The organism is Pseudoalteromonas sp. NZS127_1 (assembly GCF_015864295.1).
Lineage (GTDB): Bacteria > Pseudomonadota > Gammaproteobacteria > Enterobacterales > Alteromonadaceae > Pseudoalteromonas > Pseudoalteromonas arctica.
Genome location: NZ_JADYXO010000026.1, coordinates 1 through 51,385 on the forward strand (window position 1 = coordinate 1; position 51,385 = coordinate 51,385).

The 51,385-nt window shown below is 38.3% G+C and carries 45 protein-coding genes and 3 pseudogenes; 19 read left to right on the forward strand and 29 right to left on the reverse strand.

Features of this window, described 5'->3' with window-relative positions:
• Positions 1-84: 84 nt before the first annotated feature.
• A complete protein-coding gene (locus tag I6F50_RS17735; protein ID WP_331458734.1) occupies positions 85-771 on the reverse strand; it encodes a SprT family zinc-dependent metalloprotease in 687 nt (228 codons plus the stop codon).
• A 289-nt stretch (positions 772-1,060) separates the two neighbouring features.
• On the opposite strand from I6F50_RS17735, the gene I6F50_RS17740 reads away from it, so the two are divergent.
• Complete coding sequence (locus tag I6F50_RS17740) at positions 1,061-4,393, forward strand: MHYT domain-containing protein (protein WP_165740682.1); 3,333 nt, start codon at positions 1,061-1,063, stop codon at positions 4,391-4,393.
• Between the two features lie 3 nt (positions 4,394-4,396).
• Positions 4,397-5,389, forward strand: coding sequence for a two-component system response regulator (locus I6F50_RS17745; RefSeq protein ID WP_165728206.1), 993 nt, complete (start codon positions 4,397-4,399; stop codon positions 5,387-5,389).
• Here I6F50_RS17745 and I6F50_RS17750 read toward each other — a convergent pair.
• Both I6F50_RS17750 and I6F50_RS17755 read right to left on the reverse strand, forming a co-directional pair.
• A complete protein-coding gene (locus I6F50_RS17750; RefSeq protein WP_024590998.1) occupies positions 5,386-5,826 on the reverse strand; it encodes a VOC family protein in 441 nt (146 codons plus the stop codon). The genes I6F50_RS17745 and I6F50_RS17750 overlap by 4 nt on opposite strands.
• A gap of 1 nt (position 5,827) precedes the next feature.
• Entirely contained in the window at positions 5,828-6,484 is a 657-nt protein-coding gene (locus I6F50_RS17755) for an HD domain-containing protein (protein WP_165726322.1), read from the reverse strand.
• 139 nt (positions 6,485-6,623) lie between these two features.
• Between I6F50_RS17755 and I6F50_RS17760 the strand changes: the two genes are divergently transcribed.
• The gene (locus I6F50_RS17760; RefSeq protein ID WP_197118892.1) at positions 6,624-7,814 is read left to right on the forward strand and encodes a class I SAM-dependent methyltransferase; all 1,191 of its coding nucleotides are present in this window, start codon (positions 6,624-6,626) and stop codon (positions 7,812-7,814) included.
• A 30-nt stretch (positions 7,815-7,844) separates the two neighbouring features.
• Here the strand turns inward: I6F50_RS17760 and I6F50_RS17765 are convergent, their stop codons facing one another.
• From I6F50_RS17765 to I6F50_RS17825, 13 genes and pseudogenes are all read right to left on the reverse strand, one after another.
• Entirely contained in the window at positions 7,845-8,141 is a 297-nt protein-coding gene (locus I6F50_RS17765) for a PilZ domain-containing protein (protein ID WP_007581065.1), read from the reverse strand.
• Between the two features lie 9 nt (positions 8,142-8,150).
• Entirely contained in the window at positions 8,151-8,531 is a 381-nt protein-coding gene (locus I6F50_RS17770) for a PleD family two-component system response regulator (RefSeq protein WP_007581064.1), read from the reverse strand.
• Positions 8,532-8,606: 75 nt separating this feature from the next.
• A complete protein-coding gene (gene hrpA, locus I6F50_RS17775; RefSeq protein WP_197118893.1) occupies positions 8,607-12,494 on the reverse strand; it encodes an ATP-dependent RNA helicase HrpA in 3,888 nt (1,295 codons plus the stop codon).
• A gap of 272 nt (positions 12,495-12,766) precedes the next feature.
• A pseudogene (locus tag I6F50_RS17780) lies at positions 12,767-13,123 on the reverse strand (isoaspartyl peptidase/L-asparaginase); the annotation flags it as partial.
• 126 nt (positions 13,124-13,249) lie between these two features.
• Positions 13,250-13,576, reverse strand: coding sequence for a hypothetical protein (locus I6F50_RS17785; protein WP_197176904.1), 327 nt, complete (start codon positions 13,574-13,576; stop codon positions 13,250-13,252).
• 167 nt (positions 13,577-13,743) lie between these two features.
• Positions 13,744-14,421 (reverse strand): annotated as a pseudogene (locus I6F50_RS17790) (isoaspartyl peptidase/L-asparaginase family protein); the annotation flags it as partial.
• 290 nt (positions 14,422-14,711) lie between these two features.
• Positions 14,712-15,416 carry a SapC family protein gene (locus I6F50_RS17795; RefSeq protein WP_002961447.1) on the reverse strand — a complete coding sequence of 235 codons (705 nt, stop codon included), beginning with the start codon at positions 15,414-15,416 and terminating at the stop codon, positions 14,712-14,714.
• Between the two features lie 336 nt (positions 15,417-15,752).
• Complete coding sequence (gene pgl / locus I6F50_RS17800) at positions 15,753-16,463, reverse strand: 6-phosphogluconolactonase (protein ID WP_165741606.1); 711 nt, start codon at positions 16,461-16,463, stop codon at positions 15,753-15,755.
• A gap of 2 nt (positions 16,464-16,465) precedes the next feature.
• Complete coding sequence (gene zwf, locus I6F50_RS17805; RefSeq protein WP_197176905.1) at positions 16,466-17,938, reverse strand: glucose-6-phosphate dehydrogenase; 1,473 nt, start codon at positions 17,936-17,938, stop codon at positions 16,466-16,468.
• A gap of 268 nt (positions 17,939-18,206) precedes the next feature.
• Positions 18,207-19,853 carry a glucose-6-phosphate isomerase gene (pgi, locus tag I6F50_RS17810; protein WP_165741604.1) on the reverse strand — a complete coding sequence of 549 codons (1,647 nt, stop codon included), beginning with the start codon at positions 19,851-19,853 and terminating at the stop codon, positions 18,207-18,209.
• A 668-nt stretch (positions 19,854-20,521) separates the two neighbouring features.
• Positions 20,522-22,777: an aminotransferase class V-fold PLP-dependent enzyme gene (locus I6F50_RS17815; RefSeq protein WP_165741203.1), complete on the reverse strand. Its 2,256-nt coding sequence runs from the start codon at positions 22,775-22,777 to the stop codon at positions 20,522-20,524.
• A gap of 135 nt (positions 22,778-22,912) precedes the next feature.
• On the reverse strand, positions 22,913-23,989 hold the full coding sequence (locus I6F50_RS17820; RefSeq protein ID WP_165728202.1) for an AI-2E family transporter: 1,077 nt from the start codon (positions 23,987-23,989) through the stop codon (positions 22,913-22,915).
• Entirely contained in the window at positions 23,982-24,200 is a 219-nt protein-coding gene (locus I6F50_RS17825; protein ID WP_165741202.1) for a hypothetical protein, read from the reverse strand. The genes I6F50_RS17820 and I6F50_RS17825 overlap by 8 nt, the downstream gene beginning before the upstream one ends.
• A 146-nt stretch (positions 24,201-24,346) precedes the next feature.
• Here I6F50_RS17825 and I6F50_RS17830 point away from each other — a divergent pair, with 146 nt between their 5' ends.
• From I6F50_RS17830 to I6F50_RS17850, 5 genes are read left to right on the forward strand one after another with little or no spacing between them, the layout of a single operon-like run.
• Entirely contained in the window at positions 24,347-25,012 is a 666-nt protein-coding gene (locus I6F50_RS17830) for a hypothetical protein (protein WP_165728201.1), read from the forward strand.
• Between the two features lies 1 nt (position 25,013).
• A complete protein-coding gene (locus I6F50_RS17835; protein WP_165728200.1) occupies positions 25,014-26,471 on the forward strand; it encodes a M48 family metalloprotease in 1,458 nt (485 codons plus the stop codon).
• Between the two features lie 53 nt (positions 26,472-26,524).
• A complete protein-coding gene (gene arsC / locus I6F50_RS17840; protein ID WP_197176906.1) occupies positions 26,525-26,872 on the forward strand; it encodes an arsenate reductase (glutaredoxin) in 348 nt (115 codons plus the stop codon).
• Positions 26,872-27,426: an NAD(P)H:quinone oxidoreductase gene (wrbA, locus tag I6F50_RS17845; protein ID WP_165728198.1), complete on the forward strand. Its 555-nt coding sequence runs from the start codon at positions 26,872-26,874 to the stop codon at positions 27,424-27,426. Before arsC ends, wrbA begins: the two co-directional genes overlap by 1 nt.
• Positions 27,423-27,866: a DUF2069 domain-containing protein gene (locus tag I6F50_RS17850; RefSeq protein ID WP_024608624.1), complete on the forward strand. Its 444-nt coding sequence runs from the start codon at positions 27,423-27,425 to the stop codon at positions 27,864-27,866. Before wrbA ends, I6F50_RS17850 begins: the two co-directional genes overlap by 4 nt.
• 82 nt (positions 27,867-27,948) lie before the next feature.
• Here the strand turns inward: I6F50_RS17850 and I6F50_RS17855 are convergent, their stop codons facing one another.
• Complete coding sequence (locus I6F50_RS17855) at positions 27,949-29,286, reverse strand: ankyrin repeat domain-containing protein (protein ID WP_165728196.1); 1,338 nt, start codon at positions 29,284-29,286, stop codon at positions 27,949-27,951.
• A gap of 230 nt (positions 29,287-29,516) precedes the next feature.
• Positions 29,517-30,110, reverse strand: a complete 594-nt coding sequence (locus tag I6F50_RS17860; RefSeq protein ID WP_007583914.1) for a phospholipid-binding protein MlaC — start codon at positions 30,108-30,110, stop codon at positions 29,517-29,519.
• A gap of 244 nt (positions 30,111-30,354) precedes the next feature.
• Here I6F50_RS17860 and I6F50_RS17865 point away from each other — a divergent pair, with 244 nt between their 5' ends.
• Positions 30,355-30,891, forward strand: a complete 537-nt coding sequence (locus I6F50_RS17865; RefSeq protein ID WP_165728195.1) for an acyloxyacyl hydrolase — start codon at positions 30,355-30,357, stop codon at positions 30,889-30,891.
• 107 nt (positions 30,892-30,998) lie between these two features.
• A complete protein-coding gene (locus tag I6F50_RS17870) occupies positions 30,999-31,145 on the forward strand; it encodes a DUF2897 family protein (RefSeq protein ID WP_165728194.1) in 147 nt (48 codons plus the stop codon).
• A gap of 53 nt (positions 31,146-31,198) precedes the next feature.
• Here I6F50_RS17870 and I6F50_RS17875 read toward each other — a convergent pair whose 3' ends face one another.
• Positions 31,199-32,569, reverse strand: a complete 1,371-nt coding sequence (locus tag I6F50_RS17875) for a YjiH family protein (RefSeq protein WP_165728193.1) — start codon at positions 32,567-32,569, stop codon at positions 31,199-31,201.
• Positions 32,570-32,635: 66 nt separating this feature from the next.
• Positions 32,636-33,697, reverse strand: a complete 1,062-nt coding sequence (gene bamC / locus I6F50_RS17880) for an outer membrane protein assembly factor BamC (RefSeq protein ID WP_165728192.1) — start codon at positions 33,695-33,697, stop codon at positions 32,636-32,638.
• A 359-nt stretch (positions 33,698-34,056) separates the two neighbouring features.
• Here bamC and I6F50_RS17885 point away from each other — a divergent pair, with 359 nt between their 5' ends.
• Together I6F50_RS17885 and bcp are read left to right on the forward strand one after the other, a co-directional pair.
• Positions 34,057-34,590 (forward strand): glycine cleavage system protein R, encoded by a 534-nt coding sequence (locus tag I6F50_RS17885; protein WP_007583906.1) that lies wholly within the window; start codon positions 34,057-34,059, stop codon positions 34,588-34,590.
• An 11-nt stretch (positions 34,591-34,601) separates the two neighbouring features.
• Positions 34,602-35,081: a thioredoxin-dependent thiol peroxidase gene (gene bcp, locus I6F50_RS17890; protein ID WP_197176907.1), complete on the forward strand. Its 480-nt coding sequence runs from the start codon at positions 34,602-34,604 to the stop codon at positions 35,079-35,081.
• Positions 35,082-35,802: 721 nt separating this feature from the next.
• Here the strand turns inward: bcp and I6F50_RS17895 are convergent.
• Together I6F50_RS17895 and I6F50_RS17900 are read right to left on the reverse strand one after the other, a co-directional pair.
• Complete coding sequence (locus tag I6F50_RS17895; protein WP_165741693.1) at positions 35,803-36,321, reverse strand: GNAT family N-acetyltransferase; 519 nt, start codon at positions 36,319-36,321, stop codon at positions 35,803-35,805.
• Positions 36,322-36,870: 549 nt separating this feature from the next.
• The gene (locus tag I6F50_RS17900) at positions 36,871-37,431 is read right to left on the reverse strand and encodes an outer membrane beta-barrel protein (protein ID WP_231613035.1); all 561 of its coding nucleotides are present in this window, start codon (positions 37,429-37,431) and stop codon (positions 36,871-36,873) included.
• A gap of 198 nt (positions 37,432-37,629) precedes the next feature.
• Between I6F50_RS17900 and I6F50_RS17905 the strand changes: the two genes are divergently transcribed.
• Positions 37,630-38,865 (forward strand): helix-turn-helix transcriptional regulator, encoded by a 1,236-nt coding sequence (locus I6F50_RS17905; protein WP_197142191.1) that lies wholly within the window; start codon positions 37,630-37,632, stop codon positions 38,863-38,865.
• A 601-nt stretch (positions 38,866-39,466) separates the two neighbouring features.
• Here the strand turns inward: I6F50_RS17905 and I6F50_RS17910 are convergent.
• A pseudogene (locus I6F50_RS17910) lies at positions 39,467-40,736 on the reverse strand (IS4 family transposase).
• 292 nt (positions 40,737-41,028) lie between these two features.
• Here I6F50_RS17910 and I6F50_RS17915 point away from each other — a divergent pair.
• The 5 genes from I6F50_RS17915 to I6F50_RS20450 all read left to right on the forward strand — a co-directional run bounded on the left by I6F50_RS17915 (position 41,029) and on the right by I6F50_RS20450 (position 44,155).
• Entirely contained in the window at positions 41,029-42,036 is a 1,008-nt protein-coding gene (locus I6F50_RS17915) for a zinc-binding alcohol dehydrogenase family protein (protein WP_165740084.1), read from the forward strand.
• A gap of 57 nt (positions 42,037-42,093) precedes the next feature.
• Positions 42,094-42,762, forward strand: a complete 669-nt coding sequence (gene nfsB / locus I6F50_RS17920; protein ID WP_165740082.1) for an oxygen-insensitive NAD(P)H nitroreductase — start codon at positions 42,094-42,096, stop codon at positions 42,760-42,762.
• 67 nt (positions 42,763-42,829) lie between these two features.
• Entirely contained in the window at positions 42,830-43,462 is a 633-nt protein-coding gene (locus I6F50_RS17925; RefSeq protein WP_165740080.1) for a putative quinol monooxygenase, read from the forward strand.
• A gap of 61 nt (positions 43,463-43,523) precedes the next feature.
• Positions 43,524-43,994, forward strand: coding sequence for a carboxymuconolactone decarboxylase family protein (locus tag I6F50_RS17930; protein WP_165740078.1), 471 nt, complete (start codon positions 43,524-43,526; stop codon positions 43,992-43,994).
• Between the two features lie 26 nt (positions 43,995-44,020).
• Positions 44,021-44,155, forward strand: a complete 135-nt coding sequence (locus tag I6F50_RS20450) for a hypothetical protein (RefSeq protein WP_269435064.1) — start codon at positions 44,021-44,023, stop codon at positions 44,153-44,155.
• Positions 44,156-44,535: 380 nt separating this feature from the next.
• Here the strand turns inward: I6F50_RS20450 and I6F50_RS17935 are convergent, their stop codons facing one another.
• Entirely contained in the window at positions 44,536-45,492 is a 957-nt protein-coding gene (locus I6F50_RS17935; protein WP_197142185.1) for a LysR family transcriptional regulator, read from the reverse strand.
• Positions 45,493-45,732: 240 nt separating this feature from the next.
• A complete protein-coding gene (locus tag I6F50_RS17940; protein WP_197142183.1) occupies positions 45,733-46,629 on the reverse strand; it encodes a LysR family transcriptional regulator in 897 nt (298 codons plus the stop codon).
• A 119-nt stretch (positions 46,630-46,748) separates the two neighbouring features.
• On the opposite strand from I6F50_RS17940, the gene I6F50_RS17945 reads away from it, so the two are divergent.
• Positions 46,749-47,384 carry an NAD(P)-dependent oxidoreductase gene (locus tag I6F50_RS17945; RefSeq protein WP_197142182.1) on the forward strand — a complete coding sequence of 212 codons (636 nt, stop codon included), beginning with the start codon at positions 46,749-46,751 and terminating at the stop codon, positions 47,382-47,384.
• Positions 47,385-47,447: 63 nt separating this feature from the next.
• On the opposite strand, the gene I6F50_RS17950 is transcribed toward I6F50_RS17945, so the two are convergent.
• The 4 genes from I6F50_RS17950 to I6F50_RS17965 all read right to left on the reverse strand — a co-directional run bounded on the left by I6F50_RS17950 (position 47,448) and on the right by I6F50_RS17965 (position 51,103).
• Positions 47,448-48,287 carry a nuclear transport factor 2 family protein gene (locus I6F50_RS17950; protein WP_165740070.1) on the reverse strand — a complete coding sequence of 280 codons (840 nt, stop codon included), beginning with the start codon at positions 48,285-48,287 and terminating at the stop codon, positions 47,448-47,450.
• Between the two features lie 161 nt (positions 48,288-48,448).
• Complete coding sequence (locus tag I6F50_RS17955; protein WP_197176909.1) at positions 48,449-49,291, reverse strand: acetolactate decarboxylase; 843 nt, start codon at positions 49,289-49,291, stop codon at positions 48,449-48,451.
• Between the two features lie 118 nt (positions 49,292-49,409).
• Positions 49,410-50,030, reverse strand: coding sequence for a putative quinol monooxygenase (locus tag I6F50_RS17960; protein ID WP_269435065.1), 621 nt, complete (start codon positions 50,028-50,030; stop codon positions 49,410-49,412).
• A gap of 329 nt (positions 50,031-50,359) precedes the next feature.
• Entirely contained in the window at positions 50,360-51,103 is a 744-nt protein-coding gene (locus I6F50_RS17965; RefSeq protein WP_197176914.1) for a class I SAM-dependent methyltransferase, read from the reverse strand.
• Positions 51,104-51,385: the final 282 nt, after the last annotated feature.

A 51,385-nucleotide genomic window follows, 5' to 3' on the forward strand; every position in this document is an offset into this window, starting at 1 on the left:
TATTCCTATATTCCTATATTCCTATATTCCTATATTCCTATATTCCTATATTCCTATATTCCTATATTCCTATATTCAGTAACATCAAAACACCCACTGTAAACTCATACCATTTTGTTTTAACCAATTAGATGATGTTTTGTAATCGGGGAAAAACGCCTCTACTCGCTGCCAAAAAGCTTTGCTATGATTTAAATACTTTAAATGGGCAAGCTCATGAACAATCACATAATCTATAGCGTGGTAAGGAGCACCTATAAGATGTAAATTAAAAGTGAGTTCTCGCTTGCTATTACAACTCCCCCACTTTCGTTTATAAACACCTATTTTTAAATCATTTGGCAACTCTTCACCCATTTGAGTACAGAAATACGCTAAACGCATTTCTATGTAAGCAATAAGCTGCTCTTTTAAATAAGTCTCTAATAGCTGTCGATACTTTTGATTAGTGTTTTTAACTCGAGGAGATATTGTAATAAGTAAGTGGTCATCATACGGGGTTACTTTGGAATCTTGGCCTGAGTCCAATTTCAAATAAATAGTTTCTGAAAAAACACTTATTTTTTTAGATTCAAAAGGGTACTGCTTAGTGTCATCAATTGACAATTGTTTTTTTAATTGTTCTGCAACCCACTCTTGTTTGTCAAATAACCAAGTATCAATGTGTTTTTTTGCGACAAAATGTGGCGCATACACAGTTACCTTTTGACTATGCACTTTTATTGCGACTGTTTTGCGTCTAGTACTCTTTTTTAGTTGATATTCAAACACGACCTAAACTCTAAATATTGCATCCGTTTATATAATCCATATTACCATCAATTTTAAACTCTTAGGCATACAGTCGCACCTAACTCCTAATCCACTTTATTATAATAAGCTATAGATTGAGCCGTCTGTTTTATTTGAATTGAAAGTTAAAATATTTTATTTACTTCAATAACAAAAAATAAATAAACTTGGTTAGAATTCGTCACTTTATAGCGCGATTAGAAATAACGGTTCATTTATTAGTAAATTAGATTAAACTTGTAAAATAAAGATTATATTTCGAGCCGTTATGCTATCAGCTTTCTTCATTACAGACCAAGATCCAAGCCTAATACTCAATGGGGTTTACGACCCTCTTCTAGTCTCAATGTCTGTATTAATAGCCATTTTTGCTGCTTTTTTTACTACAAAGCTCATTGATTTAGCAAAAGAGACTAAATTCCCTCGTTATCAACGTTTAGCAAATATAACCGCAGCAACTGTATTTTCTTCTGGTATTTGGAGTATGCACTTTATAGGTATGTTAGCTTTTTCGCTATGTACTAATATAAGCTACGATCCAACAATCACACTACTCTCTTTTCTTCCTGCTTTATTAGCATGTCAGTATGCAGTATCAATACTTGTAAATAGTGATGGAAACTTTAGAGTGCTCAGCATTTGCTCCATCTTACTAGGGGCTGGTATTGGTACAATGCATTACAGCGGTATGGCTGCAATGGAGCTTTCCCCAATGTTGCGCTATGACCCACTGACCTTTGGCCTTTCAATTTTAGTTGCCGTCGCTCTTTCGTTTATAGCGTTATATAGCCGCTTTAATCTTGAAAAATTTTTTCCAAAACTATCATACCTACAAAATAGAGCCATCAGCGCTACAATATTAGGCTTTGCTGTTGCTGCTATGCATTATATGGGCATGGCATCTACACGCTTTGTTGCAACATCTCCTCTTTTATATGACGACGCAAATGCTTCTGCTGGGCTCACTTTTGTAGCCATCGCGGTTGCAACTGCAACGATTGCCATTACAAGCGTAGTAGCGGTACTTAATGGCATGGTCAGATATAAAATGTTACTTGAAGAAAAGTCAGCCGACGAGTCTCGCTTAAACGCAATTTTAGGCACAGCCATTGATGGAATCGTAACGATTGATCACACCGGCATTATTTTGAGCTTTAACGAATCAGCCAGTAAAATTTTTGGCTGGCACGAAAATGAAGTACAAAATCATAATATTAAAATGCTAATGGATGATGCTATCGCGATGCATCACGATAGCTACCTTTCTAAAGCTAAAAATATTGATTTAGGTAAAGTAATCGGTGTTAACCGTGAAATTTTTGCAAAGCATAAAAATGGCCACTTATTCCCGATTCGTTTGGGGATTGGAGAAGTTAATCAGCCAGGGCAAAATCCTCTATACGTAGGCTTCATAACAGACTTATCAGAGCAACGAGCTTTACAAAAAAGCCTAGAGGAAAAAGAACAAAAGTATCGCTCTTTAATGGATAACATGCCAGGTGTGGCTTTTAGGTGTAAATTTGATGATAACTGGACCATGCTTTTTATCAGCCCGAGCATCAACGAGTTAACGGGTTATAACCCTAATGAATTTACTGAACATTGCATTGAATTTAACGATCTAGTTTTAAAATCAGACCAGCAACCTATTGTAGATGCCGTCACAAAAGCCGTAGAAGAGAAACGTCAGTATTCAATCGAATACAGAATTCGCCACAGAAGCGGTAAAATCTTATGGCTTTTAGATAAAGGCAGCATCGACTTTGACCCCCAAGGCCAAGCAAAGTGGATTGATGGTGTTTTAGTCGATATTACAGAACGCAAAGAATATGAAGAAAAACTAGAGCAAGCTAAATTTAAAGCTGAAGAAGCTGCTTATGCAAAGCAATCTTTTATGGCTAATATGAGCCATGAAATACGCACCCCTATGAATTCTATAATAGGTTTTAGTGACTTGTTAATGGATACCCCACTTGATCAAGAACAACAAAAACATTTAGTGACCGTAAATAATGCAGCGCGTTCATTACTTAGATTATTAAATGAAATTCTCGATTCCGCAAAACTAGAGCGCGGTAAGCTCACTATTGAGCCAATACACTTTAGTTTAAAGCCAGTAATAGACAGTATTATTTCTACTTTTTGGTTAGAAGCTAAAAAGAAAGATTTAGAACTTAAACTTCATATTAAAGAATCAGTAAGTGCTACTTATTACGGTGACCCAGATCGACTCAGGCAAGTACTTACTAATTTAATTGGTAATGCTATTAAGTTTACCGAAAAAGGCTCTGTTACCGTAACTGTTGCTATAACACAAAATCAGCATCTGTTTTTTGAAGTGCAAGATACCGGTATTGGTATTGCAAAAGATCGTATTCAAGCAGTGTTTCAACCTTTCGAACAAGCCGATGGTACTACTACTCGCCGTTTTGGTGGTACAGGTCTTGGTACTACCATAAGCAAACAACTTGTAGAGCTTATGGGCGGAACAATAAACTTAGTAAGTGAGCTAGGTAAAGGCACCTGCTTTTACTTTTCATTGCCGCTTACTTTAGGTGACGAAACTAAAATAGATCATTTTGATGGTCTACACACACAACTGCCTGCACTTAGGGTGTTAGTAGTTGACGATATAGAGCAAAATACAGAACTACTTTCTTTACTCCTGTCACGCGATCAACATGCAGTTACCAAGGCATCTAACGGACTTGAAGCGATTAAAGTATTTGAAGAACAAGACTTTGATGTCATTTTAATGGATATACATATGCCATTGTGTGATGGCATAGAGGCAACACAAAAAATAAGAGCAATAGAAAATCAAAGACAAATTAAATACACGCCAATTATCGCGCTCACAGCCAGTGTATTACAACAAGATAAGCTTACGGCTAAAAAAGCAGGCATGAATGGCTTTGCAAATAAACCCGTCGATATAAATCAGCTAAACCAAGAAATAGCACAAGTGCTTGGTCTTGGTATTGCAAAAGAAATGGTTATATCGCAAAGCGATCCTAAAGCGCAGCATATAGATTTTGAAAAAGGGTTAGCCCTTTGGGGTTCTAAGTGTAAACAACTTACAGAGATTACTAAATTTATTAGTGACAGTAATAAACGGTTCGAAACATTATTCAGTGATAAATTATCAAACATAAAAGATGTCGATAGCACCATTCACACACTTAAAGGTGTTGCTGGTAACTTAGGTCTAATAACATTAATGAAGTTATTAACCGATTTAGAGCAAAAACAAAGTGACGCTAAAGTTATTAGTACTTTAGAGGATATAAAAAACGAGCTACTTGTCATCTCACAATTGCTATCATCTAATACTTGCGATAAGCCAAGTAGTAAGCCTGAAGATAATAGTTCTGACACGCTATCAATTGATGAAATTAAGTCACTGTGTAAGACGCTTTATCAAGATGCACAAAATGCAGAGCTAAATGATGAGCTATTAGCAAAGCTGCAACGCGGCGCACCTTCAATCTATAAAAATGAAGTTGATGCTATAGCCGAGGCCTTTGATGAATTTGATTTTGATAAAGCACACGTAATACTAGAAACCTTACTTGAAAAACTAACAAACAATGAGTATTAATTAATGGATTTTACAACAGATAGGCCACGAGTATTAATTGTTGACGATGAGCCTGCAAATCTAAAAGTAATGCGCGAAGTGTTAGGTAATCAATATCGTATGTCGTTTGCTAAATCGGGTGATGCCGCATTGGCACTACTTGAAAAAGAACTACCAAAGCTAATCTTGCTCGACATAATGATGCCAGATATGAATGGTTTTGAAGTATGTCAAATAGTTAAAGGTAACCCTAAAACATCACACATCCCAATTATTTTTGTAACTGCACTTGGTGATGAAAGCGATGAATATAAAGGTTTTGAGTTAGGCGCCGTAGATTATATTACTAAGCCAATAAGCCCTGCTATTGTAAGAGCTAGAGTTAAAACTCACTTGTCGCTAGTGCAAGCTGAGCAATTAAAACAAGCACATGTAGATTTAGTACAACGCCTAGGCCGTGCTGCTGAATATAAAGATACTGACACTGGCGAACATATAGTGCGTATGAGCCAATACAGCAAAGTATTAGCATTAGCGCTAGGTATGGATGAGCAAAGTGCAGAGCTTTTACGCCAAGCCGCCCCAATGCACGATGTTGGGAAAATTGGTATCCCTGATGCTATCTTACTCAAGCCAGGAAAGTTAACTTTTGAAGAGTTTGAACATATGAAGAAACACGCCATAATTGGTGCACAAATATTAGCAAATTCTTCATCGCCATTATTACAACTCGCTCATAAACTTGCTATTGAACACCACGAAAAATGGGATGGTTCAGGCTATCCTAACGGGATCAAAGGCGAAGAAATATCAATTGAAGGTAGAATTGTTGCCGTTGCTGACGTTTTTGATGCTCTGACTTCAAAACGCCCTTATAAAGAGGCATGGAGTGTAGAGAAAACAGTTTTGCATATGCAAGAGCAAGCAGGAGCTCATTTTGATCCCGCTCTAATCGAACTATTTGTGAAAAACTTAGACGATATTCTTGCTATAAAAAATTCAAATCAAGAAAGCTAATTCTTTTTAGCGCTGTGAGAGCCAAGCTCAACATTTGGATAGTAAGACTTTATATAACGATAGTCATGTGAGGTAATTTCATGGCTATTACCGCTTTCATCTTTAAAGTACATAGAAAACGTTACACCATGATCCGCTAGCACTGCTTTTATGTTTAAACCCTCAAGATGATTACGCCATTGAATAAATTGATCCCCTGAGGCCAAAAATGCAATCCCTTTACTACGCCCCTCACCTTCAAAAAGTGCTAAACGAGTTGTTGAACTAGTATCTTCAAGTGTTAAAGGGCCGCGTCCGTCCTCATCCCAAAAGGCAAGCTCGGGTACTACACTAAAACCTAAAACACGCTCATACCACTTAACGGCATCAACCAAGTTATCAACATTTAAATGGCAATGATCAATCCCAGATAATTTAGGTATGCTTGTATTATTCACGTTACTCACCTATTTCTGACTTTAATTGCTCTAAAAAGTCATGCATATACCTTGTACGCCTGTTCGCTTCTGCTTTAGCAGATGGCGTATTCATACTATCGGCAATATGTAATAACTTTATAAAAAAGTGATCAAGCGTGTATGTTTTATCATCAGCCTCGCGTTCAACACAAAAAGGGTCTTCTGGATTATACAATAACCGAGAAATTGATCCGCCTACTTTCATGCAGCGACTCACCCCAATAGCGCCCAATGCATCCATTCTGTCAGCATCTTGTACTATTTGCGCTTCAACTGTTTTAATTTTTATATTTGCGCTGAAACTATGAGCGGCAATGGCATGATGAATCTCATCAAAAAGTGACTCGTCATAATTAATAGATTTTAAAAATTCCAATGCCTTATCGGCTGCCATAGTAGAGGCTTTTGCACGATCAGGATGATTTTTAGCCACCGCCACACAGTCATGCATCCACGCTGCAGGTAATACAACTGACATGTTTGCCTGCTCCGCATTACATAACTGTATTGCAACGCGCACCACTCGCTCTATATGAGTAATATCGTGAGCTACATCGGCATGCACTAAAGAGGTTATAAATTCTCTACATTGTGAATTAAGTATTTTTAAATCGGGGCTTAAAACGGCGTCAGGCACTATTAGGTTCCAAAAGCTAATGAATCGATAAATTATCCGTACTTTACCGTGCTTTATGCCCACCTTGCAAAACATTCATTGTATGTTGCTCCTTGCTTGACTAAAATACAGCGCTTATTTATTACTACTGAGAAGCCTTATGTCATCTGCCGTTTACCTACAAGCTGGTCGCGATAAATCATTAAAAAGAAAACACCCTTGGTTATTTTCAAAAGCCATCAAAAAAATTAAAGGTAAACCTGGATTAGGCGACACAGTAACGATTCACGATAGCGAAGGTAAGTATTTAGCAACTGCTGCTTACAGCCCTCACTCACAAATTCGTGCACGTGTTTGGAGCTTTGACGAAAAAGAAGTAATCGATCAAAACTTTTTTGAACGCCGTTTACGCCGCTCATTAGAAGCACGTAGCCAAGTAATTGAAGAAGGCGGGCTCACAGGCTTTAGATTATGTGCTGCGGAGTCTGATTACTTACCAGGCGTTACAATCGATAAGTTTGATAACGTGTTAGTGTGTCAGCTACTAAGTGCGGGTGCCGAGCGTCATAAAGGCGAGATTGTTGGCGCGTTGATGTCTATTTTCCCAGGCTCTAGCATATACGAGCGCTCAGACGTAGAAGTACGCACTAAAGAAGGCTTAGAGCCAATAAAAGGCGCTCTTTGGGGTAATGCACCAACACAGCCGGTACTTATTGAGGAAAACGGTTTTAAAATTGAAGTCGATATAATTGATGGACATAAAACGGGCTTTTATTTAGACCAGCGCGATAGCCGCGCCGCACTTGAGCGCTTCTCAAAGGGTAAAACGGTACTTAACTGTTTTAGTTATACAGGTACATTTTCGTTGTACGCCCTGCGTGGTGGATGTGAGCATGTAACTAACGTAGATGTATCTCAACCCGCTTTAGATACAGCAAAACGTAATGTTGAACATAATAACTTAGATTTAAATAAAGTAAGTTTTGTTAAGCAGGACGTATTTAAGTTACTACGCCAATACCGCGACGAAGGTAGACAGTTTGATACCATCGTAATGGACCCACCAAAGTTTGCTGATAATAAAGCGCAGCTAACCGGTGCGTGTCGTGGTTATAAAGATATCAATATGATTGCCATGCAAATACTAAAACCAGGTGGAACATTACTAACGTTCTCATGCTCTGGTTTAATGGAACAAAACTTATTTCAAAAAGTAGTAGCCGATGCAGCACTTGATGCAGGTAAAGACCTACTTATAATGGAGCGATTAAACCAGGCAGCTGATCACCCAATTGCTGGCAGCTACCCTGAAGGCTTTTACTTAAAAGGCTTAATCTGTAAGGTTTTTTAATATCTACTATTGAGTTTAACTGGATTCAAGTTAGTTAAACTGAATGATTTCAAGACCTGCTGTTACCGTGCCATCATCTTCTTTGCTGGCACGTATTACTTTTGCTGTTGCATTTAAAGGCGCAATACTTGGGTGAGTCGAATCAATGTTCACCGTCAGTAATGTATTAGGTTCAAGTAATTCATCTAAATGAATTGATAAACCTGTTGCACTTAAATCCACGCACTCTGCGGCAAAACTTAAACCCGCTATTGGTTCTATCGTTGTTAAATTTGCAGGTGTATTGATCTGCATGCGTCTAAAATTTCGCTTATCATCAGTAAACATACGTTACCTCTAAAAAACCGTGTTAATTTCTTCCAACAAAGCACCCACTGAAAATGGCTTTACAACATATGCGTTACAACCAGCGTCAAACCCTGCTTGTTTTTCAGATGGAGACTCTAGGCCCGATACCATAACAACAGGAATATTTTTTGTTTCAGGTGTGTGTTTTAGCATTCGGCATGTATCATAACCATCAAGACCAGGCATACAAACATCAAGCAAAATTATATCTGGCGGACTCGCAATTGCCGATGCAAGACAGCTTTGCCCTGAATCTGCATAACTAACATCAAATTTCGACGCGAGTGCTGCTTTGAGCATTTCAAAATTAAAATACTCGTCGTCTACCACTAAAAGTCGCTTTGTTTTATGTTCAATCGATGAGGACATAACTATGTCACTTCCTTTTCAAAACAAAAATAAATCCTCCTATTAAGGTACTAAGCTTAATAGAAAATGCAAGTTTTATTCTATCTCTTTTATCGCATTGAGTACCCGTTTAGCAGATATTGGGTAAGGCGTGCCAAGTGTTTGAGCAAATAGCGACACTCTAAGCTCTTGTTGCATCCAAAAAATAGCGGTTACTTCTTGTGGAATAGGCAAGCCTTTAGGCGTTTTATTAACTACTTTTTTGTACTCTTGAGCAACTTTATCCAACTCTAGTACGCATAACCTATCACGATTTGGATCCACAGGCAGCTTCTCTAAACGTTTTTGAATCGCTTTTAAATAACGAATTAAATCCGTTATTTTATCTGCGCCATGCGCGCTCACAAAACCTTTAAATATAAGTGACTCAAGCTGTGATTTTATATCGCCATGCGCGGTTATCATGGTTAAATCAACGCGCCCTTTCATTTTTTTATGCAGTGCGTGCGCAATACTTAATACTTGCTCAACTTGCGTTGCAATCGATACAACGGCATCACCTAGCTCACCTCGTATTTGCTCTTTTACTGTTTCAAATGCTTTTTCGTCGCGTATATCGCCGTGTTTCACTAATAAGCTATCAACACCTGCGGCGATACAATCATCAATTAAATCAGCTATTTTACCAAATGGATTAAAGTACAAACCCAGCTTTGCCTTATTCGGTAAGTTTTGTTGTAAGTACTTAATTGGCGACGGCACATTTAACAATACTAAACGGCGCAAACCTTGTTGATGCGCTTGCTGCGCTTTTGCTTCACTATCAAAAAGCTCCACTGCAGCGGCTGATTTTTTATCCACCAGCGCAGGGTATGCTTTTATTTCGTATTGACCTTGTTTTTTAACATATGACGCTGGCAGCTCACCAAAGTCCCATTGTGTTAGGTCTGATTTTTCAATGCCTTTATCGGCTACTTTAGACAGTGTTTCGGTTACTTCACCTTGCAGCTCTGCTTTAAGTTTGGCTAAATCAAGTCCACGAGCAAGTAACTTATCGTGTTCATCACGTACTTCAAACTGCAATCGTAAATGCGGTGCAAGCGCGGTTAAATCCCACGCTTCTGCATCAACTCTCACACCTGTCATTCTTAATAAGCGCGTAGCTAAAGCATCAATTAAGCTACCTTGCATTGGCTCAATAGCTGCAAGTACTGCATCTGCATAATTTGGTGCTGGCACAAAATTACGGCGAAGCGATTTAGGCAATGACTTTATAAGCCCACTTATTAGCTCATGTCTAAATGCAGGTATATGCCAGTCAAAACCACTCTCTTGTACTTGATTCAACAGTGCTACCGGTATTTGCACCGCAACACCATCAACCGCTTGTCCTGGGTCAAAATGATAAGCAAGCGGTAATATAATATTGTCTTGCTGCCATGTGTCAGGGTAGTCAAACTCAGTGATATTACTTGCACCATGCTGCATTAGCTCTTCACGGGTCATGTGTAAGTAATGTTTATTTTGTTGTTTTTGTGTTTTATACCATTTTAAAAATGCAGCGCGGTTATTAATTTCTTTGGGTATTTTTTTATCGTAAAACTCAAATAACGTTTGCTCATCAACTAAAATATCACGACGACGAGACTTATTTTCCAGTACTTGAATATCTTCAATAAGCTCACTGTTAAACGCTAAAAAGCCCTCGTTTAAGCCCAGCTCTTGCTCAACTAATGCAGTGCGTACAAAAAGCTCTCGGCTCACTTTAGGGTCAATATTGCTATAAACACAGCGGCGTTTATTTACAACAAGTAAGCCGTACAAAGTTTGCTGCTCAAACGCGATTACCGCACCTGGCTTTTTCTCCCAGTGTGGCTCTGTGTAGCTACGTTTTACTAAATGCTGTGCTAATGGTTCTACCCAGTTAATGTCTATTTTTGCATTTGTGCGGGCATATAATTTACTGGTTTCTACCAGCTCCGCTGACATGATCCATTTAGGACTCTTTTTAAATAAACCTGAACCCGGAAAAATATGAAACTGACTATTACGTGCACCTTTGTATATTTGCTTCTCATCTTTAAAGCCAATATGGCTCAGCATTCCGCTTAATAACGCTTTATGAACAAGTTCGCCATCAGCCGCTTGGCTGGTTGCTTTCATGCCCATTTCGTTACACACAGTACTTATTTGATAAACAATATCTTGCCACTCACGCAAACGCATATAGGCTAGGAAATCTTTTTGACACAGCTTTCTAAACTGGCCGTTAGTCAGCTCGCTTTGCTGCTCTTCTAAGTAATTCCATAAGTTCAAAAAAGCGATAAAGTCTGAATCTGGGTCGTCAAAGCGACCGTGTTTTTCGTTAGCTGCAGCACGTTTTTCTTGCGGGCGTTCGCGTGGATCTTGAATCGACAGCGCCGCCACAATAACAATCACTTCACGCAATGCGCCAAGTTTGTGAGCTGTGAGCACCATTTTAGCTAAACGAGGGTCTACCGGTAATCGGCTGAGTTCTCTACCTGAAGCGGTTAAACTCGTTTTACTATCACGTTTGTCTGGTTTTACTGCTTGTAGTTCTTCTAATAACGATAAACCATCACTTATATTACGGCTATCTGGTGCTTGCACAAACGGAAATTGCGCCATATCACCAAGCCCGAGTGCCAACATTTGCAAAATAACTGAGGCAAGATTAGTACGCAGTATTTCAGGGTCGGTAAACTCTGGGCGCGATAAAAAATCATCCTCAGAGTACAAGCGAATACAAATACCCGCTTCAACACGTCCACAACGACCCATACGCTGATTAGCACTTGCTTGCGATATAGGTTCTATTGGCAGGCGCTGAACTTTTGTACGATAACTGTAGCGGCTTATACGCGCAGTACCTGGATCTATGACATAACGAATACCAGGCACGGTTAGTGACGTTTCGGCTACGTTGGTCGATAAAATAATATGACGACGAGAATGTGGCGCAAATATACGGTTTTGCTCTGCGTTAGATAAGCGCGAGTAAAGTGGTAATACATCAGTGTGTTTTAAATTACGCTTGCTAAGTGCATCAGCGGTATCGCGTATTTCACGCTCACCGTTTAAAAATATCAGTATGTCGCCAGGACCTTCCGCGCACAGCTCGTCAACAGCATCAAAAATACCTTGTAGCTGATCGCCCTCGGCTTCCATATCTTCTTTATTAATATCGGCCGTTGGGTTGTAACGCACATCAACAGGGAAAGTACGGCCCGATACTTCTATAATGGGCGCATCATTAAAATGCTTTGAAAAGCGCTCAGGATCGATGGTTGCAGACGTAATTATTATTTTTAAATCGGGACGTTTTGGAAGTAGGTTTTTTAAGTAACCTAAAATAAAGTCGATGTTTAAACTACGCTCATGCGCTTCATCTATAATTATGGTGTCGTATTGGTTTAAAAATCGATCTTGCTGAATTTCTGCCAGTAAAATACCGTCAGTCATGAGTTTAACGTACGTATTATTAGAAACCTGATCGCTAAAACGAATTTTAAAACCGACTTGCTGACCAAGTTCGCACTTCATTTCTTCAGCAATACGGTTAGCCACCGTTCGCGCAGCGAGTCGGCGTGGTTGAGTATGGCCTATTAAGCCATCAACACCACGACCAAGCTCTAAACACATTTTAGGTATTTGAGTTGTTTTACCTGAGCCCGTCTCACCGGCAATAATAACCACTTGGTTATTTGCAATGGCGTCTTTAATTGTTTCCTTTTTTTGACTTACTGGCAATTGCTCAGGGTAAGTCACTTTAGGAAGGCCCGCTAAGCGTTTATCGCGTAATTCTTGGCTACGGGTTATATCAGCCGCTATTTTTTCAAGCGCGTTGGCATGCTTGTTTTCATCCGTTATTTTTTTTACGCCATGTAAGCGTTTTTTGAAAATGAATTGATCTTTTTTCAAGCACGTTTTTAGCTCGCCAAACAACTGACCTAGGTTTACCACCCGCATACCTTACAAAATTAGTTAAAGAGCCATAATTGTATCAAATTAAACGGCCGGGGTTAATCCTACAAAATGCATAACACGGGGTTGTTTGTTATATAAACGCTGCGATTCACCTAAACTGCGAATAATAAATCTATCTCAAGCAGTTATTTTCAGCGCTAACTGCACTGAAAATAACTGGCTAGCAATAAATGAATTAAAATATCATTGTGGTTCAATATGTTAGTAAATCTCTTAACCAGAGTTGAGGTTAATTAAATTACTTTGGCTTATTCGTCGTTAAAAATGCCCACGTAGGTCGCTTGCGTATTCGATTTACTTGCCCGATACATGCCCGAGGTATTAAACGGCAAGCTAATATTCCCCTTAGTATCAATAATAATAACGCCACCAGTGCCACCAATTGGCTTAAGCACACCGTTTATAACTTCATCTCCAGCTTCAGCTATGGTTTTACCTTGATACTTAACACGCGCACATATATCGCTCGCTACGTTATAGCGAATAAAATATTCACCGTGCCCTGTTGCCGATACTGCGCACGATTCGTTTTCAGCAAATGTCCCAGCACCAATTACCGGCGCGTCACCTACACGGCCATAACGTTTTGCCGTCATACCACCTGTAGGTGCTGTGTACATAAAGCTAAACTAAAGCTTGCTAAATTAAAATATCTGCTGAGTATGGGAACCTGAAACTCCAATGTATGCCAAAGAAAAACCTTTACGAGTTTCAAAATCCCACAGTGTCACTTAATCCAAAGCTTTAAGGAGCTCTAATAAAAAGCCCCTCCCTTTGTCGGTCAAGTAAGCTCGTCTTACTCTATAATCATTAGGATCATGTCTTAAAGTAACCAGATACATACCCTCTTTGGTAGGGGTGGCCCTGTCACTTAACATACGTAAATTACGGCTAACTGTAGCCTTAGGCATACCAAGCTTTTCTACTAACTCTGATGAGCTAATACCCTCTGAACTACTTACCTCGATAAAAATAGCCAACCCATTAGGAGGGAAGTCAGCATGGTATTTACGTAACAATTTTGCGAGGTTCATACCTCTCTTAAGTTCTTTCTGCATATTTAACCCGTATAGATCTTAATTAAATGTGATTGAGTTATCTTGAATGAAATTTCTTAGGGGAAGGATTCTACAATCAAAAAATTTACTTTTGTAGCTAGAAGATTGAACTTAAAACAATTTATTTTAATAAACCTGAATGGCTATGTTTAGCTAAATCTGACATCCGTGGATGTACCTGCCGCTAAATTACCGTTTTTATCAAGCGCCACTGCGCCAACCGTGCCCATTTTGTAAGAGTTAGGCAATGCTTTGTGCGCGGCTTGGTACTCTTTACTGGTTGCTTTGGCTTTATCTAATTTTTGTTTTGCTTTTAAAAGCGCTTTGTAACGAGGCTCGGTATCAAATAAGTTATTTTCGACAAGTTCAACACCTTGCTCTTTAGCAAACTCCTCAGCGCCTTGCCCACTAAGCATTACGTGTACAGAGTTATCCATGACCAAACGCGCTAATTTAATCGGGCTCTCAATATGCTTTACACCCGCAACGGCGCCTGCTTCACGGTTTCGACCATCCATTATGGATGCATCAAGCTCATGCCCGCCATCGTAAGTGTATACCGCTCCACGCCCTGCATTAAAATAAGGCGATTGCTCTAATACTGTAATTGCCGCAGTTACCGCATCTAAACTTTCACCGCCTTGGTGCAATACTTTATAACCTGTCTCTACAGCCTCTGTTAATTTAGCGCGGTACTGCTTTTCTTGAGCGGGTGTAAATCGTGCTTTTTCTATTGTCCCTGCCCCACCATGAATCGCAATGGCAAAAGGAGTCTCTGCAGCGAATACGCTATTACTTAAAGCAAAAAGGCTGCTCGCAAAAATTGCTAATAAGGGTGTTTTCATAATGAGTTCTTTTATGGGAAAGTTATAAACTAATGTGAATGGTTGCGGGCTTAATTTCAACTAAAGTGAGTTTAATGGCATAAAAAAAGCGCCTTAAGGCGCTTTTTAAAATTTTACGTGTTTGTAATACCAATTTTATTAAAAACATGATCATTCTAGCGTATTAAATAGCTCACTAACTACGTTGAAAATTATTTATATAGAACAACTATGTATCATAATTTTAGCCTTGTTATTGAGCTATTTTCTTATCGCTATAATAGATCACTAATTTAATGCAATTGGTATAATTAAGCTTGTTTAGCTTTTAAACGCGCTAAACGTGCTACTTGATGAGTAGACGTTAAGAAAGAATAAATTGGTGCTAAGTAACCACGTTTACGAAGCTCTAAGAAATCAGCATCGCTTAACTCGTTTAGCTTTTTCTCATCGATAAGGTAAATACCGTTGATGTCTTTTTTCTCGCCTTTAATGTCTACTGTAAGCGTTTGCGCAATTAGTAGCTCTTTATCAGCAAGGAATTTAGTGAACGCTTCAGTTACTTGAGAAAACTCAATAAAAGATACAAGCGCTTCTTTACGACGTTTTAGGTAATCTGTTTCTTCGCCGTTTTCAAATAATGCATTACCTTCGTCTTCACCAACAAGCGCACTTGCTTCGTCAATTACGATACCGTATTGATCTTGATCTGGGTGTTTAACTAAGCCCAGTGGGTAACGAGTAGATGCCATAGGTGCAAATGCTGCAGTCCATTTACCATCTTCTACAAAAAGGTTTTCGCCTGGCTCTAAGCCAAACATAGCAACAGCTTGAAAAGTGCCGCTTTCGTTGTTTTTAACGAATGACATTGGAAACTCGTTTGCTACGCGTGCAAACTCATGTGCAACTACTGGCACTAAATGTTGAGTTTTCATGAATTCTACATTGATGCCGTTTTGAATTTTAGTGTTGGCATGCTTTTCGTTGTGTAAAGGCTGTACTTGTTGCTCCGCCATGTTACTGCTCCGTTTATTTTAATTTATATGTTTCATTGTTAATACCTTTAGGCTAATGCTTTTGAGCTAAAAAAGGAAGGGAAACTTTTATGACAGCGACCATGAAAAAATAAAATCTAACCAAATCTGAGCGTTGCTAAAAAACATACAGCTCAAACTCATAAATTCTGTTCAAAAACAACACACTTCATGGTTGATTTTAATACAAACCAAAGTTATTCATTAACATTGGTTAACAGTTCAGGACTGTTTTTTTGCAGTGTTTAGGCTTAAATTTGAGCAAATAAAAAAGGCCGCTTATATAAGCGGCCTTTAAAAGTTAAATTAGCACCTAAATTAAGGCGCCCAATATACTTCAATATTTATACTTGGGTGATTAAGCACAGCGCGAAGTGGCATGTCATGAACATCGCCGCCCGCTTTTGCTTGCTTATAAACAGCGAGTTTTTCTTCACCGCTAATTAAAAGCTTAACCACTTTAGATTGCGCAATGGCATTTAGCGTTAAGGTCATTCGCTCAGTAATACTACCCGTCACATCACTTTGTATCGCATTAATTGCACATACTGTTTGCTCAGTTGTTAAACCGTGCTCTAAACCGTCTGCATTTGGGAATAACGACGCTGTATGACCATCTGGGCCCATGCCTAGAATAGTTACATCGTATGGCGCTTTTAAAGCACTGTAAGCGGCTTCACACACTTCACTGCCTTGCTGCGCGGTTGCAGCATCGTTTTTCATGGTTATAAAGTTTGCAGCACTGCCAAAATTTTGTAATAACGTGCTTTTAATAAACGCTTCGTTACTTTTTTCATGGCTTGGGTCTACCCAGCGTTCATCAACCATAGCAACATCAACATGTTGCCAATCTAAATCAAGCGTTGATAGATGCTTATAAGCGGGCGCAGGAGACGAGCCACCCGACACCATTAATACAGCACGGCCATCATTTTTAATACCATCACGTAGTGATTGCTCAAGCGTTGCAGAAAGCTCAGCTGTTAACGCATCTTTATCGTCAAAAAATTTTTCAACTAGTGTTGCCATGCTTATACCTTATCGCCTGTGTTAAACCACACGTGGCTTTTTTCTGCCAATAGTTCATCAGCATCCTCAGGACCCCAGCTACCAGCACGGTAAAGCGCAGGCTTGCCTTTGTCTTGCCAACGGTCAATGATTGGATCAATCCATTTCCACGCTTGACGAACTTCATCACGGTGAATAAATAATGATGGGTTATTTGCAGCGGCATCAAGCATTAAACGCTTGTACGCATCTGAGTGAAAACCATTGCTGTAAGCTTGTGAAAGCTCAATATTCATTGTTACTGGTTCAAGTTGCATTTGAAGGTTATCAAGACGCTTAGACATAAGCGTTAGTTGAATTGTTTCCTCTGGCTGCAAACGAATAACAAGACGATTGGGCTCGATATTACCCACGTTATCTTCGTAGATATTGTGAGATACTTTTTTGTATTCAACCACAATTTCTGCACAGCGCTTAGCCATACGTTTACCCGTACGAAGGTAAAATGGAACACCCGCCCAGCGCCAGTTATCAATATGCGCACGAATAGCTACAAACGTTTCTGTTTTACTAGAACCTTCATTTAGCTCTTCTAAGTAACCCGGTACAATTTTACCGTTTAAGTCACCTGGTACGTATTGACCACGCACAATATTTTCATCAACATCACCACCTACTAGTGGGCGAAGTGCTTCTAATACTTTTAATTTTTCGTTACGAATGCTGTTAGCGTTAAGCTTATTAGGCGACTCCATTGCAACTAAACAAAGTAGTTGTAATAAATGGTTTTGAACCATGTCACGAAGTGCACCGGCTTTATCGTAAAAACCAGCACGGCTTTCAAGGCCAACAGTTTCTGATAAGCTAATTTGGATGTTATCAATAGATTTAGCATCCCACATATTTTCAAACAATGAGTTTGAAAAACGTAGCGCCATTAAGTTTTGTACTGTTTCTTTACCTAAGTAATGGTCAATACGGAAAATTTGCTCTTCATTAAAAAATTCTGCAATTTTTCCATTAATTGCTTCAGCAGAATCACCGCAATAACCAATAGGCTTTTCAACAACAACGCGTGATGTAGGTGTAATTAAACCTTTAGTCGATAATATTTCACAACATGTGCCGTAAACAGCAGGCGGAAGCGATAAATAAAACACGCGAGACTTAGTGCTTTCGTGCTCATCTAAAATGCCTTTTAGCACATCCCAGTTGTCGTCTGCTTCTGTAACATTACTTACCACTGGCACTAAAAAAGTAGAAAATGTTTTCCAATCTTTAGCGTTAAACTCACCTTTGCTTAAAAATTCTTGTAATGCTTTATGCGCTGTTTCTATGTATTCAGCACGTTTCGATTCTTCGCGTACTGTTGGTAGGATACGTGAGCCTTCAGGTAAGTTACCTTCTTGATATGCTCTGTACATTGCAGGTAGCAATTTGCGTAACGCAAGATCACCACCGCCCCCAAAAATTATAATATCAAAAGGATTAAGCATAGTTACTCTCTACGTTGTGATACCCAGTACACTTTATAAATGCGCGGGTATGCCTATTTATTGCTAGATTAGATGGCTTTTATAGCTGTATTTAAATAAAAGCCTGCTGAATTGTTCTGTATCGATGATTTATTATTATTTTTATCATTGCGCTTATTAAATGAGCCTTAGGGGCCCTGTATCTCCTCTCACAAAAATACAGACCCTAAGCACTCCAGCGCTACCCGTTCAAAGGTACTCGGTTTACTTACTTGCGTAAGCGAATTTTTTACTGCGTACGGTTTTGTTTGTAGTACGCCATTAAGCCGTTTGTCGAACTATCATGAGCATGTTTAACGCTTTCATCAGTGAGTTCACTCTCAATTTTAGATGCTAAACCTTTACCCAGTTCTACACCCCATTGGTCAAACGAACATATTTCTAAAATAATGCCTTGGCAAAATATCTTATGCTCATACAGTGCAATTAAACGGCCCACTGTTTTAGCATCTACTGTATCTAATAGCATAGACGTTGTAGGACGATTGCCTTGATGAATTTTATGATTTAATAACTCATCAATCTCTGCTTGCGATTTACCCTTAGCGGTTAAATCAGCAGTAACTTGCGTTGCATCTACACCACTCATCATCGCTTCTGTTTGTGCAAAGAAGTTTGATAATAAAATATCGTGATGCTTATCAACATTCACTTGTGGCTTAACTGATGCAATAAAATCTGCAGGTACAATTACATTACCTTGGTGTAAACACTGATAAAACGCGTGCTGACCATTAATACCCGTCATGCCCCAAATAATTGGAACTGTAGTATAAGGTACCGTTTCGCCTGCAAAGTTAACGTGTTTACCGTTACTTTCCATTTCGCCTTGCTGTAAATAAGCAGGCAACATATGCAGTGATTGGTCGTACGGTAATATAGCTTGCGCTGTGTAGCCTAAAAAGCTCGTATTCCATACACTAAGCAATGCCATAATTAATGGTATATTTTGCTCAAACGGCGCAGATTTAAAGTGCTCGTCTATTTCAAACGCGCCTTCTAAAATTGCTTCAAAGGCGTCGTAGCCTAAATATAAAGCAATTGGTAAGCCTATCGCACTCCAAAGTGAAAAGCGACCGCCAACCCAATCCCACATAGTGAATACGTTTTCGTCGCTGATACCAAAAGCTGCCGTTTTTTCTAAATTTGTACTTACTGCAACAAAGTGTTTTGCAATTGTACTTTCATCTTTTGTTGTTTGTAAAAACCAGTCAACCGCTGTTTTAGCGTTTGTCATAGTTTCTGACGTAGTAAATGTTTTTGACGAAATAACAAATAATGTTGTTTCAGGGTCAATGGCTTTTAATATAGACGAAATTTGTACACCGTCAGCATTAGATACGTAATGAACATTTAACGTATCATCAGCAAGTGCTTTTAATGCCTCTGTTGCCATTTGTGGGCCAAGGTTAGAACCACCTACGCCAATACTTACCACATCTTTTACCGCTTTACCGGTATAGCCTAACCATTTACCGCTACGAACTTTTTCTACAAACACTTTAATTTTAGCTAATTCGTTGTCTACGGCTTGTGTTACGTTTTCGCCATCTACTATTAATGGAGTGTGAGCACGATTACGAAGTGCCGTATGTAGTACTGAGCGATCCTCGGTGATATTGATTTTTTCACCGCTAAACATTTTATCGCGCCACGATGCAATATCGCATTCTTTAGCAAGCGACATTAAGTTTGCAAAAACATCGTTATCAATAAGTTGCTTAGAATAGTCGAATAATACGCCAGGTACTTGAGTCGAAAACTGAGAAAAGCGCGTGTCATCTTGTGCAAATAACGTTTTCAGATGTGTTTGTTTCATCTTAGCTGCACTTTGCTCTAGTGCTTGCCAACTTGCTAGTTGCGTTCGGTTAGACATGGAAATATCCTCTAGTTTTTTCAATCAATTGATTTAAAAATGTTTTTTATAAAAGCAGAACTCTTAACACTGCTTATTTACACTAAAATTAAGCGCCGATAGTATAACTAAAAATGCAAAAAAAGTGCTGTTTTTATAATTTTAGATGCAGATGATAACGCAATTTTTAGCTTTTGACACCGGTATCATAAAAATTTTATAAATTAATTTACCCGCAATTTTAAAGGCAACGGGATAGCTTAATCAATCAAAATGAAATATTAATGAATTTTTCTCAGCACAATAATTACTTTTTATAGTTATTCACTAATTATTAGGGCCTGTTTATCTTTCGAAGTTAAATTTGCAGCAGTGTGTTTGGCATTTAGGCAAGGCAGAGCCTATGTAGTGTGGTTATTCCCCATAAATAGGCGATAACGTGGAATAAATGCCAAACATGCGCTGCCCGAAGGGTTCTGCCTAGGGGCAATTTACTCTTTGTTACTCGGTTTTTACTTAGCCCACTAGGTTATAAACCTCACGCCGCGATTAAATAGCCCCTAGATTGAACAAATTTTAATCCTGAAAGGTCAACAGGCCCTAGGGCTTGTTTACCTTGCGAGCAAATAAACCTTAAAAACAAAAAAAATCGGCCCTAAAGCCGATTTTGTATAAATTACAATCTTTGTTTAATTACTAAGCGCTAACCCGCCACTTAGGTTATAAACCGTTTTGTATCCTAGTTGCATTAAATTAGTTGCAGCAATTTTTGAGCGGTTACCACTACGGCATAATAAAATGTACTTGTTATTTTTGTTTAATTGCCCTTCAAATACCGCATTTGCCATTCTGCTAAGTGGTATATTTAATGTTTTTTCATCTAGCGTATTAAATAACTGAGCAACATTATTTGCTCCATGCTCATACGGCTCCCGAGTATCTATTAAATATGTATCGCTGGTGTTTAACATTACTTTAGCGTCATCAAAATTTAATTGCTGTGTATCAACCTCAGGTAACGCATTTACATAACCACACAATTGCGTGTTATCTACTTGTTTTGAAGCGTCGTACTGCTGTTTTTGTATTGCAAATTCATCAACTGAAATACTGCCGCTCACTAACGCATCAAGTAATGGTGTTTGGTTTTGCTGTACAGCCCAGTTCATGGCAAAACATTGTTGGTAATCGTGCCCTGAGCAAATAATGCTGGTGCTATTAAGTTGCTCGCTCATTGCTAAAATAGAGCGTGCCATTGCTTTTGCATCCCCACCTATAAGCGATGTATTGCCAAGCCCTGCAGGCAGTATTAAATCACCACAAAAACAGTAACGCGTTTCGCCATTACTGTTTTTTAATAAATAACTTACACTGTCTTTGCTGTGCCCAGGTGTAACTACTTTTTCAAGTACGTCGTTTGCCAAGTTAATACTTGCTGTATTTAGCGGCCAACCTAGCGAATCAACCTCACCTTTTATAACTCTTGAGTCAAGAACGCTGGTTAGTAAATTAGTCGCTGACTCTCGCTCTTGATGCAGATGAGTATTAAGCACCGCCGATATAGTTAAGTTTTGTGTATTAGCTATTTTTTCAAAGCGCGGAATAAGCTCAATAATAGGATCGATAATTACAGCGTGTTTATCATCGCTCACATAAAGCCAACTACATGCACCTTGGTGCCTAAATTGAGTAAGGCCCAGTGCGCATACTTCTTGTTGTGGTGTGGTGCTGTCAGATACGATTAAACAGTTTGCCTGTAGTATTGCTTTAAGAGCGCAAATACGCACACAAGCATCATCAATATCGTGTTGTGTTGCAGCAGGTCCAAACGATAGCCTAATCGCGTTTTCGCTTTGCCACTTACTTGCACCCATTGCATCTAAAACAAAACTTGTTGATGCGCCTGTACTACAAGCCGAGCCTCCACTTACACGAATGCCCGCAGCGTCAAATAAATCAATCACTTCTTTGCTCGTTAAATCGTTAACAGCAAAGTTAAGTGTGGTAGGCACGCTATAAGCAAAATCATGATTGAATGTAATATCGCCAAAGGTGTCTTTTATCGCGCTTTGTAACTGGCTTCGATAAGAGTTAAGTATGCTAATTGGTTTAAATGTATCGTCTGATTTATCAAGCAACATACTAAATAGCTTATTTAACCCTGCAATACCGGGTAGATTTTCGGTGCCTGAGCGCATTCCACTTTCTTGACCGCCACCCGCTATAAAAGGTGTGTACGCACTGCCACTACGAATATATAAAAAACCAATACCTTTAGGTGCATAAAGCTTATGCCCCGAAAAAGGTGCGTAGTCTATTGTTGTATCACTCAGCGCGAGCGCTTGTTTACCGAGCGCCTGCACGCAATCCACCATCCACGATACATTTTTATTACGGCTACGAATTACCTGCTCAATAGCGGGTAAATCTTGATATACACCGGTTTCGTTATTAACGGCCATGGTGCAAATCATCAAAGCGTTATCGATATGTTTAGCTATAAAATCTAAATCTAAAATACCGTTACTATCAACCGGAATAGCAAGCACCTCAGCATTAACGTCAAGTACGCTATTCCAGTGTTTAAGTGTATTTGGCACCGCTTTATGCTCAGTTGCACCATATAACAATACAGGGTTTTTAATCGGGTGTTTTTTAGCATCAATTAGCGTAGAAACCACCGCAGTTTGAATGCCTTCTGTTGCGCCAGAGGTAAATAAAATATCGCCATTACTTGCGCCAATAACCGTGTGTGCTTTTTGACGTGTTTGTTCTAATAAATGCTTGGCTTGTATACCTGTAATGTGCGGACTTGAAGGATTACCAAAACATATTTGCATGGTATGAGAAACAACATCAGCAATACAAGGCAACACAGGGGTCGTTGCGTTTGCATCAAGGTAAACTTGTTTTACTGGCTCATCGTGCAATAAAAACTCAGACATTAAAAAACGCACCTTATTACTAAAAAATATATCTTATTACCAATAGTACATAAATTTACAGGTAATGAGTAATAATCAATTAGCACTAGAGGTGCGTTTACTATTCTTTTTTAGACTAAAAGTCTGTTTACTTAATTATTCACTGGCCTCTTTACTTATCTCTTCATGCGTTGACGACCAAGCTGTTATTAGCGCTTTTACTAATGAAGCCAACGGGATGGCAAAAAATACGCCCCAAAATCCCCACAAGCCACCAAAAAATAATACCGCGACAATTATAAATACCGGATTTAAATCAACCGCCTCAGAAAACAGCAGTGGCACAAGCACGTTGCCATCAAGCGCCTGAATAATTCCGTAAATAATTAAAATGGTCCAAAACTGTGTTTCTAATCCAAACTGAAACAGCGCAACTGCCGCTACCGGAATAGTGACGAGTGCCGCGCCAATAAATGGAATTAATACCGACAAGCCAACAAGCACACCAAGTAATGCGGCGTAGCGTAAATCTAAAACAGTAAATGCAATAAAAGACACACCACCAACAATTAAAATTTCAAACACTTTACCGCGAATGTAATTCATAATTTGTTGATTCATTTCGTGCCACACTTGCAAAATTAAGCGTCGTTGCTGCGGGATCAGTTTAGCAATACTCCCCGTTAGCTCCAGCTTATCTTTAAGCATAAAAAACACCAGTAACGGCACAAGTACTAAATATATAAGCCATGCAACAACATCTTTTAATGACGTAAGTGAAAACGACAATACAGTTTGACCAAACTCAATGATTTTAGCTTCTACCGTTGCAACAATAGCTTGTACTTGATCTATGTTAATTAAACTTGGGTATTGTTCAGGTAAAGCCATTAAATAAGACTTCCCTTGCTCTAACATATGCGGGGTTTCTTGCACTAAGTTACTGGTTTGCTTCCAAAGCACTGGGCCAATAACCAAAATAAGGGTGAGCATAATGCTAATAAATATCAACATTACAATAATCGTTGCAGTAAAACGTTTTAAGCCAACGCGCTCTAAATGAATAACCGGCCAATCAAGTAAATAAGCAATAACCAATGCTACAAGCACAGGAACAATTAACGAGCCAAAAAAGTAAAGTAAGGCCACAGAGGCCAATAATAAAAATAATAAGGTAGACGAATGAGGATCCGAGAACTTCCTTTCGTACCATGTTTTTACGTATTCAAACATGTAATGGCTCCACTAATAACAACCCACGTTGTTTATCAAAATTGTAACTATAAGCATTTTTTTGCAAAAAACGTTCAATATCGTTCGCACTTTCACCTTTATTAAGACTAAAGGTGATGCGATGTTTTGATGACTGTGCACTTCGTAGCGCAAGTTTAAACTGCACAAATTGCTGAGGACACTCAAACTCTTTTAAATCGCGCTCCACCATAACTACTTTATCCGTATAGTAAATGAATAATAAGTCGCATATTGTCGGTCTACGTATTTATAAAACGTGAACCGTTGTAACTTTTTCTTAAAACAACACCTGCAATAGTTTATCCTTATAGCATAACTAGCAGTAAGGATAAGTTAATGCCTGGAACGCATAATAAAGCGCAACTACCCAGTAATCCAACACTCAAAGAGATTAATTGGTTTAAAAAGCAAATTAATTGGGGCGAACTTCCTCCTTTTTATCATCTTGTTGCCTCATCAATAAGCGAATCAGAAGGAATTTTAGATCATGGATTCGACAATGCAGTTAAACAACTTATAGATAAACGCAATTGGAACTTAGATTTATTAGAAGGCCATGAAGACAGCTTTGGTGTAATACATACTAAACATAAGCCACGTATAGCGCTGCACCAAGTATTTACCGACAGAGGCTTTGAGTTATGGGCACAGCCTTATGCTAAAGATGTTATTGTTGACCAATACGTAAAAGATAATCGCTTTATGGAATTTAGAGTGTGGGATCCGCATTCAATGAAAAATCTAATCAGAATAAATCAATTACATAAGTTTATTGGCTTTTATTTTGAACGAGGCGACAAAGCAGATAAAGCCATTATTTTACATGCACATAAAGTAGTACATAAAATTATTACTTTTTTGCAGCGAGAATTGAACGTTGTAAAGCTTGATGGAGTCACAATAAAAGAACTATACCAATTGTGCGAAAAAGACAGCCGTGCAAGCAGTGACGAAATAGACATAGCCAAAATTGCAATTGGCGAACCAATTAACAAGGAATAAAATGCAGCTAAAATCAGCATTTATCACTTTATGCAGTGCCGCGCTTACGTTCAGCTTATTAGTAAGCGAACCTTTAAAAGCGCAAACTAACTTTACTCTTCCTGATTTAGGAACATCTGCATTACAAGCGCTGCCACTTGAAAAAGAAAAAGCTATTGGCGAAGTAATGATGATGCAAATACGCGGTTCATCGCCAGTTATAAACGATCCTGTGCTAGATGAATACCTCACGACTATTGGCCGTAAATTGGTGGCTAATGCTAACGATGTGCGCTTTCCGTTTTCGTTTTTTTGGATAAACAACTCAGAAATAAACGCCTTCGCCTTTTACGGCGGGCATGTAGGTGTGCACACAGGGTTAATAGCACAAGCCGATAACGAGAGCCAGTTTGCCTCTGTACTTGGCCACGAAATTGCTCACGTAACACAGCGCCACTTAGCACGTAGAATTCAACAACAACAGGATAACAGCGCGCTGACCATTGCCGGTATGATTGCCGGTATACTGGCAACAGTTGTTGCACCCGACGCCGGCATTGCCATTATATCAGCGAGCCAAACGCAGTCTGCTTTTAGTCAGTTAACGCATAGCCGCTCAGCCGAGCAAGAAGCCGACCGTATAGGTATGCAAACTCTTAATAATGCGGGTTTTGATGCACGTGCATCGAGCGAATTTTTAACTAAACTTGCAGCGCAAATTCGCTATAAATACAAGCCACCTGCGTTTTTGCTTACTCACCCATTACCAGAGAGCCGCGTATCAGACGTACGCTTGCGGGCAGAGCAGTATCCTCAACGCCATATAAACGCGAGCCTTGAGTTTAGTTTAGCAAAAAGTCGCGTACTGGCACGTTATTACAACAAACCAGAAAAAGCGGAAGACCTATTTAGAAAGCTCCTTCGCGAAAACACCTACAACAATACAGCATTAAAATACGGTTTAGCTATTAGTTTGCTTGATCAAAAAAAGCTTGATGAAGCAGCGCCAATGTTAGATGAGCTTTTAAAAAACGATCCTAAAAACCTATTCTATATAGACACTCATACCGATTTACTCATCGCACAAAAAAAGGCAGATGAAGCCGTTAAATTTTTAGCGGATTTAAATCAGTATCGCCCTAATAATCAGGTAATTACACTTAACTATGCCAACTCAGCACTTGAAGCTGAGCAATATGAACTTGCCGAAAACATTTTAAAGAGTTTTTTGCTTGAAAAGCCAGATCACAACTTAGGTAAACAACTCCTTGCTGACGCGTATAAAAAACAAGATAAATTAGCCTCTTACCACGAAGCTAACGCTGATGTATTAGCGCAATATGGTGCTTACTTAAAAGCCGCTGATGAAATCCAAAAAGCGCTTAATTTCGTAGAATCAACAGAACTTGTAAAACAACAGCGTTTAAAAGCACTGCTTACTCAGTATCGACTTTTACAAAAAGAGCTAGCGAGGCTTTAAGTCTGCAAGCGCTTACCCTAAAATAGACGCAATTCACACTTTGGAATCATTTTATGTCTGTTACTATTTACCACAACCCTCGCTGCTCTAAATCGCGCGAAACGCTGGCGCTACTGCAAAGTAAAGCGGTAGAGCCAAATATTGTAGAGTATTTAAAAACGCCTCTTACTCACGAGCAAATTTCAATGCTTGTAAGTCAGCTTGGTTTTTCATCAGTACGCGAACTAATGCGCACTAAAGAAGATGCTTACAAAGCGCTTAATTTGAAAGATGAAAGCAGTGAGTCAGCATTAATAGACGCCATGGTACAAAATCCAAAGCTAATTGAACGCCCTATTGTTGTTAATAACAATAAAGCAGCTATTGGTCGTCCGCCTGAAAACGTACTAAGCGTTTTATAATGAGCGAAACCATTGTGGTACTTTACCACTCAAGCCATGGCTCAGTTGAAGCAATGGCTCACGAAATAGCAGAATCAATTGAGCAACAAGGCGCAACTGCCCTGCTGCGTACTTTTGTAGCTAAAAATCCGCACGACATTGTAATAACCAAAGATGATTTAATAAATTGTGATGGTTTAGCATTTGGTACGCCAACGCGATTTGGCATGATGGCCTCTCAAGCTAAAAGCTTTTGGGAAACTACCAGCGACTTATGGTTAAAAGGTCAGCTAATAGATAAGCCAGCGTGTGTGTTTTCGTCATCAAGCAGTATGCATGGTGGTAATGAAGCAACCTTACTTAACTTATCTCTGCCACTATTACACCACGGTATGATGCTACTGGGCGTGCCGTACGATGTACCCGAACTACTTGCAACACAAACAGGTGGAACACCATACGGTGCAACACACGTTGCTGGCAGCGCTAATAGTGCACAGCTAAGCAAAGACGAAATTAAAATATGCCAAAGCGTTGGTAAACGCCTTACTCACATTGCGAGAAAACTTAAATGAATACCGCTGACAACCCAGCTAAAAAGCCGATTACAGTAAAGTTTCAGCGTGCCGCACTATTTGGCTATGTAGGTTTACTTGTTCTTATTCCACTGTGGATGTATTTTGTGCCACCTCTAAATGGTAATGCGAGTTTAGTGTCTTTATTTTTGCCTATTATTCCGTTACTACTGCCGTTAAGAGGCATAATTAAAGACAGTACATACACTTATGCGTGGGCTAACTTTGTTGTAATGCTGTATTTTATTCACGGGCTTACCATGCTGTGGGCAGCGCCAGATGAGTTAATTTGGGTATTGCTAGAGCTTGTGTTTGCCTCTTCAATGTTTATTGGCTGTACGTATTATGCAAGGCATCGCGGACAAGAGCAGGGGTTAAAAATCCGTAAGCTTAAAGAAGAACTAGCTGAAGAAAAAGCAGCAAATGAGCACGGTAAATAAGGCTTAACCATAAACGGTTATAAATACAAAAAACGCGCTTAAATTGCTTTAAGCGCGTTTTTTATTAGCTGTTTAAAAGTGACTAAACTAAATCACTTAAGGCAGCTAGCACCACAATGCTCGCTAACCCTATTTGAGCCACTAAGCTAATAAACGAAAAGCCCCTAAGCACAAATAAACCCCAAGGGTGTTTAATATGCGGATATAACGCGCAACGTTTTAAAGTGGTTGCAAAGAAAAAACAAATCACCGCCGCCATAGTTAAACCCAGCGTCAGCTCACTTTTAATAGAGAGTGTTTCATCAAAAAAGAAGAACAACTGTAAAGGCAGCAGTATAGTGACGATAGCGTGCAGCACATGTACTTTTTTAATGCGATCAAACTGCCCTTCTGGCGAAAGCTCTTTAATACCAAAGTCACGTTCTAAGCATTTAACTAAGTTATTGGCTTTTATACTTACCGCTAAACGGTAACAGCTTAAACCTTCTTTATTGCGCGCTCTAAAGTCGTATCCGGCTTTAATTAGCAGTACCATAAGTGATTCATTTTTAGCAAATACAGCATAATGAAGTGCTGTATTACCTAAATTATCAACCGCTTTTTTGTCTTGCTTTGCAAGTAGCGTTTCAACCACATTTACAAAGCCTTTTTCGGCGGCCCACATAAAAGCTGTTTTATTGTTTTCATCAGCAAGAACACCTGTAGCGCCTTGCTCAATAAAGCGCATTGCCATTGTTTGCTTGGCTGTTTTTTTACGCAGGTGCGTTAATAATGCTTTTTCTAGCAGTACAACAGAGTCAACATCAGGAGAAACCTGTGTAAGCAACGTAAAATAATCTTTACCCGCTGCTACTTTTTCGCTGGCAAGTTCAGAAAGAGTATCTAAATCAGCAATAGACTCTGGAATAAACGCACTTAAACGCTCTCTAAAATCAACTTCTTTCCAAAGCGCTAATGTATCCTTTGCCGAAAGCTTACTGTTATTATTTAGCGCATGCTCAATTAACGTGAAATAGCGCTTACTAAAAAACAAATCAACTAAAGACAGTGGCGTATCTATGGTGTTTTGCGCAGCCACACTTGCGTATTTTTCAAGGCGTTGGCATAGCATAAGCACTAAGCTTTCAGGGGTGTATTCATTATCGTAGTAATGGCTTTTAACCGCACTAATATACGCTTGTGCGTCTTCGTCATATTCAGAGATATGTTGAAAGTAACATTCTTCAAATGGTTCTAGCGGGGTTAGCCATGCCAAATAATAAATAGGCGGTAACACGGTGGTGCATACACCATCGTCTTCATTTGTAGAACGACAAGCAGGCCAAGCTTCCAAAGCATCTAAAATAAAGGCACCGTTTTGTTCTACCAGTCCTTTAATAAGTAATGGGTATTCCTTTGGCCAAATCAGTACATTTTCCATTAAAACAACACAACTCCAGTGTGGCTTGGGGGTGGTAAGTTATATCAGTTTTTAGCTGACACCACGCTTAATCAAAGTGTCGATATTCTAGCACACCTTTGTTTTGCTGCTAGCGCAAAATTACGCAATAACAACAATCCTTTACTTACAAATATAAAAACGGCCAAGTACATAAGTAATTGGCCGTTTTTGAGGTTGGAGTTGGGCTTAATCAGAGCCAGACAAATAGTCTATTTACTTTTTAACTCGCTAATAACTTGATCTAAACCCACTTCAGAAATACGTTGAATAATCTCTTTTTGCTTAGCACTTAATAGTGAAATGCCTTCGGCAACAATATCGTATACTTTCCACTCATCATTTTTACCTAAACGAAGCTTAAAACTTAAGTCAATTGTAGGCGCATTTGGCTCAATAATTTGTGTATTAACTGTTGCGTACTCAGAGTCACTTTTTGCGTTATTACGCTCAAATACTACTTTTTGACCTGTGTACTTCATTAGTGCACCAGCGTATGTGCCTGTTAAGTAATGCTCTACTGCATCTATAAATTGAACAGCCTGTTCGCGCTCAATGCCTTTAATGTGCTTACCTAATAATTTAAACGACACAAACTTAACATCAATATGTGGCATTAAACGTTTTTCAACAATGGCAGCCATCGCTTCTTTGCTTGCTGTGCCTTTTGAATTTACTTGGCCAATGTCTGCAAATAGCTTATCGGCTACTGATTCAAGTAACTGATCTGGCGATTGCTGAGTTTGTGCAAATAACGAACTACTAAAAAAAGCAGTGGCTAAAACGAATAGTTTAAAGAGTTTCATAATTGTATATGTCTGTGTGATTAAGATGGCTGTAATTTACGCGAACTATACGCAATAAAAAAGGCACAAATAAGCAACTTATTAATGCCCAAATCGCACCAATAAAATAACTAAAATAAATTCAAGCAGTTAGAAAACTCCATTAACAGGCCATATACAACCGGCATTTTGTCCTCATTGTAATTGTTAATAGGTCGCCCTTATCATTTAGTTATCACTTGAATCAAACAGACATTTGGCACCTATGAAAACGTCACTTAAAACACTTATTATCTCTTTTGTATTAGTAGTTTCACTTTTTGGCAAATTTGCTTTTGCTCAATCGAACCACGGTTATGCCGTTGATTTTCTCAAAGGCGAAGGTAACGTAAACGGCGTTAAGCTTGCGTATCAGTATCATGCACCTAGCATGCAAAATATAATTGGTGATGCACGCTTTTACTTTGAAACCAGCGTAAATATGTGGGAATACCGCCACGGCGATGAAACACAATCAAACCTAGTACTTGCTATGTCACCTGTGCTGCAATTTCCTGCCTTTAGTTTTAACAACACCCCATTTTATGTAGAAGCAGGGATTGGTGTATCACTGATTGATGAAACGCAGTTTGCCGGTAAAAACATAAGTACTCACTACCAGTTTGAAGACCGCATAGGCCTTGTTGCCGACTTTGGTCATACTAACGTTGCCCTTAGAGTTATTCACTATTCAAACGCAGGCTTTAAAGAGCCAAACCCAGGGCTTAACTTTTTAACGCTTTCGGTAGCTAGACGTTTTTAAGGTTATTGATTGTTTTTAAAGTTATTGATTATGTTTTGAGTAATTTAATTGCTGTTATAGCGTAAAACGGTCACACTTAAACGTACTAAATATTAAGTGATACTGCGATGCAAACTTGGCATATTGTAATTATTGTCGCCGTTGTTTTTACTATTGTCATTGGTAATATTGCGCTGATTAAACTCTCTGCAAAAACGGAGTTTAAAAAGCCCAACGCCAATATTAAAAATACAACAGACACAAAAAAGCCCTGATTAATCAGGGCTTTTTTAATAATACCAATTCGCTTAATTATATTTTCGTTAATTTAGCCTACTAACCAATGCGCCATTAGCGCAATAACAGGTAAAGTAATTAGCGTTCGCAAAATAAATATAATAAACAACTCTAAAATATTTACCGGTATTTTACTGCCAAGTAAAAGTGCGCCCACCTCAGACATATAAATAAGCTGAGTTACACTCATTGCGGCAATAATAAAGCGCGTTACATCACTTTCAATTGTTCCTGCTGCTAATATTGACGGAATAAACATATCAGCAAAACCAACCATAATAGTTTGCGACGCTGCTGCCGCTTCGGGTACTTGTAATAACTCTAAAAATGGCACAAACGGCATACCTAAATACTGAAATATAGGCGTATGCTCAGCAATGATCAGTGCAAATGTACCTACCGCCATAACTACAGGCAATACACCAAACACCATATCAAGCGCGTTATGTAAGCCCTCTTTTATAGTACCTTTAACACCCGTTGAGTTATCTGCTTTAGCTAATGCAACATCTAACGAATGACCAAATAAGGTTTTATGACCCGGAATTGTTTCAGCGTCTCTATCTGGCTCAGTGCCATCAATCAGTAAGTCTTTTTTAAAGCGCAGTGGAGGTAATCGCGGCACAATAATAGCGGCAACAATACCGGCTAAACATACCGTTGCGTAAAACGGTGCAAATAGGTATTCAAGTTTAACTTGCCCAAGCACCACTAAACTAAACGTAATTGAAACCGCTGAAAACGTAGTACCAATAATAGCCGCTTCGCGTTGTGTATAGTGCTTTTGATCGTACTGCCTTGCAGTCATCAAAATACCCACACTACCATCACCTAACCACGATGCAGTACAGTCAACCGCGCTTCTACCAGGTACACCAAATACAGGGCGCATTACTTTAGTCATTAACGTACCAGCAAGCTCTAGTAGACCAAAGTTAATTAATAGCGGCAGTAATAAGCCCGCTAAAATAAATACCGAAAACAACACCGGCAATAAGTCATTTAATACCAGCGCGCCAGTATTGGCCGAGGTAATCATCTCGCTGCCTAGGCTTAAGTACGTCATTAAACCAAACGCCATACCAAATAAGCGCACCACCAGCCATGTCCAGCTCACATCAAATAAATGCTTTAACAAAGATGAGTTACATATAGCGGCGGGTTTAAACACTTTAGTAATTACAGAAATAACCCCTGTAATACAAATAATGAGAGTAATAATTGCTTGAGCAGAGCCAAGCATCATTGCTTGAACCGCTTTTGCCATAACGGCAATAGGAATGGTCATCCCTTGCGAGGTACTAATGGGTGTCATAAATAAAAACACACCAATTAACGAAGGAACCAAAAAAGTAAACCAAGTGCGCCACGTGTAGTGTGAACGATGAGGTAGCTGAGACATATTTATTAACCTATAAAAACCACAAAAAGAGCATAGCGCTCTTTTTGTGGTAAAACTTATTATTATTTAAATTTTAATGCCGCGCTGAATGAGTGCTGCTTCTAATGCTTGTTGTAAACCATTCATAGTACCTGGCTCAAGCGTTTCGCCTTTGTCATCCATCCACGTTAAGCTAGTACCGCCTTCTTTAGTTTTACTTACTAAAATTTGGTATTGGCCTTCATCAATAGGTAGTTGAGCTACGTCATCACCCCAAATTGAATCCCAAACACTTGTTTCTGGTTTAGTGTAATCAGCAGTAATTAAGCCCGTATCTGGGTTAATTTCAACAATAGTGAACGACAAGCGCTCTAAAAATCCAGAGAAACGGTCAAAAACAGCTTCGTAAGATTGCTCAGTTACAAGTGCTGCATTACCTTTGTTATCAAAGCCCATTTCAAGAGAAATAATACCTTGGCGTTTACGCATATCAACTTCAAGTTGACGGTAACGGTAATCAAACTCGCTCACTACTTGGTTAAGCGCACGTACTTCTAACTGCTGTTTTAACAAATCAGTTAGCGTATGGTCGCCTTTAAAATCAATCAGCTCTACACGTAAAGACGCAGTACGCTGATGTGACTTTTCTTCAATAGTGAATCTAAATTTTTCTAAGTCATCGTTAACTTCATCGCCCCACCACCAAAAACTTTCTTCCGTTTTGATAATTGAGTACCAATCAGTTTCAATAGTACCTAGTAGCTTGTCTTCTTTAGTGGTTGCTGCATTGTTATCAGCGAGGACTGATTGAATCGTGTCCCAAAGAAATTCATCTAAATCAGCAATGCCATCGTTTTTATCAAAATAAATACGCGCTTGTTTATCTGTCTCTTCTACCCAACTGCCTTTAGCAATTGTTAATACTTGTGCCGGTGGGCGGTAATTTGTAGCTTCAGGATTGTTGTCGTATTGACCTACATCCATTTTATAAACTGGGTCTTGAGCTGGTTGAGATAACGACGTTGGTGCTTTTACAGGCTCATGCGTACGATAGTTACGCTCATTATGTGCTTGATTAGTAAATACACTACATCCTGATAAACTTACCAATACACTTACTGCAAGTGCTTTTGGGATCCAATACTGCACAGATATTTCTCCTTAGCATACCCTTTAATTGTTTTAACAAATATATGAGTGGGTAATGCCGATTTGGTTCAGTGTAAAATCAATATTAACTTTACATTTATTATTTGGCTGCCTAAATGCAATAAAGTTCAGCACTTCAACTTAGCAATAAAACTAAGCGCAAATAAGCAAATTTTAGCTATGGTACTTTCCCGTGCCAGTAAAAACAAGAAACACCGTACTTTAAAAGCGCTTAATTAGCGTGTGCTGTAGTTTAGAGCCCTTTTTGTGTTAAACTTCGCCGCCGTGCAACTTCTCGTGTGTATTTTTGGTGTTGCCAACTCGGTTGATATAATCCAAGTAACAAGGTATTTGAACTCATGACTGCATTTTCAAATCATCAAATTGTTTTAACAGCGATTGGCGAAGACAGACCCGGTATTGTAAGTGAACTAACCCAACTCGTTAGCGATTGCCACTGCAACATTATTGACAGCCGTATTGCTATTTTAGGCTGCGAATTTACCTTCATAATGCTACTAAGCGGCGACATGTCTGCAATAAGCCGCATTGAGCACGTACTGCCAACCAAAGCCATGGAACTTGGCCTACTTACCATGATGAAGCGCACAGCGAGTCATACTCCTAGCGAATTTTGTGCAGGTTACACACTAGAATACACTGGCATAGACACCCCAGGCACATTGAGCAAAGTAACGCGCTTTTTTGCCGACAATAATATTAGTATTTGCTCACTTAAGTCAGACACTTATTCTCAAGAAGACAACATTAAAATGCGTTGTGAACTTGAATTCAACATACCTGTTGATGTAGATATAGATCAATTTAAAATTAGTTTTGAGAGCCTTTCTCATACGCTAAACGTAGATTATATTTTTAAACGAATTCGTTAAGGATGCTAAACATGAACACAATTAGTCCATTACAAGCAGGCGATACTGCACCCGCTTTTAGCCTACAAAACCAAAACGACGAAACAGTAACATTAAGTGAGCTGTTAAAAGAGCAACAAGTGCTTGTGTACTTTTACCCTAAAGCGTCAACGCCGGGCTGTACTGTACAAGCCGAAAACCTACGCGAAGAGCAAGCACAGCTTGCTAAATTTAACACCCGCGTTGTAGGTATTAGCCCAGATCCAATTAAGCGTCTTAAAAACTTTGAAACTAAAAAAGAGCTTAATTTTGACCTATTAGCCGATGAAGACCACGCCATTGCTGAAGCATTTGGTGTATGGGGCTACAAAAAATTTATGGGTAAAGAGTACGATGGTATTCACCGCTTGACGTTTTTAGTAGGCCAAGACGGTAAAATTAAACACCTATTTGATAAGTTTAAAACCAAAGATCACCATCAAGTGGTGTTGGACTATCTTGCAGCAGAATAAGTTTGCAGCAGAATAAGCTAGCGGCTGAGTAAGTTAGCTACCAGCTATTAGACAAATACAGAAAAGCGTTGCTCAAGGGCAACGCTTTTTTTATGCCTATACATTTTCGCTATGTAAAAATTATACCAATCTGCTTATATAGGGTCTATTTAACGTTAAGAAAATTACGCTAGAACTAGGCAAAAATTTTTGTATCTAGTTGTTCTCGGCAATTGCTCCCTGCATTGCTCTACCTCCTGCATCCATGCAGTCGTAAATAAAAAATTTTAACGACGTTATAGTGCAATTTAATTCGTTAAATTGCTCAAAGATTTATGCAGGTTGGTATTAGTATAGTAATCGAGTAAATAATTTGTTAAAACTGCTAAAGCACTTATTATTAGCCCCTTACCAATTGGATATTTAAATCTTGAATAAAAGCCTAAAATTTAAACTTTATTTAACTGCCTTAATCATCTGTATTATCGGTTTTAATTTTTCAGAGCCAAGTATGCAATTTTACTCAAACCCGTTTTATATCGGTAGTTTCGTTTTTACTATTGCGCTTATAATCTCTGTAATTAATTACGCCTGCCCTGCCTGCAAGAAAAACCAAGTAATGCGCTCTATTTCTAGTTATAAGCTTCCCACTAACGATTGTTATAATTGCGGGAAAGAAATTGATGAAAAAAGTAATTAAGTAGACGGAGTTATTACTGGAGAGTCTAGTACGTGGGGTTATTCACAAAGTCACTTGGTATATATTAAGTTGTTGTAGTGTATTATCAACCGATACAAAGTTTGGAATTGTACTAACTAAACTCGCACCTAATTTTAAAGCAATTTTAATACTAGCTTCATTTTGTTCTAAGCATCTAAACTCAATGACTTTAGCGCCTGTGTTTTTAAGTATGCTTGGCAATCTTGCGATTACTTGACTGATAATACCGTTGCCTTGTGCATCACTACTTAACCAGTAACCAAGTTCCGCTATATTCAAATCAGGACAAATAGACTTAACTGCAAAAACACCACTCAGATTATCTTTATAATAAATTTTAAACCACCGCGAGCCATTTAGCCCGCTGTTTACTCTGTCGAGTATGTACTTTTTAGCTGATTCAATATTGTTTACCCCTTCTACCCAAGGCAAAAATGCACCTAAACTTGCCCGACTTAAATTAACAGTCTTCAAAATATCCGCAGCATCGCTTTCCACTAAAGGAGCTAATTTAATGTGTTCTGCAATTTGAATATGCAAGTGTTCTTCCTTGTGAGTATTGATTTTATAGTTGTAAGTTTAAAGCTAAAGATCACTATTAAGTAGCCCCAAACTTATTTAAGGACTGAATAGCCTTTGAGCTAGTAAAAAGATACAGAAAAGTACTACTCTAGGGCAACGTTTTTTTACGTTATTTACTCAAACTTTGATTAAGTAAGAGCATGAACGAGGGATAACTAGGCGATCCATAATTTTGATGTATGGAGTCAAGATTTGACCCTAGGGCAGTCTTGTTACAGCGCAGTGTGTAAACACAGCCAGAAACTGGACTGACATTGGTACTAAACGATGACTGAGGCGAAAGCCAAGGGCCTTAATTAAACTGCCTAAATTCATATGGCGTTCTTTATTCAAACCAAGGTGCATATTCACACCAATCGACGTCATTACTGGGGGCGTAGTCATATTTAAATTGAGTTTGAATAATAAGAACACTTGGTTTTTGAATAAAAAGTTCAAGAAAACACTGCTGCCTGCTTGACCTGAACTTTCTAATGGGTGAGCCCTTTTGCTTTTTAGTTACGAACTTTAAAACTCAAATAATATACCCAATTGAGTTGTTTCATTTCGGCCAAACTCAACTTCAGTACTCGCATACGAAAGTGAAAGTAAAACCAGATCACCCAACGGTACTTCAAATCTTACTTTATAAGTAAAGTCAGTTCCTGTGAATTCTTCCTTTGCCTCAGGGCCTGGGTTTAAAAAAAAGCCTTCTCTCGTGTCTAATTCCCAGCGCGATAACCCCACCATTGGCACAACCCTAAAGTGCGTTGCTAAATCAAATGAATATCCTATCATTGCCTTAAATTCATACGTTTCATAGCTATCTAGAGTACCAAATAATCCATCACTTGATGTATAGGCTAAGTTAGCTTCTGTGACTACATTATTTCCAAATTTATAACCGAGTACATAACCAAGTGAGAATCCGCCAGTATCAAAATCTTCGCTTAAAATTGCAAAATCTTTATCTACTTTTATTTTTCCCGTACCAAGCTCAACGCCCATTCTTATTTGAGCCTCATTGGCATGTGTAGTAAAACTACTCATTAACAATGTGAATGCACTAAGTGAGATTGTTTTTTTCATTTTATTATCCAATATTGAGTTGACCTTAAAAAGGCACTTTGTTGCTTCAAGGGTGTGTTCAATATATGATATTAAGTGTGCCTAAATTAATCCACGGACATAACCGGACATTTTAAGTATTACGTTAGGAAACCTTTCGTCAAAATTGAAATCCCTCCTAAGCCGTAAATATTTAATACCGAATTACAAGAGTGAAAATTGAACAACTCAAAAACTGCCCTTCTAAATCGAGGGCAATTACAGCAATATATAATAGAGCAATCGATAAAACATTTATGGCTTGCCAATCAAATAGGTGTAAGCGAAAAAACCCTTACTCGATGGCTTAATGGCTCAGTTACAAGAATACGTCTGAGTAATTTAAATAAGCTTGCGAGTGCTTTAAATTGTGAAAAAGGAAGCTTGATTGCCCGTTCAGAAGTGGATATTTACCCGAGTGAAGAGAACCGAGATATTTTAGTAAATGAATTGCATAACGATGGGCTTTTGTATGAACTAATGATGAGCAGTAAGATTAAGCTCGCTATTTCTTTAATTAAATCAACATTTCACTCCGCATTACCAAGCGCTATTGTGGCCAACTTCTATATTAAACTTGGTTATGCCGCGCTTATTCATCGTCAATATGAAAAAGCACTACAATATTTTGATAAAGGCCTTAATAAAGCAATTAAAGTGAATGATCTTCCGTTAGTGTTTTCTGCTAATTTAGGCACTGCAATTACTTTACTATTTTCTTGTGAGTTTAAAAGATCACACCATTATTTAGTAATATGTAATGCCACATTACAACACGCGAACCAAGAGAAGGCTCACTATTACAGCACAAATGCACTTTTCTATTTATATTCTGGTGATATAAACGCTGCAATCCAATCAGCTAATTTATGCTTAAACGAATGTGATATAACAACCGATTCAATAGAAAAGAATCTATTTAAGAGTACCGCTTTACAGCTGCTCGGCGCGTGTTATTTGTTACAAGGCGATATTGAATTAGCGTATATATTTTGCGCTGAATCACTAAACGTAGCCAATCTATCTGGGTATAATCGCTGTGTTGCGGTATCAAAAGGATACTTAGCCGCTATTCATTGCACAAATGCAAACTATGTACTTGCAGAGCAACTTATAGCGCAGAGCATTGCCTTAGTTAGTGACGAAGATATTGCACTACCGAGCTTGTTGTGTATCTCATTATTTATTTACCGAAAAACTGGGAACAGTTCAAAGTTCGCGGTTTCTTTAAACGCACTAAACAAAATTTGTAACACGGCTACAGTCCCTAACACCTTTGCTGTATATCAGCTTTATTTAATAAATATAGAGCAAAGTGAGATGCTCGAGGCATCTGAAAAATTAACACATATTGAAAACACACTAACCCAGCTCTCACTTCCGCTTTGGCAGCCATGGTTAACTAAGCTAAGCTAGTATTCCCTCTTTATCGAGAGTTAGTTAAAATTATTTTATCAAATCGTAAAAAATCCAAAGGGGTCACCCATTAGAAAGTTCCGGTCAAACAAAACCAAAGGGGGTCAAGCCCTGACGAACCCCCACAATTTGATGATATAAATCAATAAGTTAGTTTAAAAAACGGTTGAAGTACACAGCCAATTTTGATCTTATATGTTTTTTCCGACCAAAGAAATTACAAAGTAAATCGACTATGCACTTATAACCATAAGGGTCAAATCTTGACTTCATACATCATAATTAATTAGCTGTTTATATTCGCCGAAACTCAAATACGTTACTGTATCGGATGGCGCTTCGCTTATCCGACCTACGTTTTCAAATATATAATACGGGTTATTGGGGGCGTGGGTATTGCAGGTTTGTTTTAAAAACCAGAGGGGTCAAATTTTGACTTCATACTTTGACTGCCTAGAAAGAACTATAGCCGTTCCACCAGTCCCTAATAAGACTCACCTACTACGTATTGTTGACAGTTTTTTAAACCATTTCATACATTCGCGCTTGAAGTTTTATTAACTTCAAGCGCTTTAATTAATATGAACTCATAGGTTAGACATTAAGAGAGAATTGGATTCAGGCCGCATTTTAATCGTCCTTTTTCTTTATCTCTTTTTGGGTTCGCTCTTCGTGCATATTTTGACAAAAAACTGATAGTTTTTTGTCATGCTTTATTCAGTGTCGATATCACGCCTTGTGTTATCGACTCCATTAATTGATAAAACCAACCTTGGGTGTTTTTTGCTACCATAAATGTTGATAGCTCAATACCGGCAAGTTGTTGAACACTCATGCCTATTCGCCTCTTTACTAACAACGTCAATAAACTTGCCCACACCAAGCCTTCCATCATGCTCGCTTTTCTGGTGTTAAATTTCTGAAGGTTGCAATAAGACTTCCATTCTTTAAACAGTAACTCTATTTGCCATCTGAGACTGTAGAGCTTTATTACCGCTTCAGCGCTAAATTTTTCTCGATTTAAGTTCGTTGCCCAATAAGTAGGCTCACTTTTTCCTTTAGGCCAGCTCGCAATCAATCGATAATTCGTTTTACCTTCCACATCCATATCGACAATAACACTACGACGAATATGCTTTTTAACGTCCTTTTGCTTCTCTGTGAAAACCGTTTTAACGCGTTACCGTGACGATTAAAAGCAGCTACTACGGTTGGATTAACCGTGGTTTTAGCCCTGACAACATAAAAGCCTCCTGCTGTATCAATTGATTCAAGATACGATAACTTAAAATAACCTCTATCCGCTAAAAACAAGGTGTCGACTAACGATTTAGCATCAGGTAAAAATCATATTCAGCTTGGCTATCAGGACTCACTGAGATTTCTTCGGGATAACCTTGAAGCACATCCCAACTCACATGAACCTCTATTGCCGCAGGACTTATTTTAGTAAAGCGACCTTTAAAGGTATCTTTTAAACTATCGTGCACTGCGAACGAACTTCCATCTTGCATTACTATGCGTTTAAAGTCAGAAAGAGTGGCGTCTGTACCGAGTATTTGTTGCTGCCATTCATTTAACGCCACATCGACCAGTGATTTCATCAATAGGCTGAATTCAGGCTTACTCAGTTGATTGTGAAACGGTTTATATTGAACATCAGTTTCCGTCAACTTCACAAAATAGCGATGTAAATCTGTCACGGTGTTTACCGATTTATCGCCTAGAGCCGTTATTAACGACATGACTAATTCGAAAGGTTTTATTATTCGTTTACGGCTACAAAAACGGCTTGTTTTACCTATTTCGTTAATATTAAAATCGTTAAGCACTTTCGTTATTTTGTTTAACTCAGTATTATGTTTATTCATGCTCTGCTTTTGGGATAGATAGTGGTTTGGCGATTACTATCAGATCAAATTCAGAGCATGTTTTCAAGTTTTATTCCTTAAGATCCAACCTATGAGTCGTTATTAACTAAAATTCTTAATCGAATATTTTTATATTTTGCTCGCACTTCTTTAATTTTATTATTTATCATCAAATTCCACGTTAAAACATTATGGCTATATAAACCCATAATGTTTTGCATTTATGGCCATTTTCTTCGTTGCTGCTTTCTTTATAATAAAATTATCAAAGTAAAACAAATCGAGAAATAATATGAAAGCTATTGGATATCAAAATAACTTACCCATTGAAAACGAACTATCGTTACAAGATATTGAACTTGAGCAACCTGTTGCACAGGGACACGATATTTTAGTAGAAGTAAAAGCGGTATCAGTTAATCCTGCTGATTATAAAGTACGCTCAAGTATGCCTGTACCAGATGGCGAATGGAAAGTTATTGGTTGGGATGCTGCAGGTGTAGTTAAATCTGTAGGTGATAATGTTACGTTGTTTCAGCCGGGTGATAAGGTTTTTTATGCTGGAGATATAACACGTTCAGGTAGTAATGCTGAAATGCAATTAGTTGATGAACGTATTGTAGGGAAAATGCCTGAGTCTCTGTCTTATGGTGAAGCCGCAGCGCTTCCGCTTACTTCATTAACTGCTTGGGAGATGCTTTTTGACCGATTAGAAGTGTCAAAACAAGATAAAGAAAAAAGCATATTGGTTATTGGTGCTGCCGGTGGTGTTGGATCTATTATGGTACAACTGCTTAAAAAGCTCACTAATTTAACCATTATCGCATCCGCTTCTCGACCAGAAACAACAGATTGGTTAAAAGAGCTTGGTGCTGATCATGTGGTGAATCACAGAAATAAGTTAAGTGAAGAATTTTCAGAGCAAGATCTAGGTAATGTTGATTATGTTGTAGGTTTAAACCATACCGGATCGCATTTGGTAGAAATTGAAAAAGTACTTAAACCTCAAAGTAAATTCGGTTTAATTGATGATACTAAAACACTTGATATTGCAGCGTTTCAAACAAAAGCTATTTCGGTTCATTGGGAGTTAATGTTTACTCGGTCACTTTTTAAAACACCTGATATGCAATCTCAACATGACATCCTTAATGAAATTGCAACTTTAATTGATAAAGGTTTACTTAGAACTACGGTCGGTGAGAACTTAGGTCAAATTAATGCGGAAAACTTACGTAAAGCACATCAATTTTTAGAAACTGGAAAAGCGAAAGGTAAAATTGTTTTAGAAGGCTTCTAAACAACACTTATTACTACCTATTATTTTAATAATAACGACAACTATAGAGATTTGAATATGAATAACGATATCACTTATTATGCTAAAAAAAGACAATCAGTTAAAGCTTACGATTCAAGTAAAAAAATATCAGCAGAAAATATTGAAAAGATTAAAGAGTTATTACGTTACAGCCCATCAAGTGTTAATGCACAACCTTGGCACTTTGTAATAGCTTCTACTGAAGAAGGTAAAAATAGAATCGCTAAAGCAACTGATGTGCTTTATCCATTCAATAGTAATTCTATTCGCGAGGCATCTCATGTTGTTGTATTTGCGAGCAGATTAGATACTCCAGAAGAATACTTACAAAGCCTTTTAGCTCAAGAAGAAAAAGACGGGCGTTTTGATGCTGACCCTGAAGTGTTTAAAGCAAAAATGGACGGTGGACGTAAAATGTTTATTAATGTTCATAAAGAAAAATTTAACGATGTTCCTCATTGGTTGGCCAAGCAGGTTTATTTGAACTTAGGACATTTCTTATTGGGTGTCTCAGCGTTAGGTATTGATTCTACGCCAATGGAAGGGGTCGACCTTGATATCTTAGATAAAGAATTTGGTCTACGTGAAAAAGGTTTTTCTAGCATATGTGTTGTACCACTGGGTTACAGTGATGCTGAAAACGACTTTAATGCATTACTACCAAAATCACGTTTACCTTACTCAGATATATTAACGGAAGTTTAGACTTAACATCGCTTTATCAGAAAGCTCATTAAGTATTACTACGACAAAAACTAATAGGATTTTTTAGATGATTACTCAAATAGTAAAGTTTGATATTAAGTTGGAAAAAATTGAAGAATTTAAAGAGGCACTTCTTAATGACCAACGTGGTTCAAAAAATGATGATGGATGCCTTGAGTTGCGTTTATTTCAAGATAAGAAACAGCCGAATATTATTTTTGCCTATGAACGGTTTAAAAATAACGACGCATTAACACACCATGCTTCTCAGCCTTATACGGCAGTTGTATTTGATTTACTTGAAACGTCTGCTCAATCTGAGCCGTTAGTCATGGAGTTAAACGATACTACGCCAAGTCCTCTACATGAAAACAACCCAAAGAGTGCTAATGAAGAAGATGATATTTTTATTATTTTCTTCATTTTTAAGATAAAGCCAGGTTACCGTGAAAAAATATTAAATCAATTTGAAATACATATACCCAGCACTAGAGCACAAGAAGCAGGTAATATTATTTTCGATTTGTATACCGTTGAAGGGCAAGATGATACGTTTGCTGTTTATGAACATTGGCGTAAAGAGTCAGATGTTTGGGATATTCACTTCAATCAACCTTATGCAGTAGAGACTGGAAAACTGATGAATGAAGCGGTTGTGGGTGAATTAGAGCAATACATGAATTTTGTAACTGAATTTTAATCATTGCTAACCGTTTGTTAAATAATTTTATTACTAGGCATAAATTTGTAAAGTTGATTCTATGAACATATATATTTTGACTGTTTTGTTATTAAGTTTATGTAAGGTTACTAGTGTATACGCCTATGCTGAATCGTTAGTTGAGACTCAACCTATCTCAGAACGATTTACAGAAGGTATTAAACGGTTAAATGAAATAAACAGTGAAGGCTCAGGTGAAAAAATAGTTAATGCACTGAAAGATGTTTCACCTGACCTTGCAAAATATGCAATAGAATATGGCTTTGGAGACTTACTTAGTCGTAAGATATTGGCAGTAAAAACCAAAGAAATGATCATAATTGCTAATTTAGCGGCTTTAGGAAATGCTCAACCTCAGCTTAAAGCACACATTAATGCAGCATTAAATGTAGGGGTTACTCAAGAAGAAATAGCCGAAATAATGATATTAACAAGTGCTTATGCAGGTTTTCCTGCGGCAATAAACGGCACTTTAGCATTGAAAGAAGTGCTAATTCAGCGTGTAAAATAACTCATTTCAATCAAGGAGATTTTATAATGAAAATGATACATAAATTAACTATTTTACTTTGTTTAGTCTTGATGTCTGTTTATACATTTGCTGATGAACTGAAATCGCCAACACGTACTCTTGATGGAACTTCTATTACATACAACTACACTAGCGGTTGATCATATAACGTAAAATTCGAAAAATCAGGTGTCAGTTATCGTTTTTTAACAGGATCAAAACCCAATACATGGTGGGGACCATTTCCTTACACTGCATTTGAAGTTGAAAAAAACACCTTCCTTGCTGCTTGGTTTGAAGAGGAATACGGTGATTATGTTACCTTACATGTAAATTTCAATACTAATTTATTGTATGGTAGTGCTATTTTACAAGGCGAAACAGTACATTTTCATGGTGCTACAATTGTAAAAGTCGCAAGATAACCTTCAGAGTATTGATATAACACTCGAGGAGGCTCATATTCAACTTAACGAACATGTTAATTTAAGTTTTGAAAAGAAAGACTTAAACGAACAAAAATATTTATTGTAATACTTTCCTATTTATTAAGATTATACAGCTTTTTATAATTTGGTACGTGACTCTCCCAAAATGGAGGCTCGCCAATATTGGTTTGTAATATGTCAATAAATTCAGTAATTAATGGTGTTTGGTTTCTATGTGGGTAAACAGCGTAAATGCCAGTATCCATCATAGATATTTTATGATCGGTTAATAAAGGTACTAATTTTGATACATTTATTGGTTGTTCCAAATTAAATAAATCAAGCATGGTATAGCCAATTCCGTCTTTAACAGCGCCCATCATCGATTTAACATCACTGACTTTATAATTTCCTTTCATTCTATAAATGTTAAATTTATCACTAGTAGGTGATTCACTTAGCTGCATTTGATCTAATGTTACATCACCATTACTGTATATAACTGCTGGTAATGCGATAAGTTCTTCTGGCGTTTTCGGCTGTCCATGTACCTTAACGAACTCTTCAGAAGCAAGAATGACGAAATTTGTTTTTGCTATTTTTTTTGCAATAAGGTTTGATTCGGCAAGCTTTCCAATTCGAAAAGCTAAATCAAAATGGTCGGCAATAATGTCACTTTTTTTATCGTCTAATGAAAGTGTTATTTTTATATCCGGAAATTTTTTTAGGTAACAGGAAATAGCAGGCTGTAAATACATTTGGCCAAAGACGATTGAAGAAGTGATTCTAATATGACCTTTAGGTGTTTTATGATATGAATCAGCAATATTTATAATTTGATCTAATGTTCCAATCAATAATTGCGCCTGTGTAAGTATTTCCTCTCCTGCTGGTGTTAAGGAAAATGAGCGAGTAGAACGATTTAATAATTGAATACCTAAACTGGTTTCAAGTTTCTTAATTTGTTTTGATAAAGATGAATTATCCATATCGTGAAGTGCAGCAGCTTTGGCAAAAGAACCCTGCTGAACAATATCAAGAAATAATGATAATTGATTTGTGATAGACATATGGCTCTTATTCTCCAGCCCAAATAGTAAATGATAATAACTGAAGTAACTCTTTTTTAAAGATTTTAATGCCCGCTTGAGAGTAATTTATTATTAGGTTCACTTATTAATTGAATCTGAAGGGCTACAAAGCCTAAAAATAGATATTGATAGGCGCCATAAATAAGCGGTTCGACTAAATCAAGATATTAATTAAGTTCGTTCAGCTACCTGTTGAACAACATTATGACAATGATTCATTTATGTACGAGCAACTTTGACATCCTCTTGCCATTGTTCAGCCAAAAAATCGATAAATGCTCTGACAACAGGTCGCTGGTAGCTTCTTGACAAATATACAGCCCAAAGTGCCATTGTAGGTAAAGATATGTCAGGTAATAAGTGTATTAACTCACCTTTTTCTAGCGAAGGATTTGCTAAGTCACAGGGAAGATAGGCAAGACCGACACCATTAATGGCTGCTTTTATCAAAACACCGAGGTCATTTGCTTGAATACTGCCAGTTACAGAGATTGAGTGATATTTTTTATCTTCAATAAATGTCCAACTATTTTGAGATAAATGTACCAAACAATTATGCTCAATTAACTGTTGTGGGTAGTTTATTTTATCATGATTTTTTAGGTACCTTGCTGAGCCACATAATACACTTTCAATACTCATTAACCGACGAGCAATGAGGTTTTCATCGGGTTGGTCGGTATACCGCAAAGCAACATCTATGTGTTCTTCAACTAACAATGCATTTTTGTCCGACATTACTAATTTAATACTAACTTTTGGGTGTAAAGCGGTAAACATGGCAACCACCTCGTAAAGCAGGTTTTGTCCGAGCCCTATGGGCGTAGCAATACGGATATCACCAATAAGCTCTTCATTATGGCTACGGGCTAAGCTTTCTAAACCAGATACCTCACTTAAAATGCGTTCACAATGTTGCATAATATCTCGACCTGGCGAGGTTAAACTAACACTACGCGTTGTACGATGTAGTAAACGAATATTGAGCCAGTCTTCTAGCTCCTTAACGTGTCGTGTTACTTTTACACGACTCAAGTCTAATTGCTCTGCTGCATCAGTAAAACTACCGGTACTTGCCACTTCAACAAAACTGCGTAGTGCTTCAAACTTATCCATAAAAAACCTTTGTTTCAATATTTGTAACAATCATGTACTTAAATACATATTTATTACAGTAATAGATTTATTCATAATAACGACATCTTAAATAAATGAAACAAACTTTGGAGAATACAATGAAAATAGCAATTATTGGTGCAACAGGTTGGATTGGCTCTACATTAATGAATGAAGCCTTAAACAGAGATCATAAAGTTATAGCAATTAGTCGTGGCGCAAATAATATCGAAAAACAAGGTGTTACCACACACCCTCTTGATTTACTTACTGATGGAAGTATTAAAGACGCTGTTGCCGATGCTGACATCGTTATTGCGGCTATTGGTGGTCGAGCAAAAAGTAATCATGAAATAGTTGCGAGTACGGCACAGCGTTTATTGAAAGAGCTACCAAAATCCGATGTTAAGCGTCTAATTTGGGTGGGTGGTGCCGGAAGTTTAGAGGTAGCTCCAGGTGTTAAACTCGTTAGCGTTCCAGACTTTCCTGCTGAATATAAAGACGAAGCGATTGCTCAGGGTCAGGCATTAGACGTTTTTCGCAATAGTGATAGTACACTAGATTGGTTATTTGTAAGTCCAGCGGCTGAAATTTTCCCCGGTGAACGTACAGGTATTTATCGTGTAGGTGGAGAGCAATTACTGAGTGATGACCAAGGTAATAGTAAAATTTCTGTTGAAGATTATGCTGTGGCATTGATCGATGAGGCTGAAAAGTCTCAGCATCATAATAAGCGCATTGGTGTCGCTTATTAATAGCTGTAACATAATCCTTGCAGTGACCTCATAAGAACAGATCACTGTAAGGATTAATACTATTTAGAACATACCATTTTCGTGAGCCATTTTAGATGGAATCGCCTGAATGCTGTCCCAGTGCTCAACTATCAGCCCATTATCAACACGGAAAAGATCGTAAAAGGCCGTTGGTTGGCCGCCAAAATCGCCTTCACTTTGAGTGAACACGAAGTTGCCTTCGGCAACCACGTTATGAATTTTTGTGTATCCAAAAGACGTTTTATTCTCAGCAAGACTCCCCATAAAATCAAGTAAACCTTTAGTGCCATCTGCAATCCCTGGATTATGCTGATGGTAAACTTCTCCTATATATTGACTAAGTTTATCACCTTTACCGTTCACCAATACATCGGTTACGAATTGTATGACTATTTTTTTGTTTTCTTTCGTTTTATCAATATCCTTAATCATTGTAGGGCCGTCTACCATACTGCGACCACTTACCGTTTTAACCGGCATTTCTTGAATCCCGTCCCAATGTTCCGCGATTAAGCCGTTTTCAATACGAAATAAATCAAATACAGCTAGTTTGCTGCCTAAAACAACCTCACTGTGAACCAATACGAGATTACCTTCTCGAAGTACACGCTTCGGATGGTAACTGAGCGGCGTATCTAGTGTTTTTAGATAGCCAACAAAGCCTAGTAGCCCTGTTAGCTTATCGTGTGCACCTGGATTATGTTGAATATAACCCTCGGCTACATTCTCTTTAATAAAAGAGATATCACCCTGTACTAAGCCTTTATTTAGTAACTCTAAAGACTGCTCTTTAACTGTATCTTGGGCAATCGCCAATGGTGAGCCAAGTGTAATAACAGCAGTCACTATTAGACTTAAGGTAAATTTAATTGATTTTTTCATGTGTTAATCCTGTAATAATTTTAATGTCTACTTTTAGCAAGTAGACTTGATTTATTGAACCTATTCTTACTGCATCATCTTGCATATTAATGCAGCTTATTTAGTTAATTACATTTGCGCTAAGTGAGGAAATAAATGCGTATCGATAGCAATAGCTAACATTATTTACTGTCTTTTGTTCCTCCTGAACCTGATCCTGAAGGAGGTTTGATCATCTTCATTTTTTTCGTTCGGAATTCTTCAACATTAGGCAGAGCCAAATTGATTCGATCAAACTCCTGTACTTCAAATTCCATTTCATCAAAGCGAATATCTTCAAGATGACCGCCGACTGTGTTATCGCCATTTTGAAAATGAAAATGTAAACCAGGAATACTAATCGTGCCTAAGTAGTCAGGCGTGTAAATACCGACCAACGTCCCTTTGGTCTGCTCTAGGTTATACATTTGACGACCGCCTAAATATTTAAAAAAATCGACATCTTCATCTTCAACGCCGTGAGCCGATGCTAAGCGAGCAAGCTCAAAAGTGCCCTTTGCCTTGAATACATAAAAACTATTAACCGACTCAATTTCAGCCGAAATAACATCAGACAGCGCTTTAAATGAGGTAATGCCCTTAACCGTAATTGAATGTGTGGGTTCAAATTTTACCATCGACATATATGGCGCTTGTAAATTATCAGGTGCTACTGTTGATGTACCATCAGCGGCAATACTGTAAACCACACCATCAATAGCCGTTAACTCGCCATTGAGATGGTTACTCACACCCACGCCGATATCGCCTAGGGTTTTCATTTCTTTTGCTGTGATATTACCTTCGTAAATGGTATTCATTAACGTAATAGGTAAACCGTATTGCTCGATTGCTTTGCCTTTATTGAGAGTGCTGTGAGTATGTGTATGTGAATCCGTTTTCGATTCCCCTGCGATTGTATTACTTGAAATACCTAAAATGGCAGTTACGCTTATTAGCGCTAGAATTTTTTTTTGTATGTTCATAGTGTTCCTATTTGTAGTTAATGCCAGAATATTGTGTTTATTAATCAATGATGTGCAGTTCTCAAACTACAGTCAGCCCATGACACCGGCATGCCGATGTCATGGCCAACTTACCAATTTAAGGGTTTACTTCTCTTAACTCATGTAGATATTCAGGAATAGGCCGTTCAAGAGATTCCGTCAGAACCTTCCCTGTTTCGATAGAAAGCGGATCTGTAGTGGAGAACGCACGTGCCACCTCAGCTGATTTCCACCATTCGATGACGACTAGCTGGTTTGGGGTATCAAGTACAGTGAAGGCATTAAAGGAAATGCTTCCCTCATGTTCTCGGACATTAGGAATTTGCTTTTTATATTGCTCTATAACACGATCGAATTGATCTGGTTTTATATCAAAAATCGCCACCACATAAAGCTCGCTTGGGTCAACTTTTCGCTCATCGGCTGCTCGCACTTCTTCTACAACAGCAGGGCCAAATACAAATGCAACTGGAGCGGCCGACAAGGCCGTGCCTGCAACCTCGATCAAAGCAAGTTCATAGGGTTGCTTTCGGTGATACTCAACGGCACTAAAGTCTTTGAATCGCTCTTGCCCGAAAACCAAGCCTGGATTATTTACGTCTTCAAACATACGAATTCCAAGGGCTCCTGGCTCATTTACGGTGCCCTTAACAACATCCAACATAGCGGCCTTAAATTTAGCACGCCCTTCTTCTTGCATCTGAAATCTGCCTACCATCTGAATCCTAGTATTTTCCTCTTTATCACTATTCGTTTTGCTATTAATAGCTTGCGCATCTTGTAGTGGTCAATAAAATATGGCCACTGTTTTAAAACCAAAGATAAAGCCAAAAGGCTCAAATATTGACTTCATACATCATAATTAATTAGCTGTTTATATTCGCCGAAACTCAAATACGTTAGTGTGTCGGATGGCGCTGCGCTTATCCGACCTACGTTTTCAAATATATAATGCTGGTTTATTGGAGGCGTGGGGAGTGAGGGTTCATTTAAGATCGTTGGATGTCGTAGGGTTTCGCTGCGCTCTACCCAACATACGTGTTTGTCTTAAATTTTTACGCAGACGAAAATGGCGTTGCCTGAGCGCTGTGCCCATGGGGTTATTTTGTCGTAGTCATGTTCAAATATGTGGATTTCGAAGTACGGCTTTAAGGCTTCTTTAAGCTCGGTATAACTAAAAGCAACCATTGGGTGCTCGTCGTGCCATACGAGTGTTTTGTCTGCGGTGGTTTTTTCTATGTTGAGTTTTAATAGCTGTTTATTGCCTGTGCCGCTGTAGTGCCAGCCAGAGCGAAATGTGAATAAGCTATTTTCACTTGTTGCGGTGTGCTCTACAAATGAATCGCTGTCGATTTTGTTTTTATCAACGGCGTTAAAGCAAAATATTCCACCTGTATTTAATGCACTGTGTACGCTGGCAAGGCATTCTTTTAACTTATCAATGCTGTCGCAGTAATGCAGTGAATACAAAAAACAGGTAATTAAATCCAAGTGCTCGGCTACCTTAAACTCACTCATGTTTTGCAACGAAAATTGCGCTTCTGGGCAGCGAATTTTTGCTTTATCAAGCATTGGTTGGTTTAAATCAAGCCCACTACTTTTATAGCCGTAATCAATAAAGTGGCGTACATGCGGGCCGGTGCCACACGCTAAATCGAGGTGGGTATTTGCGCCATTACCAAAAATTTGGTGCAGCCGGTGAATAGAATTGCTTTGGGCTTGATAATCTATATCTGCGCACATTAAGTCGTAGTAATCAGAAAGGTCGGTGTAAAGCGCATTAGCGGACATATAAGCCTAGTGGTAAGTAGTAAAATATTTTTAAGTCGCGCATAGTAAACTAGTTATGGCTATTAGCGAAGAAGATATGAGCTTTAGGTTTGTCGGATGGCGCTTCACTTATCCGAGCTAAATAAACGACCTACGTATTTAAATATTATAGAACATTGTTATAAACGGTGTGGAAGTGGAGATTCGTTGGGTTTCGCTACGCTCTACCCAACCTTGTATCTCTTCTTGATGAGTGTTTAGCTAGCACTTGTCACATCGGGAAGACAGTGAGCTCGTACCCAA

What these genes read in the sequence shown, in the direction of transcription:
- I6F50_RS17740 (WP_165740682.1), top strand. Translation starts at nt 1,061, where the DNA reads ATGCTATCAGCTTTCTTCATTACAGACCAAGATCCAAGCCTAATACTC.
- I6F50_RS17745 (WP_165728206.1), top strand. Translation starts at nt 4,397, where the DNA reads ATGGATTTTACAACAGATAGGCCACGAGTATTAATTGTTGACGATGAG.
- I6F50_RS17760 (WP_197118892.1), top strand. Translation starts at nt 6,624, where the DNA reads ATGTCATCTGCCGTTTACCTACAAGCTGGTCGCGATAAATCATTAAAA.
- I6F50_RS17765 (WP_007581065.1), bottom strand. Translation starts at nt 8,141, where the DNA reads ATGTTTACTGATGATAAGCGAAATTTTAGACGCATGCAGATCAATACA.
- I6F50_RS17770 (WP_007581064.1), bottom strand. Translation starts at nt 8,531, where the DNA reads ATGTCCTCATCGATTGAACATAAAACAAAGCGACTTTTAGTGGTAGAC.
- I6F50_RS17785 (WP_197176904.1), bottom strand. Translation starts at nt 13,576, where the DNA reads ATGCAGAAAGAACTTAAGAGAGGTATGAACCTCGCAAAATTGTTACGT.
- I6F50_RS17795 (WP_002961447.1), bottom strand. Translation starts at nt 15,416, where the DNA reads ATGGCGGAGCAACAAGTACAGCCTTTACACAACGAAAAGCATGCCAAC.
- pgl (WP_165741606.1), bottom strand. Translation starts at nt 16,463, where the DNA reads ATGGCAACACTAGTTGAAAAATTTTTTGACGATAAAGATGCGTTAACA.
- zwf (WP_197176905.1), bottom strand. Translation starts at nt 17,938, where the DNA reads ATGCTTAATCCTTTTGATATTATAATTTTTGGGGGCGGTGGTGATCTT.
- pgi (WP_165741604.1), bottom strand. Translation starts at nt 19,853, where the DNA reads ATGTCTAACCGAACGCAACTAGCAAGTTGGCAAGCACTAGAGCAAAGT.
- I6F50_RS17815 (WP_165741203.1), bottom strand. Translation starts at nt 22,777, where the DNA reads ATGTCTGAGTTTTTATTGCACGATGAGCCAGTAAAACAAGTTTACCTT.
- I6F50_RS17820 (WP_165728202.1), bottom strand. Translation starts at nt 23,989, where the DNA reads ATGTTTGAATACGTAAAAACATGGTACGAAAGGAAGTTCTCGGATCCT.
- I6F50_RS17825 (WP_165741202.1), bottom strand. Translation starts at nt 24,200, where the DNA reads ATGGTGGAGCGCGATTTAAAAGAGTTTGAGTGTCCTCAGCAATTTGTG.
- I6F50_RS17830 (WP_165728201.1), top strand. Translation starts at nt 24,347, where the DNA reads ATGCCTGGAACGCATAATAAAGCGCAACTACCCAGTAATCCAACACTC.
- I6F50_RS17835 (WP_165728200.1), top strand. Translation starts at nt 25,014, where the DNA reads ATGCAGCTAAAATCAGCATTTATCACTTTATGCAGTGCCGCGCTTACG.
- arsC (WP_197176906.1), top strand. Translation starts at nt 26,525, where the DNA reads ATGTCTGTTACTATTTACCACAACCCTCGCTGCTCTAAATCGCGCGAA.
- wrbA (WP_165728198.1), top strand. Translation starts at nt 26,872, where the DNA reads ATGAGCGAAACCATTGTGGTACTTTACCACTCAAGCCATGGCTCAGTT.
- I6F50_RS17850 (WP_024608624.1), top strand. Translation starts at nt 27,423, where the DNA reads ATGAATACCGCTGACAACCCAGCTAAAAAGCCGATTACAGTAAAGTTT.
- I6F50_RS17855 (WP_165728196.1), bottom strand. Translation starts at nt 29,286, where the DNA reads ATGGAAAATGTACTGATTTGGCCAAAGGAATACCCATTACTTATTAAA.
- I6F50_RS17860 (WP_007583914.1), bottom strand. Translation starts at nt 30,110, where the DNA reads ATGAAACTCTTTAAACTATTCGTTTTAGCCACTGCTTTTTTTAGTAGT.
- I6F50_RS17865 (WP_165728195.1), top strand. Translation starts at nt 30,355, where the DNA reads ATGAAAACGTCACTTAAAACACTTATTATCTCTTTTGTATTAGTAGTT.
- I6F50_RS17870 (WP_165728194.1), top strand. Translation starts at nt 30,999, where the DNA reads ATGCAAACTTGGCATATTGTAATTATTGTCGCCGTTGTTTTTACTATT.
- I6F50_RS17875 (WP_165728193.1), bottom strand. Translation starts at nt 32,569, where the DNA reads ATGTCTCAGCTACCTCATCGTTCACACTACACGTGGCGCACTTGGTTT.
- I6F50_RS17885 (WP_007583906.1), top strand. Translation starts at nt 34,057, where the DNA reads ATGACTGCATTTTCAAATCATCAAATTGTTTTAACAGCGATTGGCGAA.
- bcp (WP_197176907.1), top strand. Translation starts at nt 34,602, where the DNA reads ATGAACACAATTAGTCCATTACAAGCAGGCGATACTGCACCCGCTTTT.
- I6F50_RS17900 (WP_231613035.1), bottom strand. Translation starts at nt 37,431, where the DNA reads ATGAAAAAAACAATCTCACTTAGTGCATTCACATTGTTAATGAGTAGT.
- I6F50_RS17915 (WP_165740084.1), top strand. Translation starts at nt 41,029, where the DNA reads ATGAAAGCTATTGGATATCAAAATAACTTACCCATTGAAAACGAACTA.
- nfsB (WP_165740082.1), top strand. Translation starts at nt 42,094, where the DNA reads ATGAATAACGATATCACTTATTATGCTAAAAAAAGACAATCAGTTAAA.
- I6F50_RS17925 (WP_165740080.1), top strand. Translation starts at nt 42,830, where the DNA reads ATGATTACTCAAATAGTAAAGTTTGATATTAAGTTGGAAAAAATTGAA.
- I6F50_RS17930 (WP_165740078.1), top strand. Translation starts at nt 43,524, where the DNA reads ATGAACATATATATTTTGACTGTTTTGTTATTAAGTTTATGTAAGGTT.
- I6F50_RS20450 (WP_269435064.1), top strand. Translation starts at nt 44,021, where the DNA reads ATGAAAATGATACATAAATTAACTATTTTACTTTGTTTAGTCTTGATG.
- I6F50_RS17935 (WP_197142185.1), bottom strand. Translation starts at nt 45,492, where the DNA reads ATGTCTATCACAAATCAATTATCATTATTTCTTGATATTGTTCAGCAG.
- I6F50_RS17940 (WP_197142183.1), bottom strand. Translation starts at nt 46,629, where the DNA reads ATGGATAAGTTTGAAGCACTACGCAGTTTTGTTGAAGTGGCAAGTACC.
- I6F50_RS17945 (WP_197142182.1), top strand. Translation starts at nt 46,749, where the DNA reads ATGAAAATAGCAATTATTGGTGCAACAGGTTGGATTGGCTCTACATTA.
- I6F50_RS17950 (WP_165740070.1), bottom strand. Translation starts at nt 48,287, where the DNA reads ATGAAAAAATCAATTAAATTTACCTTAAGTCTAATAGTGACTGCTGTT.
- I6F50_RS17955 (WP_197176909.1), bottom strand. Translation starts at nt 49,291, where the DNA reads ATGAACATACAAAAAAAAATTCTAGCGCTAATAAGCGTAACTGCCATT.
- I6F50_RS17960 (WP_269435065.1), bottom strand. Translation starts at nt 50,030, where the DNA reads ATGGTAGGCAGATTTCAGATGCAAGAAGAAGGGCGTGCTAAATTTAAG.
- I6F50_RS17965 (WP_197176914.1), bottom strand. Translation starts at nt 51,103, where the DNA reads ATGTCCGCTAATGCGCTTTACACCGACCTTTCTGATTACTACGACTTA.